This is a genomic window from Pseudomonas sp. Cab53, from assembly GCF_018325965.1.
In the GTDB taxonomy this organism is placed as follows: domain Bacteria; phylum Pseudomonadota; class Gammaproteobacteria; order Pseudomonadales; family Pseudomonadaceae; genus Aquipseudomonas; species Aquipseudomonas chlororaphis_E.
Genome location: NZ_AP021902.1, coordinates 4276878 through 4333134, shown reverse-complemented (window position 1 = coordinate 4333134; position 56257 = coordinate 4276878). Strand labels below are relative to the sequence as shown.

The 56257-nt window shown below is 61.7% G+C and carries 50 protein-coding genes, 2 tRNA genes and 3 rRNA genes (2 of these 55 only partly in view); 24 read left to right on the top strand and 31 right to left on the bottom strand.

From position 1 onward, the window contains the following. The 3 genes from KI241_RS18750 to KI241_RS18740 all read right to left on the bottom strand — a co-directional run. A protein-coding gene (locus KI241_RS18750) for an aspartate/glutamate racemase family protein (RefSeq protein WP_042732462.1) crosses the window boundary here: on the bottom strand, positions 1-484 show its 5' portion. It extends 245 nt beyond the left edge of the window; only the first 484 of its 729 coding nucleotides appear in the window; it begins with the start codon at positions 482-484; the stop codon falls past the left edge of the window. Positions 485-540: 56 nt separating this feature from the next. Beyond that, the gene (locus KI241_RS18745) at positions 541-2070 is read right to left on the bottom strand and encodes an NCS1 family nucleobase:cation symporter-1 (RefSeq protein ID WP_212802858.1); all 1530 of its coding nucleotides are present in this window, start codon (positions 2068-2070) and stop codon (positions 541-543) included. Positions 2071-2537: 467 nt separating this feature from the next. Further along, the gene (locus KI241_RS18740; RefSeq protein WP_042732464.1) at positions 2538-3278 is read right to left on the bottom strand and encodes a phosphoadenylyl-sulfate reductase; all 741 of its coding nucleotides are present in this window, start codon (positions 3276-3278) and stop codon (positions 2538-2540) included. A 171-nt stretch (positions 3279-3449) separates the two neighbouring features. Between KI241_RS18740 and thrH the strand changes: the two genes are divergently transcribed. Beyond that, on the top strand, positions 3450-4067 hold the full coding sequence (thrH, locus tag KI241_RS18735) for a bifunctional phosphoserine phosphatase/homoserine phosphotransferase ThrH (RefSeq protein WP_042732465.1): 618 nt from the start codon (positions 3450-3452) through the stop codon (positions 4065-4067). 115 nt (positions 4068-4182) lie between these two features. On the opposite strand, the gene pabB is transcribed toward thrH, so the two are convergent. The 4 genes from pabB to KI241_RS18715 form a co-directional block, all read right to left on the bottom strand. Further along, positions 4183-5526, bottom strand: coding sequence for an aminodeoxychorismate synthase component I (gene pabB / locus KI241_RS18730; RefSeq protein WP_047736386.1), 1344 nt, complete (start codon positions 5524-5526; stop codon positions 4183-4185). A gap of 285 nt (positions 5527-5811) precedes the next feature. After that, positions 5812-6798, bottom strand: coding sequence for an alpha-L-glutamate ligase-like protein (locus KI241_RS18725; protein ID WP_042729215.1), 987 nt, complete (start codon positions 6796-6798; stop codon positions 5812-5814). Then, complete coding sequence (locus KI241_RS18720; protein WP_042729216.1) at positions 6798-8330, bottom strand: inactive transglutaminase family protein; 1533 nt, start codon at positions 8328-8330, stop codon at positions 6798-6800. The genes KI241_RS18725 and KI241_RS18720 overlap by 1 nt, the downstream gene beginning before the upstream one ends. A gap of 5 nt (positions 8331-8335) precedes the next feature. Further along, positions 8336-8872: an ATP-dependent zinc protease gene (locus KI241_RS18715; protein WP_042729217.1), complete on the bottom strand. Its 537-nt coding sequence runs from the start codon at positions 8870-8872 to the stop codon at positions 8336-8338. Between the two features lie 282 nt (positions 8873-9154). Between KI241_RS18715 and KI241_RS18710 the strand changes: the two genes are divergently transcribed. The 5 genes from KI241_RS18710 to prpF all read left to right on the top strand — a co-directional run bounded on the left by KI241_RS18710 (position 9155) and on the right by prpF (position 15950). Further along, entirely contained in the window at positions 9155-9868 is a 714-nt protein-coding gene (locus KI241_RS18710; RefSeq protein ID WP_042729218.1) for a GntR family transcriptional regulator, read from the top strand. Next, positions 9865-10755 carry a methylisocitrate lyase gene (prpB, locus tag KI241_RS18705; RefSeq protein WP_042729219.1) on the top strand — a complete coding sequence of 297 codons (891 nt, stop codon included), beginning with the start codon at positions 9865-9867 and terminating at the stop codon, positions 10753-10755. Before KI241_RS18710 ends, prpB begins: the two co-directional genes overlap by 4 nt. 55 nt (positions 10756-10810) lie before the next feature. After that, the gene (prpC, locus tag KI241_RS18700; RefSeq protein ID WP_047736384.1) at positions 10811-11938 is read left to right on the top strand and encodes a 2-methylcitrate synthase; all 1128 of its coding nucleotides are present in this window, start codon (positions 10811-10813) and stop codon (positions 11936-11938) included. Positions 11939-12137: 199 nt separating this feature from the next. After that, positions 12138-14729 (top strand): Fe/S-dependent 2-methylisocitrate dehydratase AcnD, encoded by a 2592-nt coding sequence (acnD, locus tag KI241_RS18695; protein WP_047736383.1) that lies wholly within the window; start codon positions 12138-12140, stop codon positions 14727-14729. A gap of 27 nt (positions 14730-14756) precedes the next feature. Further along, positions 14757-15950 carry a 2-methylaconitate cis-trans isomerase PrpF gene (prpF, locus tag KI241_RS18690; RefSeq protein ID WP_123578306.1) on the top strand — a complete coding sequence of 398 codons (1194 nt, stop codon included), beginning with the start codon at positions 14757-14759 and terminating at the stop codon, positions 15948-15950. A gap of 108 nt (positions 15951-16058) precedes the next feature. Here prpF and KI241_RS18685 read toward each other — a convergent pair whose 3' ends face one another. The 10 genes from KI241_RS18685 to soxR all read right to left on the bottom strand — a co-directional run bounded on the left by KI241_RS18685 (position 16059) and on the right by soxR (position 23467). After that, a complete protein-coding gene (locus KI241_RS18685; RefSeq protein WP_123578305.1) occupies positions 16059-16958 on the bottom strand; it encodes a zinc ABC transporter substrate-binding protein in 900 nt (299 codons plus the stop codon). After that, complete coding sequence (locus tag KI241_RS18680) at positions 16959-17858, bottom strand: metal ABC transporter permease (protein ID WP_047736382.1); 900 nt, start codon at positions 17856-17858, stop codon at positions 16959-16961. Continuing rightward, complete coding sequence (locus tag KI241_RS18675) at positions 17858-18610, bottom strand: metal ABC transporter ATP-binding protein (protein ID WP_042729225.1); 753 nt, start codon at positions 18608-18610, stop codon at positions 17858-17860. Before KI241_RS18675 ends, KI241_RS18680 begins: the two co-directional genes overlap by 1 nt. Beyond that, a complete protein-coding gene (locus KI241_RS18670; protein WP_042729226.1) occupies positions 18607-19536 on the bottom strand; it encodes a zinc ABC transporter substrate-binding protein in 930 nt (309 codons plus the stop codon). Before KI241_RS18670 ends, KI241_RS18675 begins: the two co-directional genes overlap by 4 nt. 35 nt (positions 19537-19571) lie before the next feature. Then, a complete protein-coding gene (locus KI241_RS18665) occupies positions 19572-20147 on the bottom strand; it encodes a DUF6162 family protein (RefSeq protein WP_123578304.1) in 576 nt (191 codons plus the stop codon). Next, positions 20144-20470 carry a hypothetical protein gene (locus tag KI241_RS18660; protein ID WP_042729228.1) on the bottom strand — a complete coding sequence of 109 codons (327 nt, stop codon included), beginning with the start codon at positions 20468-20470 and terminating at the stop codon, positions 20144-20146. Before KI241_RS18660 ends, KI241_RS18665 begins: the two co-directional genes overlap by 4 nt. Further along, the gene (locus tag KI241_RS18655; protein ID WP_123578303.1) at positions 20467-21012 is read right to left on the bottom strand and encodes a thiamine pyrophosphate-binding protein; all 546 of its coding nucleotides are present in this window, start codon (positions 21010-21012) and stop codon (positions 20467-20469) included. Before KI241_RS18655 ends, KI241_RS18660 begins: the two co-directional genes overlap by 4 nt. Next, the gene (locus KI241_RS18650) at positions 21009-22223 is read right to left on the bottom strand and encodes a PepSY domain-containing protein (protein WP_042729230.1); all 1215 of its coding nucleotides are present in this window, start codon (positions 22221-22223) and stop codon (positions 21009-21011) included. The genes KI241_RS18655 and KI241_RS18650 overlap by 4 nt, the downstream gene beginning before the upstream one ends. Positions 22224-22453: 230 nt before the next feature. Beyond that, on the bottom strand, positions 22454-22912 hold the full coding sequence (locus KI241_RS18645) for a VOC family protein (protein ID WP_042729231.1): 459 nt from the start codon (positions 22910-22912) through the stop codon (positions 22454-22456). Positions 22913-23014: 102 nt separating this feature from the next. Beyond that, the gene (gene soxR / locus KI241_RS18640) at positions 23015-23467 is read right to left on the bottom strand and encodes a redox-sensitive transcriptional activator SoxR (protein ID WP_053146290.1); all 453 of its coding nucleotides are present in this window, start codon (positions 23465-23467) and stop codon (positions 23015-23017) included. Between the two features lie 97 nt (positions 23468-23564). Here soxR and KI241_RS18635 point away from each other — a divergent pair, with 97 nt between their 5' ends. The 5 genes from KI241_RS18635 to KI241_RS18615 all read left to right on the top strand — a co-directional run bounded on the left by KI241_RS18635 (position 23565) and on the right by KI241_RS18615 (position 28209). Then, positions 23565-23924, top strand: coding sequence for an antibiotic biosynthesis monooxygenase (locus KI241_RS18635; protein WP_042729233.1), 360 nt, complete (start codon positions 23565-23567; stop codon positions 23922-23924). A 116-nt stretch (positions 23925-24040) separates the two neighbouring features. Further along, entirely contained in the window at positions 24041-24307 is a 267-nt protein-coding gene (locus KI241_RS18630; protein WP_042729234.1) for a hypothetical protein, read from the top strand. A gap of 102 nt (positions 24308-24409) precedes the next feature. Beyond that, positions 24410-25024: a LysE family translocator gene (locus KI241_RS18625; protein ID WP_042729235.1), complete on the top strand. Its 615-nt coding sequence runs from the start codon at positions 24410-24412 to the stop codon at positions 25022-25024. Positions 25025-25184: 160 nt separating this feature from the next. Then, entirely contained in the window at positions 25185-26351 is a 1167-nt protein-coding gene (locus tag KI241_RS18620; RefSeq protein WP_212802857.1) for an aminotransferase class V-fold PLP-dependent enzyme, read from the top strand. Between the two features lie 49 nt (positions 26352-26400). Next, positions 26401-28209 carry an aminopeptidase P family protein gene (locus KI241_RS18615; RefSeq protein ID WP_123578301.1) on the top strand — a complete coding sequence of 603 codons (1809 nt, stop codon included), beginning with the start codon at positions 26401-26403 and terminating at the stop codon, positions 28207-28209. 9 nt (positions 28210-28218) lie between these two features. Here the strand turns inward: KI241_RS18615 and KI241_RS18610 are convergent, their stop codons facing one another. Both KI241_RS18610 and KI241_RS18605 read right to left on the bottom strand, forming a co-directional pair. Next, positions 28219-28809 carry a 2-hydroxychromene-2-carboxylate isomerase gene (locus tag KI241_RS18610; RefSeq protein WP_042729238.1) on the bottom strand — a complete coding sequence of 197 codons (591 nt, stop codon included), beginning with the start codon at positions 28807-28809 and terminating at the stop codon, positions 28219-28221. Between the two features lie 33 nt (positions 28810-28842). Continuing rightward, positions 28843-29571 carry an SDR family oxidoreductase gene (locus KI241_RS18605; RefSeq protein ID WP_042729239.1) on the bottom strand — a complete coding sequence of 243 codons (729 nt, stop codon included), beginning with the start codon at positions 29569-29571 and terminating at the stop codon, positions 28843-28845. Between the two features lie 89 nt (positions 29572-29660). Between KI241_RS18605 and KI241_RS18600 the strand changes: the two genes are divergently transcribed. After that, positions 29661-30224, top strand: a complete 564-nt coding sequence (locus KI241_RS18600; protein WP_042729240.1) for a TetR/AcrR family transcriptional regulator — start codon at positions 29661-29663, stop codon at positions 30222-30224. Between the two features lie 5 nt (positions 30225-30229). On the opposite strand, the gene KI241_RS18595 is transcribed toward KI241_RS18600, so the two are convergent. Both KI241_RS18595 and rhtA read right to left on the bottom strand, forming a co-directional pair. Beyond that, a complete protein-coding gene (locus KI241_RS18595; RefSeq protein ID WP_042729241.1) occupies positions 30230-30511 on the bottom strand; it encodes a hypothetical protein in 282 nt (93 codons plus the stop codon). 167 nt (positions 30512-30678) lie between these two features. Further along, positions 30679-31566, bottom strand: coding sequence for a threonine/homoserine exporter RhtA (gene rhtA / locus KI241_RS18590; protein ID WP_042729242.1), 888 nt, complete (start codon positions 31564-31566; stop codon positions 30679-30681). Between the two features lie 681 nt (positions 31567-32247). Between rhtA and KI241_RS18585 the strand changes: the two genes are divergently transcribed. The 5 genes from KI241_RS18585 to rrf all read left to right on the top strand — a co-directional run bounded on the left by KI241_RS18585 (position 32248) and on the right by rrf (position 37439). After that, positions 32248-33783, top strand: a 16S ribosomal RNA gene (locus tag KI241_RS18585). 82 nt (positions 33784-33865) lie between these two features. Beyond that, positions 33866-33942 (top strand) — tRNA-Ile (locus KI241_RS18580). Positions 33943-33972: 30 nt separating this feature from the next. Then, positions 33973-34048, top strand: a tRNA-Ala gene (locus KI241_RS18575). Positions 34049-34294: 246 nt separating this feature from the next. Then, a 23S ribosomal RNA gene (locus tag KI241_RS18570) occupies positions 34295-37186 on the top strand. Positions 37187-37323: 137 nt separating this feature from the next. Beyond that, positions 37324-37439: ribosomal RNA gene (rrf, locus tag KI241_RS18565) — 5S ribosomal RNA — on the top strand. Together the 16S, 23S and 5S rRNA genes with 2 tRNA genes alongside form the textbook arrangement of a ribosomal RNA operon. A 115-nt stretch (positions 37440-37554) precedes the next feature. Here the strand turns inward: rrf and KI241_RS18560 are convergent. After that, on the bottom strand, positions 37555-37956 hold the full coding sequence (locus KI241_RS18560) for a lysozyme inhibitor LprI family protein (protein WP_047737825.1): 402 nt from the start codon (positions 37954-37956) through the stop codon (positions 37555-37557). A gap of 143 nt (positions 37957-38099) precedes the next feature. On the opposite strand from KI241_RS18560, the gene KI241_RS18555 reads away from it, so the two are divergent. Continuing rightward, on the top strand, positions 38100-38558 hold the full coding sequence (locus tag KI241_RS18555; protein WP_047737822.1) for an SRPBCC family protein: 459 nt from the start codon (positions 38100-38102) through the stop codon (positions 38556-38558). Between the two features lie 485 nt (positions 38559-39043). Here KI241_RS18555 and KI241_RS18550 read toward each other — a convergent pair whose 3' ends face one another. Further along, positions 39044-39988 carry an AraC family transcriptional regulator gene (locus KI241_RS18550; protein WP_053151636.1) on the bottom strand — a complete coding sequence of 315 codons (945 nt, stop codon included), beginning with the start codon at positions 39986-39988 and terminating at the stop codon, positions 39044-39046. Between the two features lie 202 nt (positions 39989-40190). Between KI241_RS18550 and KI241_RS18545 the strand changes: the two genes are divergently transcribed. Further along, positions 40191-40928, top strand: a complete 738-nt coding sequence (locus tag KI241_RS18545) for an SDR family oxidoreductase (RefSeq protein WP_212802856.1) — start codon at positions 40191-40193, stop codon at positions 40926-40928. A 46-nt stretch (positions 40929-40974) separates the two neighbouring features. Here the strand turns inward: KI241_RS18545 and inhA are convergent, their stop codons facing one another. Further along, complete coding sequence (gene inhA / locus KI241_RS18540; protein WP_042732161.1) at positions 40975-41664, bottom strand: isonitrile hydratase; 690 nt, start codon at positions 41662-41664, stop codon at positions 40975-40977. 99 nt (positions 41665-41763) lie between these two features. Here inhA and KI241_RS18535 point away from each other — a divergent pair, with 99 nt between their 5' ends. Then, complete coding sequence (locus tag KI241_RS18535; protein WP_212802855.1) at positions 41764-42756, top strand: GlxA family transcriptional regulator; 993 nt, start codon at positions 41764-41766, stop codon at positions 42754-42756. On the opposite strand, the gene KI241_RS18530 is transcribed toward KI241_RS18535, so the two are convergent. The 3 genes from KI241_RS18530 to KI241_RS18520 form a co-directional block, all read right to left on the bottom strand. Further along, positions 42725-43627: an alpha/beta hydrolase gene (locus KI241_RS18530; protein ID WP_042732159.1), complete on the bottom strand. Its 903-nt coding sequence runs from the start codon at positions 43625-43627 to the stop codon at positions 42725-42727. The two genes, KI241_RS18535 and KI241_RS18530, sit on opposite strands and share 32 nt — an antisense overlap. 28 nt (positions 43628-43655) lie before the next feature. After that, positions 43656-44033, bottom strand: a complete 378-nt coding sequence (locus KI241_RS18525) for a hypothetical protein (RefSeq protein ID WP_042732158.1) — start codon at positions 44031-44033, stop codon at positions 43656-43658. 483 nt (positions 44034-44516) lie between these two features. Further along, positions 44517-45767, bottom strand: a complete 1251-nt coding sequence (locus KI241_RS18520; RefSeq protein WP_212802640.1) for an IS256 family transposase — start codon at positions 45765-45767, stop codon at positions 44517-44519. A gap of 168 nt (positions 45768-45935) precedes the next feature. Between KI241_RS18520 and KI241_RS18515 the strand changes: the two genes are divergently transcribed. Beyond that, a complete protein-coding gene (locus tag KI241_RS18515; protein WP_042732157.1) occupies positions 45936-46295 on the top strand; it encodes a DUF6124 family protein in 360 nt (119 codons plus the stop codon). 140 nt (positions 46296-46435) lie between these two features. Here the strand turns inward: KI241_RS18515 and KI241_RS18510 are convergent, their stop codons facing one another. Continuing rightward, positions 46436-48259 (bottom strand): glycoside hydrolase family 15 protein, encoded by a 1824-nt coding sequence (locus KI241_RS18510; protein ID WP_212802854.1) that lies wholly within the window; start codon positions 48257-48259, stop codon positions 46436-46438. Beyond that, the gene (locus KI241_RS18505) at positions 48252-49052 is read right to left on the bottom strand and encodes a glucose 1-dehydrogenase (RefSeq protein ID WP_047737820.1); all 801 of its coding nucleotides are present in this window, start codon (positions 49050-49052) and stop codon (positions 48252-48254) included. Before KI241_RS18505 ends, KI241_RS18510 begins: the two co-directional genes overlap by 8 nt. Positions 49053-49212: 160 nt before the next feature. Between KI241_RS18505 and KI241_RS18500 the strand changes: the two genes are divergently transcribed. Next, complete coding sequence (locus tag KI241_RS18500) at positions 49213-50388, top strand: MFS transporter (protein ID WP_042732814.1); 1176 nt, start codon at positions 49213-49215, stop codon at positions 50386-50388. A 35-nt stretch (positions 50389-50423) separates the two neighbouring features. Here the strand turns inward: KI241_RS18500 and KI241_RS18495 are convergent, their stop codons facing one another. Beyond that, positions 50424-51557 carry a cupin-like domain-containing protein gene (locus KI241_RS18495; protein WP_212802853.1) on the bottom strand — a complete coding sequence of 378 codons (1134 nt, stop codon included), beginning with the start codon at positions 51555-51557 and terminating at the stop codon, positions 50424-50426. 80 nt (positions 51558-51637) lie between these two features. After that, positions 51638-52408, bottom strand: a complete 771-nt coding sequence (gene tam, locus KI241_RS18490) for a trans-aconitate 2-methyltransferase (RefSeq protein WP_047737816.1) — start codon at positions 52406-52408, stop codon at positions 51638-51640. A gap of 145 nt (positions 52409-52553) precedes the next feature. Between tam and KI241_RS18485 the strand changes: the two genes are divergently transcribed. Then, on the top strand, positions 52554-53288 hold the full coding sequence (locus KI241_RS18485; RefSeq protein WP_042731904.1) for an alpha/beta fold hydrolase: 735 nt from the start codon (positions 52554-52556) through the stop codon (positions 53286-53288). 248 nt (positions 53289-53536) lie between these two features. Then, positions 53537-56257, top strand: partial view of a non-ribosomal peptide synthase/polyketide synthase gene (locus KI241_RS18480; protein WP_212802852.1) — the 5' portion only. The gene runs 9633 nt beyond the window's last position; the window shows 2721 of its 12354 coding nt (coding positions 1-2721); its start codon is at positions 53537-53539; the stop codon falls past the right edge of the window.

The window sequence follows — 56257 nt, the reverse complement described above, 5'->3', positions numbered from 1 at the left end:
GCACGATGGCCTCCACCGCCCGTTGCGGATCCTGTTCGAGTTCCAGCACCGCCAGGCCGCTGGCCCGCACCGAGGCGCAGCGGTCGAACAGGCCGGATAGCTTGAGGCGGTCCTCGATCAGCGGCACGGTGCGGTCCAGGGTGGTGACCACCGAATAGGCATGGCCGAGGAACATCGCGGTGCTGGCGCCGGCGTCGGTGATGTCCACCACGGGCACGTTCAGCAACTCCTGCAAGCCTTCGCGGCCATGCTCGCCGTAACCGGCCTGGATCACCGCGTCGAACGGCTGGTCGTAGGACATCACCCGGTCCATCACCGCGATCGCGGCCAGGTAGCTTTCAAAGTTACCTTCGACCGAGTCGGCGCCAAAGTGCGGCGTCAGCCCGATGATCTCGGTGCCCGGCGCCGCCACGGCCTGGGCCTGCTGCGCGATGGCCTGGGTGATGGACTCGGTGGTGTTGACGTTGACCACAAGAATTCGCATGAGCAGTTTCCTTAACGCAGAAAAGACGGCGACCCGCGCTGGGGCCGCCTTATGGATCAATGGCTGACGTTATCCACAGCGATGGATTCACCGCTGACGTCTTCGTAGTAGGGCTGGCGCTTGGCGATGATCAGGTACAGCAGGCCGGCAATCGACGCGCCGATCAGCCAGGAAAACGGTGAGACGCTGTCGAAGCCGGGCACCAGTGCCAGGACGATCGCGATCAGCGCCGCCGGAATGAACGCCGCCACGGCCCGCAGGTTGACGCCGTTGCTGTAGAAATACGCGCCGTTCGGGTCTTCGCTGTACAGCTGCGGCACGTTGATACGGCCTTTTCGCAGCAACCAGTAATCGACCATGATCACGCCGTACAGCGGGCCGAGCAGGGCGCCCAGGCCCGACAGGAAATACACGATCACCAGTGGGCTGTTGTACAGGTTCCACGGCAGGATCAGCACGGCAATGGCGGCGCTGATCAGCCCGGCGCGGCGGAAGTTCAAGTACTTGGGCGCCAGGTTGCTGAGCACGAACGCCGGGGCGACGAAGTTGGCCATGATGTTCACCGCCACGGTGACAATCAGGAACGCCAGGCAACCGAGCACCAGGAAAAACGTGTTGGGAATCGAGGCGATGACCTGCGTCGGGCTTTCGATGACCTGGCCGTTGATCTGGAACTGCGCACCGCACAGCAGGATGGTGATCGCGGCGAACACCAGGATGTTCACCGGCAGGCCCCAGAAATTGCCGACCACGATGGTCCGCCGGCACGGCGAAGAGCGGGAGAAATCGCAGAAGTTGAGGATCAACGTGCCGTAGATCGCCAGCCACAGCGCGCCGCCGGCAAAGATGTTGCGCCACATCTCACCGCCGGTGAGGGGCTCGCGGATCGACCAGGCGATGGTTGCGCCGGCCTGGGTGTACATCCAGCCGGCCAGGGCGGCGACGGTGACCAGGATCACCGGGCCGGCAAAGCCTTCGTAGCGGCGCACCGTTTCCATGCCGTAGGCCAGGATCACCAGTTGCACGAACCAGATCGCCACGAAGCACACCCAGCCCAGACTCGACAGGCCGAGGATCGAATTCTGGTCGTATTCGGCGAAGCCTGGATGGATCGCGGTCAGCAGCACACGGAACACCACCGACGCCAGGTAGGTCTGGATGCCGAACCAGGCAATGGCGATGACCGCCCTGATCAAGGCCGGGATCTGCGCCCCGTGGATACCGAAGCTGATCCGGCTGATGACCGGAAACGGCACCCCGGTCTTCTGCCCCATGTACCCGGACAGATTCATGAAACCGTACACCAGCGCCGCCCCGATCCCCAGGGACAGCAGGATCTGCCAGCCCCCCAGGCCTAGCGCATAGAGGCCGATGGCGAACGAATAATTGGCGATGTTGTGAACGTCGTTGGTCCACAGGGCAAAGATGCTGTAGCGGCCCCAGCGCCGACCTTCGGCCTTGGTCGGGGCCAGATCCTTGTTATGCAGCCGGGGGCTCAGGGCCAGGGAGGCCGCCTGTTTGTCAGTATGGGCGGTAGTGGAGGAGGGCAGATCCAGCGCGATGTTATTGGAGAGACTTGTACGCATTCCGGCAGGCTCCTGATTCTCGGCGCAGCGATGACTGGGCATGAGCGCAAGGCTCGGCAATCTTAGTCGCGGCGCGGCGAGCATCTTGGTTATGGGGCATCTGCAGCCTGTACGGGATAGGGCGCTTCAGGCTTGCGGATCTAAAAGTGTGTGTAGGTTTTATTTGGGTTGTATACAAAACACTTGTCGACTCAAGCCAGATCTATGCCAGCCGCGGATCTAAACGACGCGCCTGTCATTTCTTTTGGTTATTGATTTTGAATAAGTAGCTGAAAAATAGACGGTATAAATTGACCATTTGAACAGGTATTTATTTTTTTAGTGGGCGTGGCAGGGTGCAGAAGGGAGGCGGGGTAGGGAGATAGGTGTAACTTTTCAGGGCATTGATGGATAAAGTGCACACAAAAATGGCACCTGTGGTGACATTTCTGTGTACAAGGTCGAGGCGGGCGTCGGTCTGTGCGGTATCAGGCCTTGGATTTGCTGATGATATTGCCGGCGTGCAGCCCGCATTCCTTCTGGGTCGCTTCTTCCCACCACCAGCGCCCCTCGCGCTCGTGCTGGTTGGGCAGTACCGGGCGGGTGCAGGGTTCACAGCCGATGCTGATGAAGCCGCGTTCATGCAGGCTGTTATAAGGCAGCTCCAGCATGCGGATGTAACCCCAGACTTCCTCGCTGGTCATTTGCGAGAGCGGGTTGAACTTGTACAGGGTGCGCTCCGGGGTGGAGAACGCCGTGTCGATTTCCAGCACGGCCACCTGGCTGCGGGTGCCGGGGCTCTGGTCGCGGCGCTGGCCGGTGGCCCAGGCGCGCACACCGGTGAGTTTGCGGCGCAGCGGCTCGATCTTGCGAATGCCACAGCACTCGCCATGACCGTCCTTGTAGAAGCTGAACAGGCCTTTTTCCTTCACGAAGGGTTCAAGCTTGGCGTGGTCCGGCGAGATCAGCTCGATGTCGATCTTGTAATGGTCGCGCACCTGGTCGATGAACCGATAGGTTTCCGGGTGCAGGCGACCGGTGTCGAGGCTGAACACCTTGACGTTCTTGTTCAGTTTCCAGGCCATGTCCACCAGCACCACGTCTTCGGCGCCACTGAAGGATATCCACAGCTCGTCACCGAACTCGGCGAAGGCCAGCTTGAGAATGTCCTGCGGGGACTTGTTGGCATAAGTCGTGGCGAGTTCCACGACGTCAAACGATGGGCTCATCAGGGCGGTTTCCTACAGGTCGGTGGCGCTGAGCGCTCTATAGGGGGCTGATGGTAACAAAAGCTGTCGGTACTGGCGCGCCCTGTGCGTTGCGCCGGCACCGGTGAATGGCTAGAGTCGGCAGGCCTTTTGTTCCCTCAACCGATAAACATCAATAAATGGGAGTGTCCTGTGGAAATCGCCTGTCTCGACCTGGAAGGTGTGCTGGTCCCGGAGATCTGGATCGCCTTCGCCGAAAAAACCGGGATTGAATCCCTCAGGGCAACCACTCGGGACATTCCCGACTACGACGTGCTGATGAAGCAGCGGTTGCGCATCCTCGACGAACACGGCCTCAAGCTGTCGGACATCCAGGAGGTGATTGCCACGCTCAAGCCGCTGGACGGTGCCATCGAGTTCGTCGATTGGCTGCGCGAGCGCTTCCAGGTGGTGATTCTTTCGGACACGTTCTATGAATTCTCCCAACCCCTGATGCGTCAGTTGGGTTTCCCCACCTTGCTCTGCCATCGTTTGATTACCGATGACAGCGGGCGAGTGACGGGCTACCAACTGCGTCAGAAAGATCCCAAGCGGCAGTCGGTCCTGGCCTTCAAGAGCCTGTACTACCGAGTGATTGCGGCCGGAGATTCCTACAACGACACCACAATGCTCGGTGAAGCCGACGCCGGCATCCTGTTCCATGCGCCGGACAATGTGATCCGGGAGTTCCCGCAGTTCCCGGCGGTGCACAGCTTTGCCGAGTTGAAGCAGGAATTCCTCAAGGCTTCGAACCGCAACCTCAACCTGTAACCCCAATCCCTTGTGGGAGCGGGCTTGCTCGCGAATGCGGTGTGTCAGAAATGATGATGGTGACTGACACACTGCATTCGCGAGCAAGCCCGCTCCCACAGAAGATGTGTGGTCACTAAAGGTTCTGCAGGGTATCGAGCAGCACCTTTACCTTGGTAATCGACTCCTGATACTCCGCCTGCCAGTCCGAATCCGCGACAATCCCGCCGCCGCCCCAGCAGCACACCTGCCCATCCTTGACCAGCAGGCTGCGGATCGCGATGGAACTGTCCATTTCCCCGCGCACGTCCAGGTACAGCAGCGAGCCGCAATACAGGCCACGTCGGGTCGGTTCGAGTTCATCGATGATCTGCATGGCGCGGATCTTCGGCGCGCCGGTGATCGAGCCGCCGGGGAAGCTACCGGCGATCAGGTCCAGGGCATCCTTGTCGGCGGCCAGCTCGCCGGTCACGCTGCTGACCAGATGGTGCACGTTCGGGTAGCTTTCCAAGCTGAACAGCTCCGGCACCTGCACCGTGCCGATGCGGCAGGTGCGGCCCAGGTCGTTGCGCAGCAGGTCGACGATCATCAGGTTCTCCGCGCGATCCTTGGGGCTGGCCAGCAGGTCGGCGGCGTGGGCGGCGTCCTCGGCGGGCGTCGTGCCCCGGGGGCGGGTGCCCTTGATCGGCCGGGTTTCCACGTGGCCCTGGCTGACCCTGACGAAGCGTTCGGGTGACAGGCTCAGCACGGCGCCGCCCTCCGGCAGGCTCTGGAACCCGGAAAAAGGCGTCGGGCACGCAGCCCGCAGTGCCACGTAGGCCGCCCAGGCATCGCCCTGGCAAGGTGCGCGAAAGCGCTGGGCAAAATTCACCTGATAGCAATCGCCGGCCTGGATGTACGCGTGGATCTGTGCGAGCGCCTGGCGATAGGCGTCGGCGCTCAGGTCGGGTGTCATCGGCCCGGCCAGGCTGAAGTTGTCCACAGGCCGTGGGGCCGCCTGGCTGAACAGTGCAATCAGGCGCTGACGTTCGGCTTCGGCGCAATGGGGGTGGAACACCAGTTGGCTGGTGCCGGCCTGATGGTCGCTGACCAGCGCCCAGTCGTACACGCCGAAACGCGCGTCGGGCAGGTGCAGGTCGTCCTTCGCATGGGACGGCAGGGTTTCGAGGTGTCGGCCGAAGTCGTAGCTCAGGTAGCCGATCAGGCCACCGGCGAAGGGCAATTGCACCGTGGCCGGCAGGACAGCATGCCCCAACCGGGTCAGTTGGGTGCGCAAACGTTGCAGGAAATCGCGACCACTCTCGTCCGGCAGCACCGCCAGTTGCGCCAGTGGCCAGGCGCTGAGCACATCATAACGCCCGCGTTCAGCACTCGGCCGGCCGCTGTCGAGCAGCACGCTGCCAGGGGCATGACGGATGGCCGCGAAGTACTCGGCGGGGTTGGCGCGGTAGGGCAGTGGGTGTACGGAACAGGTCGGCATGGGCGGGGCGGATCAGCCATTGAGGCGGGGGAGCGATTGTAATCCCTGTGTAGGATTTGCACCTAGAGGGATGTCGGAGATGGGTAAGTTTGGCGACCGAAATAGCAAGGTTGTGGACAAATGTTGTGGCGAGGGGATTTATCCCCGTTGGGTCGCGAAGCGGCCCCATAGCGGCTGAACGTGATCAAGCGGATGTACAGAAATGGTAGGTTTTGGGGCTGCTCCGCACCCCAGCGGGGATAAATCCCCTCGCCACAGATCTTGCATAGAGCATTCTAAAAAGGATCAACCTTCAACCGGCGGAATATGCCCAAACAACTCTTGGGCAAAGGCCACCCGTTCTTCCACGGTCTCAACCACGCCACGGGCCTTGAGTGCTTCCAGGTGCGCTTCCACGGCGTGGGTGCGCAGGGTCAGGCCGCAGTCGTTGGCGATCTGGATGTTCAGCCCCGGCCGGGCATTGAGTTCCAGGATCAGCGGGCCTTTTTCCTGGTCCAGCACCATGTCCACGCCGATGTAGCCCAGCCCGCACAGTTCGTGACAACCGGCGGCCAGCTTCATGAAACCGTCCCAGTAGGGCAGTTGCACGCCGTCCACCGCGTTGGTGGTGTCGGGGTGCTTGGTGATGATGTTGTTCAGCCAGGTGCCGCGCAGGGTCAAGCCCGTGGCGAGGTCGACGCCCACGCCGATGGCGCCCTGGTGCAGGTTGGCCTTGCCGCCGGACTGGCGGGTCGGCAGACGCAGCATGGCCATTACCGGATAACCCATCAACACAATGATGCGGATGTCCGGCACGCCTTCGTAGCTGATGCTCTTGAAGATCTGGTCCGGCACCACCCGGTATTCGATCAGCGCCCGGTCCCGGTGCCCGCCCAGGGAATACAGGCCGGTGAGAATGCTGGAGATGTGGTGCTCGATTTCCTCATGGCTGACGATCTTGCCAGAGACCGTGCGATAGCGGCCCTCGAAGCGGTCGGCGATGACGATGATGCCGTCGCCGCCAGCGCCCTGGGCCGGCTTGATCACGAAGTCGGTGCGCCCGCCGATGATCCCGTCGAGCTTGTCGATTTCCTTCTCGGTGGAAATGATCCCGTACAACTCCGGCACATGGATGCCGGCCTCGATCGCCCGTTCCTTGGTGATGATCTTGTCATCGACGATGGGGTACAGGCTGCGCTTGTTGTACTTGAGCACGTAGTCGGCGTTACGCCGGTTGATGCCCATGATGCCCCGCGCTTCCAAGGCCTTCCAGGTCTTCCAGAAACCGAACATTACGAGTCAGCCTTGAGGAAGGCCTTGAACCGTACCAGCTCGGTCAGGCGGTAGCCGCGATAGCGCCCCATGGCCAGCATGAAGCCCACCAGGATCAGCAGGATCGCCGGGAACGTGAACACGAAATACACCAGCTCCGGCACGCTCATGATCAGGTGCGCCAGGGAGGCGGCGAACAGGGTGCCGATGGCGACCTTCATCGCATGGCCGGCGCCGCGTTCTTCCCAGGTAATGGACAGGCGTTCGATGGTCATGGTCAGGATCACCATCGGGAACAGCGCCACCGACAAGCCGCGCTCCAGGCCCAGCTTATGGCTGAACAGGCTGATGGCGGCGATCAGCACCACCACGAAGGTCAACACCACCGAGAGCCTGGGCAGCATCTGCAACTTGAGGTGTTCCAGGTACGAGCGCAGCGACAGCCCCAGCGCCGTGATCACCGTGAACAGGATGATCCCGAAGCCCAGTTGGGTTTCCCGGAAGGCCAGGGCAATCAGCACCGGGGTGAACGTTCCCAGGGTCTGCAGGCCGATCAGGTTGCGCAGCACCAGGATCACCAGCACGCCGATCGGGATCATCACCATGATCATGAACGTCTGCTGGGTCTGCAGGGGCAGGCCGTAGAGCGAGTATTCGAGGAAGTTGGCGTCGGTGTTCTCGTCCGTCAGCTTGGCCAGGCGGATTGCGTTCATCTCGCTGTTGTTCATGCTGAAGGTCACGGTGGCTTTCTTGCCGCCATCGACGGTGATCAGGTTTTCATCGCCGGTCCACCACAACAGCCGGTCGGTGGGCAGGCCCTGCTCGCCGGTGTCAGGGCTGAAATACAGCCAATCGGTGCCGTTGAAGCTGCGCAGCCACAGTTCCGGCGTCTGCGGCTGGTCGGCCACCAGGCGGATGGTGTGGACTTTTTCCACCGGGACGTGGGCAATCGACAGCACCAGTTCGACGATGCGCGCTTTGTTGCTCGACGACGGATCGCCGGCCAGCAGCAGCTTGACGTTGTCGTCGTTGAGGTTGTTGACCCGCTTGATGGCCTCGCTGATGAAGGTCTCGACGTCGGCCGAATGCTGGCGGATTGGGGCGAGCAGGGCTTCGGCGGCGAGTTTTTCCGGGCCCTCGACGGCGATGCTGTCACGGAAGGTCGGGCCCTTGACCTTGGTTTTTTCGGCGCTGTAACGCTTGGTCAGCACCAGGCGGTAGTAGAGCGTCTGGTTACCCTTGGCACGACGGGCCGACCACGTCACCTTGCGGTTACCGTCGACCCGGTTCACCGCCACACCGTAATTGTTGGAAATGAAGCTCTCGTTGAGGCTCACGTAGTCGCGGCTCAGGGGCGGCACGAACATCTGGACCTTGACCGGATCCTTGGCGTTGGGCACGAACTCGACCTTGGCGTCGATGTTCCACAAGTCGTCGGTGGCGTCTTCGGTCACCGGGATGCCGAGCACGAAAATCTGATAGGCCGTCACCGACAGGCCCAGCACCACCAGGATGGCGATCAGCATTTTCAAATGGAGGGTCAGGGAGCGCATTGGAATTACTCTGCGGTTTGAGCGGCATTGGCGCAGGCGGGTTTGCCGGCAGCGTATTTGAGACTGGGGTCGACCAGCGCGTCGAAGCGCTTGAGCGCTTCGGAGCCAATCAGCAACGGGTATTGGAAAGCGCTGCGGTCGGTCAGGTTCACTTCAATACTGCGCAGGGCCGAACCCATGCAGATGTCCAGTTCGATGACCGGCCGAGCCGTGTACTTCTTACCTTCTTCCGGGTCGTAGTCACCGGCGCGGCGCTTGATCTTGCTGACCCTGGCCAGCGGACGTTCGATGGGGTGCGAGTGGGCCGCGTCGATGGCCAGGTAGAAACGCACCCAGGATTCGCCGTTGCGCTTGAAGCGCTTGATGTCGCGGGCACTGAGGGACGCTGTCTTGGCCCCGGTGTCGAGCTTGGCGGCCACTTCCAGGTCGATGCCCTGCAAGGCCGCGTATTCGTTGAGGCCGTACACGGTTTTTTCGCCCGCCGCGGCAAGCCCCGGCAGGCACATGAGATAGAGAGCAGCAGATAAGGGCTTGAGTGTCATAGATCCTGGTGCGCAGCATTCCGTTCATCGGTTCAGGCCCTGGCATTACTGCGCAAGCTCCTTCAGGCGCTTTCCCTATATAGAGGAGAGCGGCAAACAGCGGCGGCATTCTAGCACGGTGGTTTTCTGACGCCACCGCTGGCCGGAGGCTACGATTGAACCATGCGAGCGGTTATGGAGAAGGTCGTTATTAGACGATTGTCGACAATATGGATTTTTACTTTGACGAATAGTTCTTTATTGGTTAGTTTTTGGCACATTGCTTTTAAAGGTGTCGACAATATGCTCGGTCAGCTCGAAACCCCGGTGATGGCCCAGGACGACTCGGAAACCCTCTCCGAGAACGTGTTCCGGCGTATCCAGGCGGCCATTGTCCAGGGCGACATCGCCCCCGGCAGCAAGATCTCCGAGCCGGAGCTGGCCCGCACCTACGGCATCAGCCGCGGGCCGTTGCGCGAGGCCATCCATCGCCTGGAGGGCCAGCGCCTGCTGGTGCGAGTGCCCCATGTCGGCGCGCGGGTGGTGTCCCTGAGCCATGCCGAGCTGTTGGAGCTCTATGAAATCCGCGAATCCCTCGAAGGCATGGCCTGCCGCTTGGCAGCCGAGCGCATGACCCTGGAAGAAATCGACGAACTGCGCCGGGTCCTGGAAACCCACGAGCGCGATGCGGCGTTCCAGGCCGGTGTCGGCTACTACCAGCAGGAAGGCGATTTCGACTTCCACTACCGGATTATCCAGGGCAGCGGCAACCGCACCCTGACGCAAATGCTCTGCGGCGAGTTGTATCAACTGGTGCGCATGTACCGCATCCAGTTCTCCACCACGCCCAACCGTCCGCGCCAGGCCTTTGCCGAGCACCACCGGATTCTCGATGCCATCGCCGACCGTGACGGCGAATTGGCTGAATTACTGATGCGCCGGCACATCGGCGCCTCCAAACGCAACATCGCGCGTCATTTCCAGGACAGCGCCGCCACTGAACGAGGTGAGTCATGAGTTCCAGCAAGAGCACGCCAGGCCAGCGATTCCGCGACGCGGTCGCCCAGGAGCATCCGCTGCAGGTGGTGGGCACGATCAACGCCAACCACGCGTTGTTGGCCAAGCGCGCCGGCTTCAAGGCGATCTATCTCTCGGGCGGCGGCGTGGCGGCCGGCTCCCTCGGTGTGCCGGACCTGGGCATTACCGGCCTGGACGACGTGCTGACGGATGTGCGTCGCATCACCGACGTGTGCGACTTGCCGCTGCTGGTGGACGTGGACACCGGTTTTGGTTCCTCGGCGTTCAACGTGGCGCGCACGGTCAAGTCGATGATCAAGTTCGGCGCGGCGGCGGTGCATATCGAGGACCAGGTCGGCGCCAAGCGCTGCGGTCATCGGCCGAACAAGGAAATCGTCTCGCAACAGGAAATGGTCGACCGCATCAAGGCGGCGGTGGACGCTCGCACCGACGACAGTTTCGTGATCATGGCCCGTACCGATGCCCTGGCCGTGGAAGGGCTGGAGTCGGCCCTCGACCGTGCCGCCGCGTGCATCGAGGCCGGTGCCGACATGATTTTCCCCGAAGCGATCACCGAGCTTGAGATGTACAAGCTGTTCGCCAGCCGGGTGAAGGCGCCGATCCTGGCCAACATCACCGAGTTCGGCGCGACCCCGCTGTACACCACCGAGCAGTTGGCCGGTGCCGACGTGTCCCTGGTGCTGTACCCGCTGTCGGCCTTCCGTGCCATGAACAAGGCGGCCGAGAACGTCTACATCGCGATTCGTCGCGACGGCACGCAGCAGAATGTCATCGACACCATGCAGACCCGCATGGAGCTTTACGATCGTATCGACTACCACACCTTCGAGCAGAAGCTCGATGCGTTGTTCGCGGCGAAGAAATAAGGCCCGCTCCCGAAACTTGCCGATTCCCTACAAATTCAACAATTGGAGACAGCAAATGGCCGAAGCAAAAGTACTCAGTGGCGCCGGGCTCCGTGGCCAGGTGGCCGGGCAAACCGCTTTGTCCACCGTGGGCCAGTCCGGTGCCGGCCTGACCTACCGTGGCTACGATGTTCGCGACCTGGCGGCAGAGGCGCAATTTGAAGAAGTGGCGTACCTGCTGCTGTACGGCGAGCTGCCGACCCAGGCGCAACTGGACGCCTACACCCGCAAGCTGCGTCAGCTGCGGGACCTGCCCCAGGCCCTGAAGGAAGTGCTCGAGCGCATCCCCGCCGACGCCCATCCAATGGACGTGATGCGCACCGGCTGCTCGTTCCTGGGCAACCTGGAACCCGAGCGCGATTTCACCGAGCAGCAGGACAAGACCGACCGCCTGTTGGGCGCATTCCCCGCGATCATGTGCTACTGGTATCGCTTCAGCCACCAGGGCCAGCGCATTGAGTGCGTCACCGACGAAGCCTCCATCGGTGGCCACTTCCTGCACTTGTTGCACGGCAAGAAGCCGAGCGAGCTGCACGTCAAGGTGATGAACGTGTCGCTGATCCTCTACGCCGAGCATGAGTTCAACGCCTCGACCTTCACCGCCCGGGTCTGCGCCTCGACCCTTTCGGACCTGTTCTCCTGCATCACCGCGGCCATCGGCTCGCTGCGCGGCCCGCTGCATGGCGGGGCCAACGAGGCGGCGATGGAAATGATCGAGCGCTTCGACTCGCCGGAAGCGGCGATCAAGGGCACGCTGGCGATGCTTGAGCGCAAGGACAAGATCATGGGCTTCGGCCACGCGATCTATAAGGACAACGACCCGCGTAACGAGGTGATCAAGGGCTGGTCGAAAAAGCTTGCCGACGAAGTGGGCGATACGGTGCTGTTCCCGGTCTCCGAAGCCATCGACAAGACCATGTGGGAGCAGAAGAAACTGTTCCCCAACGCCGATTTCTACCACGCCTCGGCTTACCACTTCATGGGCATCCCGACCAAGCTGTTCACACCGATCTTCGTGTGCTCGCGTTTGACCGGCTGGGCCGCCCACGTGTTCGAACAACGCGCCAACAACCGCATCATCCGCCCGAGCGCCGAATACACCGGCGTCGAACAGCGCAAGTTCGTGCCAATCGAACAACGCTGAGCTGGAGGGCGCTGGCGCTGTAACTGAAGGAACCGCCTCCTCTTGTGGGAGCGGGCTTGCTCGCGAAGACGGACTGACATTCAAGATTGATGTCGACTGACACACCGCATTCGCGAGCAAGCCCGCTCCCACAGTTGACCGGGTTCACTTCAATAGCTGCGCCGGCCCCTCTGAAACCACCGTGACCCGAGTCCTGATGATGAACACAGAATTTCGCAAACCGCTGCCCGGCACTTCGCTGGATTATTTCGACGTTCGTGGGGCCGTCGAGGCCATCCGTCCCGGCGCCTATGACGGCCTGCCGTACACCTCCCGCGTGCTGGCCGAGAACCTCGTGCGCCGCTGCGACCCGGCGACGCTGGGCGAATCGCTGCTGCAACTGATCGAGCGCAAGCGTGACCTGGACTTCCCCTGGTTCCCGGCCCGCGTGGTGTGCCATGACATCCTCGGCCAGACCGCCTTGGTGGACCTGGCCGGTCTGCGTGATGCCATCGCCCAGCAGGGCGGGGACCCGGCGCAGGTCAATCCGGTGGTGCCGACGCAACTGATCGTCGACCATTCCCTGGCCGTGGAAAGCGGCGGCTATGATCCCCAGGCGTTCGCCAAGAACCGCGCCATCGAAGACCGGCGCAACGAGGACCGGTTCCACTTCATCAACTGGACCAAAAAGGCCTTCAAGAACGTCGACGTGATCCCGCCCGGCAACGGGATCATGCACCAGATCAACCTGGAAAAAATGTCCCCGGTGATCCAGCAGCGTGACGGCGTGGCATTCCCCGACACCTGCGTGGGCACCGACAGCCACACGCCTCACGTCGATGCCCTGGGGGTGATCGCCATCGGTGTTGGCGGCCTGGAAGCGGAAAGCGTCATGCTCGGCCGTGCCTCGTGGATGCGCCTGCCGGAAATCATCGGCGTCGAACTGACCGGCAAGTTGCAACCGGGCATCACCGCCACCGACATGGTGCTGGCACTGACCGAGTTCCTGCGCAAGCAAAAGGTCGTCGGCGCCTGGCTGGAGTTTTTCGGTGAAGGTGCCCAGGCCCTGACCCTGGGCGACCGCGCGACCATCTCCAACATGGCCCCGGAATACGGCGCCACGGCGGCGATGTTCTACATCGACCAGCAGACCATCGATTACCTGAAGCTCACCGGTCGTGAAGACCAGCAGGTGCAACTGGTCGAGACATACGCCAGACAAGTTGGCTTGTGGGCCGATCACCTCAAGGGTGCGCAGTACGAGCGCGGCCTGAGTTTCGACCTGTCGTCGGTGGTGCGCAACATGGCAGGGCCGAGCAACCCCCACGCCCGCGTGGCTACCACGGACCTGGCGGCCAATGGCATTGCCGGGCAATGGACCGAAGTGCCGGGGCAGATGCCCGACGGCGCGGTGATCATCGCCGCCATCACCAGTTGCACCAACACCAGCAACCCGCGCAACGTGATCGCCGCCGGCCTCTTGGCGCGCAACGCCAACCGCCTGGGCCTGGTGCGCAAGCCGTGGGTCAAGTCCTCCCTGGCGCCCGGTTCGAAAACCGTGGCGTTGTACCTGGATGAGGCAGGCCTGACCAAAGAACTGGAGCAACTGGGCTTTGGTGTCGTGGCCTTTGCCTGCACCACCTGCAACGGCATGTCGGGTGCATTGGACCCGGTGATCCAGCAGGAAATCATCGACCGCGACCTGTACGCCACCGCCGTGTTGTCGGGCAACCGCAACTTCGACGGCCGCATTCATCCGTACGCCAAGCAGGCGTTCCTCGCGTCGCCGCCGCTGGTGGTGGCCTATGCCATCGCCGGGACCATCCGTTTCGACATCGAGAAGGACGTGCTGGGCGTGGTGGACGGTCGGGAAATCCGCCTCAAGGACATCTGGCCGAGCGACGAAGAAATCGAAGCGGTGGTCAAGGCCTCGGTCAAGCCGGAACAGTTTCGCCAGGTCTACATCCCGATGTTCGCTATCCAGGAAGACACCGGGCCGAAAGTCACGCCGCTGTACGACTGGCGTCCGCAAAGCACCTACATTCGTCGTCCACCTTATTGGGAAGGCGCGCTGGCCGGTGCGCGGCCGCTCAAGGGCATGCGCCCGCTGGCGGTGCTGCCGGACAACATCACCACCGATCACCTGTCGCCGTCCAACGCGATCATGCTCGACAGCGCCGCCGGTGAATACCTGGCCAAAATGGGCCTGCCGGAAGAGGACTTCAACTCCTACGCGACCCACCGGGGCGACCACCTGACCGCGCAGCGCGCCACCTTCGCCAACCCGAAACTGTTCAACGAAATGGTCCAGGAAAACGGCAAGGTCAAGCAGGGCTCCCTGGCCCGGGTCGAGCCGGAAGGCCAGGTCATGCGCATGTGGGAAGCCATCGAAACCTACATGCAGCGCAAGCAGCCGCTGATCATCGTCGCCGGTGCCGACTACGGCCAGGGTTCCTCCCGGGATTGGGCGGCCAAGGGCGTGCGCCTGGCCGGTGTCGAGGCGATTGTGGCCGAGGGCTTCGAGCGCATCCATCGCACCAACCTGGTGGGCATGGGCGTGTTGCCATTGGAATTCAAGCCCGGCACCGACCGCAAGACCCTGGGTATCGACGGCAGCGAGGTCTATGACGTGATCGGCGAGCGTACGCCGCGGGCGACGCTGACGCTGGTGATCACGCGCAAGAACGGCGAGCGCGTCGAGGTGCCGGTGACCTGCCGTCTCGACACCGCCGAAGAGGTGTCGATTTATGAAGCCGGGGGCGTGTTGCAACGCTTCGCCCAGGACTTTCTTGAATCGGCGGTCGCCGTTTAAATCTCACGATAGGGAGTAGGAGCGTCCATGGCTCACGCACCACAAGTCAGAATCCCCGCCACCTACATGCGTGGCGGCACCAGCAAAGGCGTGTTCTTCAGCCTGCAAGACCTGCCCGAGGCCGCCCGCGTCCCGGGGCCGGCGCGCGATGCCCTGTTGTTGCGAGTCATCGGCAGCCCCGACCCGTACGAGAAACAGATCGATGGCATGGGCGGTGCGACGTCCAGCACCAGCAAGACGGTGATCCTGTCCAAGAGCTCACGCGCCGATCACGATGTCGATTACCTGTTCGGCCAGGTCTCCATCGACAAGCCGTTCGTGGATTGGAGCGGCAACTGCGGCAATCTGTCGGCGGCGGTGGGCTCGTTCGCCATCAGCAGCGGCCTGGTGGAGGCGGCGCGCATTCCGTACAACGGCGTGGCCGTGGTGCGGATCTGGCAGGCCAATATCGGCAAGACCATCATCGCCCATGTGCCGATCACCGACGGCGCGGTGCAGGAAACCGGCGACTTCGAACTCGATGGCGTGACCTTTCCGGCGGCTGAAGTGCAGTTGGAGTTCCTGGACCCGGCGGCTGACGAGGAGGGCGGTGGCGGTTCGATGTTCCCCACCGGCAACCTGGTGGACGACCTTGAGGTGCCGGGTGTCGGTACGTTCAAGGCGACCTTGATCAACGCCGGGATCCCGACGATTTTCATCAATGCCCGAGACGTCGGTTATACCGGCACGGAATTGCAAGGCGCGATCAATGGCGACGCCAAGGCACTGGCGATGTTCGAAACCATTCGGGCCCACGGCGCCTTGCGCATGGGCTTGATCAAGCACCTGGACGAAGCTGCCCAGCGCCAGCACACGCCGAAGGTGGCTTTCGTCGCACCGCCGGCGGACTACGTCTCGTCGAGTGGCAAGACGGTGGCTGCCGGCGACGTTGATTTGCTGGTCCGGGCGTTGTCCATGGGCAAGCTGCACCATGCCATGATGGGCACCGCGGCCGTGGCCATCGGCACCGCGGCCGCCATTTCCGGCACCCTGGTCAACCTCGCCGCCGGCGGCACCGAACGCAGCGCCGTACGTTTCGGCCACCCCTCCGGCACCTTACGCGTCGGCGCCGAAGCCAGCCAGGTCAACGGCGAATGGACCGTGACCAAGGCCATCATGAGCCGCAGCGCGCGGGTATTGATGGAAGGGTTCGTGCGTGTGCCGGGGGATGCCCTGAACTAAGTTGAAAGCCTGTGGGATCGGGCTTGCCCGCGAAGCGGTGTATCAGCCAGCACAAAGGTTGGAGGCGCTGGTTTTTTCGCGAGCAAGCCCGCTCCCACAGGGGCGCTGTCAGTCTGCTGCCAGTGCCGCGATGACCTGTCCAATATTGCCCTCCAGCTCCGCCACCGGGTCGGCGGCGTCGGTGCTCAGCACCAGCAATTGGCTACCGCCTTCGCGGATGGCCGCTTTCACGGCCTCCGACGGTTGGCGATGGTGCAGCACCAGCGCCACTTCGTTGTCTTTCAATTGGGCGGTCAGTTGAGCGAGGGCCTCGGGTGTCCATTCGGCGTCGGGGCGGGCGTCGGTGTCGATTGTGTCCAGGTTCAGCCCACTGATCAGGTAGCCGAAATGCTCGCTCAGGCTGACCACGCTCAGGTTGTCGGCACTGGCGAGGCGTTTTTCGCTGTCGGCGCTGAGCTTGAGTAGACGTTGCTTGAGGGTCGCCAGGTTGCTGTCGATGTTGGTCTTGGCCGAGGGCGCCAGGCGTACCAGGTCGGCGGCGATCACATCGGCCATCCGCCCGAGGTTATGACTGGCCATCCACGGCTGGCTCGCCAGGCCATCGGCCGTGCCCGGTTGCACGGCGATCCCCGGCAAGGCACCGTCCACCGGGCGGGCGGCATCGACTTCGACAATGCGGATGTTGCTGCGCCGGGCCATGGGGTACAGCGGATCGTCTGGCCACAGTGAGCGCAGGCCGATCACCGCGTCGGCGTCACGGGCCAGTGTGTTCAGTGCTGGAGCGCCCCGGCCACTGAAATAGGCGCTCTGCCGGGTGCCGGGCAAGTTGGCCGGGGCCGCTCGGTCCAGCTTGACGTCAGTGCCCTTGAGCAAGGTCTCGCTCAACCCGTAGGTGACAGGCAGCGAGGCCAGCAGGTGCACGGGCCGGCTGCTTTCGGCGGCGAATGCGGGGAGGGTGATCAGGCCGCCTAGCGCCACGGCCAGGCTCAAGCGTCGAAGCATCATCATTTATCCAAGGTTCCCTTTGAGGCTGGGGACGACACCGCGGGCGATGGCGCTCAAGGCGAAGGCGATGCCGGCCACCAGGATGATCGCGGCACCGGAGGGGATCGGCAGGTCGAAAACGATCGGTGCGAGGATTCCGCACAAGGTACTGACGGTGGCGATCAGCACCGAGCAGCCGAAAAAGCCTTTCAATGACTGGCTGAGCAAGCGCGCCGCCGCAGCCGGGATCACCAGCAAGGCGCCGACCAGGATCGCGCCGATGACCTTCACCGCCGCCACCGTGATCAACGTCACCAGGACCACGAACAGATAATCCAGGGTCTTGACCGCCACGCCTCGCACCGCCGCCAGTTGCGGGTTGAAACTGGCCAGCATGATGCGGTTGTACAGCGGCAACGCCAGGGCCATCACCAGCGAGCCGACCACCGCCAGCACCAGCAGGTCGTTGCCGTTGACCGTCAGCACCGAGCCAAACAGCACGTTTTCGAGGATGTGCACGTTGATCTTGCCCGCCAGGATCAGCAGCAGGCTGGCGCCCAGGGCCAGGGACACGGAAAGGAAGACGCCGATCAAGGTGTCCGGTGCCAGGCCGGTACGGTTGCGCAGGTAGTTGAGCAGGATGCCGAACAACAGGCAGTAACCGAACAGGCTGCCGTACGGCCCGGTGTAGGGCTCGCCCAGCAGGATGCCAATGGCGACGCCGGTCAGCGCCGCGTGGCCCACCGCCTCGGAGAAAAACGCGAAGCGCTTGACCACCACCAGTGTGCCCAGGCCGCCCAGCACCGGGCCGATCAACAGCCCGGCCAGCAGCGCATTGACCACGAACCCGTAGGCCAGCGCCTCGGGCAGGTAGCCGGACGAGGCCCAGCCCTGGACCATCAAGCGAAAGGCTTCATAGCTCATCAGGCGGCGCTCCCGTTCGTCCGTGGATGGGTGGAAAACAGCGACAGCAAGCGTTCGGGGGTGAGGGTCTGGTGCGGTGGACCGTCGAACAGCACCCGGCGGTTCAGGCCGGTGACCCGGTCGGCCAGGCGCGCGACGGCTTCCAGGTCATGCTCGATCCAGAGCACGGTGATCCCGGCTTCGCGCCAGTCCCGCAGCAACCGTTCGAAGACCTGGATCCCGGCCTCGTCCAGCGCCGACATCGGTTCATCCAGCACCAGCAATTGCGGCGGTGGGATCAAACCCTGGGCGAGCAGTACTCGCTGGCGTTCGCCGCCAGACAGCGCGCCCATGCGTCGCTTGCGTTTGTCCTGCATGCCGACCCGTTCCAGGGCCGCGCCGATGGCACCGGCGTAATGCCGGCTCAGGCCGAGAAAGGCGGGCCGTCGCTGACACATCGCCGCCATGAAATCATCCACGGTCATGGGCAGGCCCCGGTCGAACTCCAGCGCCTGGGGCACGTAGCCAATCACGCCGGGTTCGCCCGGCCATTGCAGGCTCAAGCGGCCCTGGTGTGGCATCTGCCCGAGCAATGTCTTGATCAGTGAGCTCTTGCCGCCACCGTTGGGCCCCACCAGGGCGTGGATGCTGCCGGGCGCCACCTGGAACGCCACCTCATCGAGGATGGTGGTGCGACCGAGGTCCAGGCGGATGCCGGCGAATTCAATCAACGGCCCGGTGTGAGGCCGGGTGAGGGTTTGCTGGGCGGTCATGCGCCGGACTCCTGGATGGCCCGGACCACCGTGTCGAGGTTGCCGGTCATTTCCTTCTCGTACTTCTCGGCGCTGTAGTCGCCGTAGGAAATGTGCGAGAGCGGGTACAGCTTCACGCCGGACTCACGTTGGATGGTGTCGACGTAGGTGGACGGAAAATCCATCTCGGAGAAGATCACCTTCACGTCCAGCTCGCGCAGTTGATCGATGGTCTTCTTCAGTTGGCTGGGGCTCGGCTCGATGCCATGGGCGGGCTCGACCACCGCGGTCACTTCCAGGCCGAATTCACGCAGCAGGTAGTCGTAGGCGGCATGCACCGTGGCCACCCGCAGCTCGGCGTTGGGCGCCTGGGTCAGTTTCGCCAGGGCGGCGGCGCGCATCTGCCGCAGGCGCTTGCCGTAGGCACGGGCGTTCTGGGTGTAGGTCTTGGCGTTGTCCGGGTCGAGCTTGCCCAGTTCCCGAGCGATGTTGTTGACCTGGGCAATGGAGGCGCTGATGGACAGGAACGTGTGCGGGTTCACCACTTTGCCCGCGCCGCGGGCCGCGGTACCGGTGGCCGCCAGCAGAGGCACGTTCTCGTTGGCTTCGATCACCTTCACGTCCGGGGTTTCGCTGGCGGCGATCATGCGGTCGGCGAAATCGTCATGGCCCACGCCGTTGAGCACGATCACGTCGAGGCCGCCGATGCGTTTGATGTCTTCGGAGCGAGGCTCGTAGGCGTGGGGGTTGAAACCGGCCGGGATCAGCGGGACGACCTCGGCCTTGTCGCCGACGATGTTCGCCACGTAGCTGTAATAAGGGTGCAGGGTAATGCCGATGCGCAGGCGCTTGGCTGTTTCGGCGCTGGCCGGCGCGGTGAACAGGCAGGCCAGCAGGCTGATCAGCAGCAGGCGCAGCAAGGAGCGGCGTTGAGGGGCGATAGGCATGGGCGAAGGGTCTTCTCTCGAATCAGGGGCGTGGGTCAGTGCCGATGCTGGCGGGTCACGCCGGCGTCGAATTGCGCGACGATCTGCTGCCAGCCGGCGGCGGACAGCGCGGCATCGTCCAGTGCAGTAGGCGCCGTGGGGCGATTGCCACGGTTGAGCCAGATGTCCGGTGCAGCGTCGGAAGCTTCGCCGATGCGCATCAGAAACGAACCGGCGACGGCGGGATTGCCGCTCGTACCGAAGTAGGCCCGATCCCCCAGTAACTGCCAGGCGTGGCCGCCGCGGCTGACGGAACTGGCGTCCTGGGCGAACGGGGCAAAGCCTTCATCCGCCAATGCCTGCGGGGTGGGCAGCGAGGGGTGTTCTTCGCGCAACAGGCGAATTTCATCCAGGGTCACTCGCAGGTCCGCATAGAGGCCTTGTTCCGCGGCGCTGAGGTCGCGGCGGGCGTCGAGCTGGTTCGAGGCCAGGACGTGCGTGTCTTCGGCCTTGCGGTGCCAGGTCACGACCGACCCGGCCACCAGCACGATGACCAGGCACAACAGCGCGACGTAGAGGGTTTCATGGCCCGCGCCGGCAGGCCGGACGACTTGAGTCGTGGACGGGTTCATGGGGCCTCGATGTCCGCTTGGTCGATTTCCACCACGTGGCCGGGGCCGGCGTCGAAGAGCACGTAGAATTCAGCGTTCGGTTTCTTGAAGGTCAGCGTTGAATCCGCCCCCAGCTTGCCCGGAACCAGGATGGTTTCGTCGTAGCCAATGACGTCCAGGGTCACCCCTGGCGCGCCGCTGCCGTCGGAAAAGCCACCGGTGCACTGGATCTGCTCGGCGTCGATGGCCTTGCATTCGCACATCGGGTTGTGGGCCAGGACACTGGAGCTGAAGCCAGCGCAGAACAGCAGCGCCAGGCGCTTGAAACAGGCGCGGGAAGTCATCGTTGGGTTCCTTGGGTGTTCAGCCAGGCGACGGTGGCCGGTGACGCCTGGCTCAGGGGAATGGAAGCCTGGTGCATCGAGCCATCCCAACCTTCGAGGGTTATCCACAGCTCGGCGTTCGGCTGAGTCTTGGACGGCACCGGCAGCAAGGCGCCCATGCGATAGGGCGAGCCGAAGAAAATCACCCCGGCGGCCCGCAGGCTGCGAGGCTTGCCGATGCGCAGGTAGGTGGCCTTGACCTGGCCGATGCAACGTTGGCACAGGGCCGCGTTGAAATGCTTCATGGGCCCGGCCGGGCCTTCCTGGCGTGGCGCTTCATTGCGAAACTCGGCCAGGCGCAGGCTCCAGGGCCCGACCTGGATTTCACCGACGTCCCGTTGACCCAGCCCCTCGTCGCCACGGAACAACGCCGCTTCGGAGAAATACTTGGGCATGAATCCCAGGGGAATCAGCAACAGCAGGACGTTGAGGTGAAAGCGCCATTTACGCCAGATCAGGTTCAGGCGTGACGGTGTCGATGGGTGGGTAGTGGACTGGCTCACAGGCTGCCCTCCGATGATTCACTGCCCATGGACGGCTGCAGTGACCGTGCAGCCCGTGCTCCTCGGCTGGGCTTCTGGCTGCGCTTGAAGGCGTTGGCGGTGGCGAGGGCCGTGCGCTTGGTCCAGATCAGCAACCCACTGAGCACCATCATGCTCAGGATCAGGCCGAAGAAGAACCAGATCAGCTTGATCCACAGCCCGCCGAAATCCCCTGTATGCAACGGCCGCATGGATTCGGTGACGAACTCCAGGGTGGTGCGGTCCGACAGCAGCCGCAAGGCCGCCACGTCACCGTCGTAGGGGTTGAGCGTGGCGGTCTGGAACATCAGCGGGTACCAGCCGCGTCCACTGATTTCCAGATGGCTGTAGGCATTGCCGGGCAGGTTGATGAAGCTCGCTTCCAAGCCGGGGATTCGCTGCTGGGCAATTTCAAGGGCCCGGTCCAGGTTCAACAGGGGCGGTGCCGTGCCGTCGGCCGACAGAGGCACGCTTTCCCGGGCGACCACCGGCAGCACGGGCTCGCTGGAAATGGAAATCTGGTTGTCGAACAGCAAGGCCTGGATCAGGAACCAGGTACCGGTGATGGAAATGACCGCGATGAACCAGATCGACCAGATGCCACTGAGGCGGTGGAAGTCGCCCCAGAAAATCCGCGCGCCGTGGCGAATGCGCAGGGTTGGACGAAAAAAGCCTTTCCAGAAGCGCTTGTAGACCACCAGCCCGGTGACCAGGGACGCCAGCAGCGGCAGGCCGAGGAACGACACCAGGTACCAGCCCCAGCTGAAACCGTTGGTGAACGGGACCAGCCACCAGCCGTGCAGGGCGCGGGTGAACGCCTGGAAGTTGAACGTCGGCGCCGAGCCCTGGATGACGCCGCTGTAGGGGTTGACGTAGACCGTGTCGGGACGGCCATCAGGGTAGGTGACCCGGACCTCCAGGGCGAAATGCGATTCATCCGGGCGGGTGATGCTCTGCACCTGGGTAAGCGGTTGGGCTTGCCTGATCGCCGCGACCACCTGCTCGTAGCCGAGCAGCGGTGCATCGTCTGTCGGCTTGCTGGCGCGCATCTCCGGGTTGGCCAGCCAGACGATCTCCTGGCTGACCACGGCAAGAGTGCCGGTGACACACACGATGAGGACGAAAAACCAGATGGGCAATGCCAGCCAGCTATGGACCAGGAACCAGAGTTTGGAGCGGGACTTCTTGGACATGATTGAACGTCTTGATTCGATGAAAGGCTCTGTATTACGGGCTTCGCAAAACGGTGAACCCTGGACGGGCGGGCCGTGGCTTTTGCCGACGCGGCCCGCTGCATCTAATTAAGACGAACGAGAAACTGAAATCCCGAAGGGAAAGATGAAAGAAAATGTTTCGCAATCAGTTTTAGTCCTGTCCGTGGGGAGCGAGCAGGTTTGCTCCCACAGCGGGATAGGGCTTCAGGTCAGCCTGATTGGAACATCTCCCGGGCCCGTTGCTCGATCTGTTCCTGGGTCAGGTCCTCCTTGTGCGTTGCCAGGAACCACACATGCCCATAGGGATCCTTCAGGCTGCCGGTGCGATCCCCATAAAACTGGTCTTTCACCTCCGAGATCACCGTACCGCCCGCGTCGATGGCCTGGGCAAATGCACTGTCCACGTCCTCGACGTACAGGTGCAGGCCCACCGAGGGCGATGCGTCCGGATTGCGCAGCGGGCCCTGGTCGCAAGGCGTACCGAGCATGATCGGGAAGTCGTTGATCCGCAGTTCGGCGTGTCCGACGCTGCCATCGGGCATCGGCAGGCGCATGACCTCGGTGGCGTTGAAGGCCTTTTTATAGAACTCGATGGCTTCGGCCGCTTTTTGAATGCCCAGGTAGGGCGTGATGCAATGGAAACCTTCAGGAATGGTTTTGGCACCCATGACGTTTCTCCTTGTGGGGTAGGGCGAAGAGCACCTTCGCTGACTGGCGCCCATCCACTATAGGACAGCGTTCTGGCACCTGGTCGCGCGCCGACGAACGTCTCACGGCGCGTCCAGCAGATGAGCGCCCGGCCCGCGCTTGCCCAGCACATCGCCCTGGTTGCGCAGGGGGCAATGCTCCATCGACAGGCAGCCGCAGCCGATGCAGCCGTTGAGCCGGTCGCGCAGTGCCACCAACTGGTTGATGCGCTCATCCAGCGCCTGGCCCCATTGCGCCGAGAGGCGTTGCCAGTCAGTCGCCGTGGGCGCGCGGCTATCCGGGAGGTTTTTCAAGGCCTCGCCAATTTCCGCCAAGGGAATGCCCAGGCTCTGGGCAACCTTGATCAGCGCCACGCGGCGCAACACTTCGCGCGGGTAACGCCGTTGGTTGCCCGAATTGCGCGTGCTGTTGATCAAGCCCTTGGCTTCATAGAAGTGCAGGGCGGTGACCGCCACGCCGCTGCGGGCGGCGACTTGGCCGACGGTGAGTTCCTTGTGGACATCGATCGGTTTCATTGGCCTGAATTTCTCGCTTGACCTTGACTTAACTAGAGGTTTTACCCTGCAGGCCTTCGGATCTCAAGATCCGCCTTACACACATCGGGAACCTTTCATGCAGATGCCAAGGAACAATCGCAGTTTCACCCAGCTGATGGAGTTCAACATCGAACCTCAATGGCAGCAGGCCTTGGTCTCGGCGCTGTCGGAGCAGACCGAGCGCCTGGCCCGTGACCATCAGGGATTGCTGAGCGCCAGCATCCAGGCCAGCGAAGACGGTCGGCGAGTACTCAACTATTTGCAGTGGCAAACCCGTGAGGCGGGCGAAGCAGCGCTTCGTAGTGTCGAAGCCGGCGAGCAGGACTTCTGGCGGTTGGTGCACCGGGCCAAGGCCGTCACGTTCGGCTCATTCGAGGTGCTGTGCAACATCGAGCGCAGCCTCGATAACGCCTTGCATTGCCAGTTGGTCGATTAAGCGCAACGGTCGATTCGAGGACGCGATACCCACTATCGAGAGGGTTGATTTCTGCCCGGCAGGGCCCGCGAGTAGCCTTTGTTCATCGCCCAACTCCAGAACACCGGACACTTGCCATGAACCGTACCCTTGCCGTTTTGCTGCTGTTGACTGCCACCGTATTGAGCGGTTGCGCCACCTCGTCGCCGGAGCTGCGTCCCTACAGTGCCGATGAAACCCGCGAGCTGGCCCTTGAGGCCTTGAATCGCCGCGGCCTTTCGTTCGAGGAATACCACGCGAAGAAAACCGAGTTGCTCGGCACCGCGCAAAAGAATGTCGGCTTCGACGACCAGGGCGAGATGAGCGCCGAACTGGGTGTGCAGACACCTGGCCGCTCAAGCTGAGGGACTGTACTGCTCGAAGTTTTGCCCAACTGTCCATGGGTTTGCGCCAGGACGTGGGGTAGGGTCATGGCTTGACTGACCGCCCCGATGGACTGACTTCACATGACCCTCTCGCTCGACCTCTTGCTGGGCTTCGCCCTGTTTGCCCTGGTGACCTCGATCACGCCGGGTCCCAACAACACCATGCTGTTGGCCTCGGGTGTCAATTTCGGTTTCAACCGCACTATTCCTCACATGCTAGGCATCACCTGCGGCTTCTTTTCCCTGGTGCTGGCGGTAGGCCTTGGCCTGGGCGCGGTGTTCCAGGCATACCCGTTGCTCTATACCGCATTGCGCTACATCGGGGCGGCGTACCTGTTGTACCTGGCGTGGAAAATCGCCCACTCCGGCCCGGTATCGGACAGCCAGCCGGGAGCGCACACGCCCATCAGCTACTGGGGGGCGGCGGCCTTCCAGTGGGTCAACCCGAAGGCCTGGATCATGGCCATCGGTGCCATCAGCACGTACACCCCTTTGCAGGGCTATTTCTTCAATGTGGTGGTGATCGCCGCGGTGTTTGCCCTGATCAACCTGCCGAGCGTGAGCCTCTGGGTGGTTTGCGGCAGCCTGTTGCGCAACCTCTTGCGTGATCGTCGCTGGCTGCGCCTGTTCAACTGGGGCATGGCGCTGTTGCTGGTCGCTTCGTTGTATCCGCTGTTGCTCGAAAGCATCAGTTGAGGGCTGAGCTTCGACGCGATGCCTGCTAAGCTCGCTGTTCAGGAGCGTTCCTACGCACTTTTAAACGAAGTCCGACTTCTTTAAGGTCTTTGATCAGGTATTGCTAGTCTCGAACCCCAACGAGGGCGCCTGATCCCGGAGCAGGCTCTGCGAGTTTCCCATGAAAAAACGTCCGCTATATTTCGATTACGCCGCCACCACGCCGGTGGATGAGCGGGTCATACAGGTCATGGTCCAGTGCCTTGGCTTTGACGGCAACTTCGGCAACCCGGCTTCCAGTTCCCATGCTTTCGGCCAGGAGGCCCGTCTCTCGGTCGATCGGGCCCGCCAGCAAGTGGCGCATCTGGTGGGCGCCCAGCCCGAGCAGATCGTCTGGACTTCCGGCGCTACCGAATCCAACAACCTGGCCCTCAAGGGCGTTGCCCAGGCCCGCGCCGGGGGCGGTGGCCATGTCATCACCAGCCTGATCGAGCACAAGGCGATCCTCGACACGGCAAGACAGCTCGAGGAAAGCGGCGTCGAGGTCACATGGCTGGCGCCGGACGCCGAGGGGCTGATCAGCCCCCAGGCGGTTCGCGACGCTCTGCGTGAAGACACGTTCCTGGTGTCGCTGATGCTGGTGAACAACGAGTTGGGCACCGTCAATGATGTCGTGGCCACGGGCGAGATCGTGCGTGAGCACGGTGCGCTGTTTCATGTCGACGCCGCCCAGGGCGCCGGCAAGGTGAAGATCGACCTGGCCCGCTGGCCGGTGGACCTGATGTCGTTTTCCGCCCATAAAATCTATGGCCCCAAGGGGATTGGTGCGCTGTACGTCGGCGACCGTGCCCGGCCGCGGCTGGCGGCGCAGATTCACGGTGGCGGGCACGAGGGCGGCCTGCGTTCCGGGACCCTGGCGACCCATCAGATCGCTGCCATGGGCGCCGCGTTCGAACTGGCCGCCCAGGCGTTTGATGAAGAGCTGGCCAAGATCGCCCGGTTGCGCAATCGTTTGCTGGAGCCGCTGCTGGCCTTGCCCGGGGTTTGTATCAACGGCAGCGCGACCCGGCGAATTCCCCACACATTAAGCCTCACGTTCAATGAAGGGACGTTCGACCCAGCGACCCTGGGTGCGTCGATTGCCTTTTCCGCGACCTCGGCCTGCAACTCGGCGCATAACACGCCGTCCCACGTGCTGCTGGCCTTGGGGCATGATGCACGCGCGGCGGGACGCACCGTCCGTCTGAGCCTGGGGCGTTATACCACCGAGCAGGACATCGATGAAGCGGTACGGCTGATCAAGGCTGCATGTGCGACGGCGCCGGCGTTTTGGGCCACCACCCCATGAGCCGAGCGTCTTCGGCAGCGAACAACAACATGAATGAGCAGGAGAAACGATGAGCACCGAGCCTTTGACCCACGGACTGGTTCCCCAGCGCCTGGCCCGACTTCGCCAACGGATGAATCAGCAGGGTATCCATGCGCTGTTGGTGCCATCGGCCGACCCGCATCTGTCGGAATACCTGCCGGGTTACTGGCAGGGGCGGCAGTGGTTGTCGGGGTTCCATGGCTCGGTGGGCACATTGATCGTGACCGCCGGTTTTGCCGGCGTCTGGGCCGACAGTCGGTACTGGGAACAGGCCACTCATGAGCTGGAAGGCAGCGGTATCGAGCTGGTCAAGCTGATCCCGGGCCAGCCCGGTCCCCTGGATTGGCTCGCCGAGCAAACGCCCAAGGGTGGGGTCGTGGCGGTGGACGGTGCGGTGATGGCCGTGGCTTCGGCCCGGACCCTGAGCGGCAAGTTGGCGGAACGAGGTGCGCGGTTGCGTACGGACATCGACCTGCTTGACGAAATCTGGACCGATCGCCCGAGCCTGCCCAATCAACCGGTCTACGCGCATTTGCCTCCCCAGGCGACGGTCAGCCGGGTCGAGAAACTCGCCAAGTTGCGCGAGGCCCTCAAGGAACGTGGGGCCGACTGGCATTTCATCGCCACGCTGGACGACATCGCCTGGCTGTTCAACCTGCGCGGCGCCGATGTGTCGTTCAACCCGGTGTTCGTCTCGTTTGCCTTGATCAATCAGCAGCAGGCCACGTTGTTCGTGGCCCTGGACAAAGTGGATGCAGCGCTGCGTGCCGTGCTTGAACAGGACGGGGTGTGCCTGCGTGACTACAACGAAGCGGCCCCTGCATTGCGTGAAGTGCCAGGCGGGGCGAGCCTGCTGGTCGATCCGGCGCGGGTCACGGTCGGGCTTTTGGATAACCTGGGCAGCGATGTAACGCTGGTCGAAGGTCTCAACCCAACGACGTTGGCCAAGTCCCGCAAGAGCCTGGCTGACGCCGAGCACATCCGCAAGGCCATGGAGCAGGACGGCGCGGCGCTCTGCGAGTTCTTTGCCTGGCTGGAAACGGCGTGGGGCCGCGAGCGCATTACCGAGCTGACCATCGATGAACACCTGACTGCCGCCCGCACACGCCGGCCGGATTATGTGTCGCTGAGCTTCAATACCATCGCCGCGTTCAATGCCAACGGCGCGATGCCGCATTACCACGCCACACCAGAGGCTCATGCGGTCATCGAAGGTGATGGCCTGTTGCTGATTGACTCCGGCGGACAGTACCTCGGCGGCACCACGGACATCACGCGCATGGTGCCGGTCGGAACACCCACCGCCGAACAGAAGCGCGATTGCACGCGTGTGCTCAAGGGCGTGATCGCCTTGTCCCGGGCCAGGTTTCCGCGGGGCATCCTGTCGCCGTTGCTGGATGCCATCGCCCGCGCGCCGATCTGGGCCGAACAGGTGGATTACGGTCACGGCACCGGTCACGGGGTAGGGTACTTCCTCAACGTCCACGAAGGTCCGCAGGTGATTGCCTACCAGGCCGCGGCCACGCCGCAAACGGCGATGCAGCCGGGCATGATCACTTCCATCGAACCGGGAACCTATCGTCCCGGTCGTTGGGGCGTGCGCATCGAGAACCTGGCGTTGAACCGCGAGGCGGGCAGCAGCGAGTTCGGAGAGTTCCTCGAATTCGAAACCCTGACCCTGTGCCCGATCGACACTCGCTGCCTGGAACCATCGTTGCTGACCCAGGAAGAAAAGGACTGGTTCAACGCTTACCACGCCGAGGTTCAGCGTCGGTTGAGCCCATTGCTGGACGGGGCGGCGCTGCAATGGCTGAACGAGCGGACGGTGGCCATCTGACCGGCAGGATCAGGCCAGGGCTTCACGGACGAAGTCCAGCCGATCCTGGCCGAAGTAGAGCTCGTCGTCGACAAACATGCTTGGGGCGCCAAACACGCCCCGTTCAATGGCGGCTTCGGTGGCCGTCTTGAGCGCCTGCTTGACCTGATCGTTGGCGGTCAGGGCCAGCACGTACTCAGGATCGAAACCGCCTTCTTCCAACACCGCCGCCACCGTCGCCTGGTCGTTGAGGTTGCGCGCCTCCACCCACAAGGCGCGGAACAGGCAATCGAGGAAGGCTTCGAAGCGCTCGGGCCGGTGCAATTGCATGCCGGTGACGGCGCGCATCAGCAGCAACGTATTGATCGGGAAGTAGGGGTTGAGCCTGAAGGGGACGCCGTAACGGTCGGCGAAGCGTTTCAAATCCTTGAACAGGTAAGGGCCCTTGGCCGGTATGGTCACCGGGGACGCGTTGCCAGTGGCCTTGAACACCCCACCCAATAGCATCGGGCGATAGATCAACTGGCTACCGGTCTCTGCACACAGCGTTGGCAGTTGGGTATAGGCCAGGTACGTGGTCGGGCTGCCGAGATCGAAGTAGAACTCCACCGATTTGCTCATGGCGCTGCTCTCTTGTTATTTGTACGGGAGGGTTTACCAGCGTTCGTTCCAGGGGCGAAGGTCCAGTTCGAAGGTCCAGGCGTCACGGGGTTGGCTGTGCAAATACCAATAGTTGTCGGCAATGTGCTCGGGGTCCAGGATGCCGTCCTGATCCTTGGTCGCGTATTTCTCCGGAAAGTTATCGCGAATGAAGTCGGTGTCGATGGCACCGTCCACCACCACATGGGCCACATGGATGTTCATCGGACCCAGCTCACGCGCCATGCTCTGGGCCAGCGCCCGAATGCCATGCTTGGCCCCGGCGAACGCGGCAAACCCTGAAGCGCCGCGCAGCCCTGCCGTTGCGCCGGTGAACAGAATCGTTCCGCGCTGACGCGTGACCATACGCTTGGCCACTTCCCGTGCATTGAGGAAGCCTGAAAAGCAGGCCATTTCCCAGATCTTAAAGTACTTGCGGGCGGTCTCTTCGAGGATGCTGCAAGGGACGTTGGCGCCGATGTTGAACACGAAGGCTTCGATCGGGCCGATCTGCTGCTCGATCTGTTCGACCAGCGCGATGACATCGTCTTCTTTGCGTGCATCACAGGCGAAGCCATGGGCTTCACCGCCCAGGGCGCGGATCCCTTCCACCAACGGTTCGAGCTTGTCGGCGCTGCGGCGGGTGACGCAGGCGATAAAACCTTCCTGCGCGAAACGCCGGGCAATCGCTCCACCCGTTGCATCGCCCGCGCCCACGACCAGTACGACCTTGTTGTTATTCATGATTAGCCTCATTGGTAAACGATCGTTAGCTAAACGGACGTTATGCTAAGATCCGGCAAGCGTCAAGACAGGCAATCAGGGGCAGGACCATGCGTTATTCAGCCAATCACAAGATGGAAACCCGAGAGAAGCTGCTCGCCAGCAGCGCCGCGTCCGCCAAGACATTGGGGTTCTCCACGGTGGGGGTCGATGGCCTGATGAAAGCGATCGGCTTGAGCGGCGGGGCGTTCTACAGCCACTTCTCATCCAAGGATGAGCTTTTCAAGGCCATCGTCGAGCGTGAGCTGGCCCAGAGCCTGGATCGCCTGAGTGGCGAAGGGGCCATGGACCAGGCGAAGCTGGCGCGCTGTCTCAAGCAGTACCTGAGCATGAGCCACGTCGAACAACCCGAGGTGGGCTGTGCGTTACCCGTGCTGGGCGCCGAGATTGCGCGATCGGATGAGCAGGTGAGAGACGTGGCGCAAACGTGGGTTTGTCGCTTGCATGAAAGCTGGGCGCGGGTGTTGGGCAGTGAAGCCCTGGCCTGGGCCATCCTGTCCCAATGCGTGGGGGCGATGGTTGTTGCGCGGATGATGGCTGCACCTGAGGTCCAGCAGGAGGTCCTCGAGTCCAGCCGTGCCGAAATTACTCTTCGGCTGGCCGGGCTCGACTGACGTGCTTACTTGCAGATCACGATCATGCTACGGCTGGTGTAGCCGGCGGGGTTGAGCCCGAAGGGATAGTCACCGGGTTCTTCCACGGCATCACCCGACTTGGCAATGACCTTGTAGCCCTTGGGGGCACAGGAATTGGCAGCACTGGCAGCGCATTGATCCCAGGAAGAGGAAAGGCCGGAGCAATTGATATGCAGGCCTTTTTTACCGCGCTTGACTTCGGTTTTCGTCGTCGCCGCGCAGCCAGCAACGGCCAATACGGCGATCAGTATCAAAATTCGTTTCATTCCCGTCCTTAACACCGTCGTGGGTCTTATGCCTGCGTACGGTTGCGTTCGCTTGCGCTTGAAGCGTTCATGACGTCCTGTATGAAAAATCCATGTCTGACATTGGGTTACGGACCTAAACATGGCCTAAATGCGCGGCAAATGCCAGACCTTCGTTAAATCCTGCTTCAATCCGCCGCGACGGCTGGCGTTGCCTTGCTGTCCATGGTCAGTGTTGCGCCGACCGACGCCAGAATGATGCAGGCAATGGCGGACCATTGTGCCAAGGACAAGAACTCCTGGAGAAAAAGGAAACCGGACATGGCTGCGATCGCGGGTTCAATGCTCATCAGGGTGCCGAAGGTACGGGCCGGCATGCGGGTCATTGCGACCATCTCGAGGGTGTAGGGTAGGGCGGTGGACAGTACGGCCACACCGATGGCGACGGGGATCAGGCTCGGTGTCAGCAATGCAGCGCCCGCATGGACGATGCCGATCGGCGCGACGAACAGAGCGGCGATCACCACACCGAGTGCGGCGGTTTGCACGCCATGGTCGGCACCGGCCTTCTGGCCGAACAGAATGTACAGCGCCCAGCAGACGCCCGCGCCCAATGCGTAACCGGCACCAACCAGGTCGATGCCGGCGCTGGAGGCGCCTGTAGGTATCAACAGCAGCAGGCCGATCACTGCCAGGGCAATCCAGAGGAAGTCGATTGCCCGGCGCGACGCGTAGATCGCCACGGCCAGGGGGCCGGTGAACTCCAGCGCCACGGCGATTCCCAGGGGAACCGTACGCACCGACATATAAAACAGAAAATTCATGCCGCCCAGTGCCATCCCGTAGACGATCACCGTGCGCAGGGACTGCACGGTGAGCTTGGCGCGCCAGGGGCGCAGCAATATAAGCATGATGATGCTGGCGAAGATGAGGCGCAGTGTCGTGGTTCCTTGTGCACCCACGATCGGGAACATGCTTTTGGCCAGGGAGGCGCCGGACTGGATGGAGGCCATGGCTACTAATAGAAGGGCAACCGGGAACAAGGTGGTTACCAGGCTGCGAGAAGGGGGAGTCATTACTAACGGTCGTCCAGAGATAAAGGCAGGAAGGCAGATTTGAGCAGTATATTGCGCATTCGAAAGCCTTCCGTCTATATACGGACGTGAATTTAGAAGAACGGCTTGCGTGTTGATAGAAAAGTTAAATTAAGTGTTGACGGCAGATTCCAGACGTCTATAATTCGCCCCACTTCCGGCGCAGTCGAAACGAAAAATTCCTTGATTTTCAATGAGATAAGCGATTTTAGGCAGTGCAGGGCTTCAGTTCATCGAGGTCCGGAAGTCGTGGATAAGGCGCTGTCGTTTGGCTTTATCAACGGTTCGATCCTCTCGATCGAAAGCGGTGAAAAAGAGGTGTTGACAGCAGCGAACAACGCTGTAGAATTCGCCTCCCGCTAACGAGAGATCGAAAGCGCAAGTGGTTGAAGTTGTTAGTGTTTCCCACGGGAAACTTTGAAAAACTTCTTAAATAACCGCTTGACAGCAACACCAGGCGCTGTAGAATGCGCGCCTCGGTTGAGACGAAAGAATCAACCACCGCTCTTTAACAACTGAATCAAGCAATTCGTGTGGGTGCTTGTGGAGTCAGACTGCTAGTCAACAGATTATCAGCATCACAAGTTACTCCGCGAGAAATCAAAGATGTAACCAACGATTGCTGAGCCAAGTTTAGGGTTTTCTCAAAACCCAAAGATGTTTGAACTGAAGAGTTTGATCATGGCTCAGATTGAACGCTGGCGGCAGGCCTAACACATGCAAGTCGAGCGGTAGAGAGGTGCTTGCACCTCTTGAGAGCGGCGGACGGGTGAGTAATGCCTAGGAATCTGCCTGGTAGTGGGGGATAACGTTCGGAAACGAACGCTAATACCGCATACGTCCTACGGGAGAAAGCAGGGGACCTTCGGGCCTTGCGCTATCAGATGAGCCTAGGTCGGATTAGCTAGTTGGTGAGGTAATGGCTCACCAAGGCGACGATCCGTAACTGGTCTGAGAGGATGATCAGTCACACTGGAACTGAGACACGGTCCAGACTCCTACGGGAGGCAGCAGTGGGGAATATTGGACAATGGGCGAAAGCCTGATCCAGCCATGCCGCGTGTGTGAAGAAGGTCTTCGGATTGTAAAGCACTTTAAGTTGGGAGGAAGGGTTGTAGATTAATACTCTGCAATTTTGACGTTACCGACAGAATAAGCACCGGCTAACTCTGTGCCAGCAGCCGCGGTAATACAGAGGGTGCAAGCGTTAATCGGAATTACTGGGCGTAAAGCGCGCGTAGGTGGTTCGTTAAGTTGGATGTGAAAGCCCCGGGCTCAACCTGGGAACTGCATTCAAAACTGTCGAGCTAGAGTATGGTAGAGGGTGGTGGAATTTCCTGTGTAGCGGTGAAATGCGTAGATATAGGAAGGAACACCAGTGGCGAAGGCGACCACCTGGACTGATACTGACACTGAGGTGCGAAAGCGTGGGGAGCAAACAGGATTAGATACCCTGGTAGTCCACGCCGTAAACGATGTCAACTAGCCGTTGGGAGCCTTGAGCTCTTAGTGGCGCAGCTAACGCATTAAGTTGACCGCCTGGGGAGTACGGCCGCAAGGTTAAAACTCAAATGAATTGACGGGGGCCCGCACAAGCGGTGGAGCATGTGGTTTAATTCGAAGCAACGCGAAGAACCTTACCAGGCCTTGACATCCAATGAACTTTCCAGAGATGGATTGGTGCCTTCGGGAGCATTGAGACAGGTGCTGCATGGCTGTCGTCAGCTCGTGTCGTGAGATGTTGGGTTAAGTCCCGTAACGAGCGCAACCCTTGTCCTTAGTTACCAGCACGTTATGGTGGGCACTCTAAGGAGACTGCCGGTGACAAACCGGAGGAAGGTGGGGATGACGTCAAGTCATCATGGCCCTTACGGCCTGGGCTACACACGTGCTACAATGGTCGGTACAGAGGGTTGCCAAGCCGCGAGGTGGAGCTAATCCCATAAAACCGATCGTAGTCCGGATCGCAGTCTGCAACTCGACTGCGTGAAGTCGGAATCGCTAGTAATCGCGAATCAGAATGTCGCGGTGAATACGTTCCCGGGCCTTGTACACACCGCCCGTCACACCATGGGAGTGGGTTGCACCAGAAGTAGCTAGTCTAACCTTCGGGGGACGGTTACCACGGTGTGATTCATGACTGGGGTGAAGTCGTAACAAGGTAGCCGTAGGGGAACCTGCGGCTGGATCACCTCCTTAATCGACGACAGCAGCGGCTTCATGAGCTCCCACACGAATTGCTTGATTCATTGAAGAAGACGATTAGAAGCAGCCCGAAATTGGGTCTGTAGCTCAGTTGGTTAGAGCGCACCCCTGATAAGGGTGAGGTCGGCAGTTCGAATCTGCCCAGACCCACCAATTTTGTGTGGGAAACGCCTGTAGAAATACGGGGCCATAGCTCAGCTGGGAGAGCGCCTGCCTTGCACGCAGGAGGTCAGCGGTTCGATCCCGCTTGGCTCCACCACTACTGCTTCTGAGACTGAAAGCTTAGAAATGAGCATTCCATCGACGCGATGGTGAATGTTGATTTCTGGTCTTTTGACTGGATCGTTCTTTAAAAATTTGGGTATGTGATAGAAAGATAGACTGAACGTTACTTTCACTGGTAACGGATCAGGCTAAGGTAAAATTTGTGAGCGTTCTTAATTGAGCATGCAAATTTTCGGCGAATGTCGTCTTCACAGTATAACCAGATTGCTTGGGGTTATATGGTCAAGTGAAGAAGCGCATACGGTGGATGCCTTGGCAGTCAGAGGCGATGAAAGACGTGGTAGCCTGCGAAAAGCTTCGGGGAGTCGGCAAACAGACTGTGATCCGGAGATGTCTGAATGGGGGAACCCAGCCATCATAAGATGGTTATCTTGCACTGAATACATAGGTGCAAGAAGCGAACCAGGGGAACTGAAACATCTAAGTACCCTGAGGAAAAGAAATCAACCGAGATTCCCTTAGTAGTGGCGAGCGAACGGGGACTAGCCCTTAAGCTTCTTTGATTTTAGCGGAACGCTCTGGAAAGTGCGGCCATAGTGGGTGATAGCCCTGTACGCGAAAGGATCTTAGAAGTGAAATCGAGTAGGACGGAGCACGAGAAACTTTGTCTGAATATGGGGGGACCATCCTCCAAGGCTAAATACTACTGACTGACCGATAGTGAACTAGTACCGTGAGGGAAAGGCGAAAAGAACCCCGGAGAGGGGAGTGAAATAGATCCTGAAACCGTATGCGTACAAGCAGTGGGAGCAGACTTTGTTCTGTGACTGCGTACCTTTTGTATAATGGGTCAGCGACTTATTTTCAGTGGCGAGCTTAACCGAATAGGGGAGGCGTAGCGAAAGCGAGTCTTAATAGGGCGTCTAGTCGCTGGGAATAGACCCGAAACCGGGCGATCTATCCATGGGCAGGTTGAAGGTTAGGTAACACTGACTGGAGGACCGAACCGACTACCGTTGAAAAGTTAGCGGATGACCTGTGGATCGGAGTGAAAGGCTAATCAAGCTCGGAGATAGCTGGTTCTCCTCGAAAGCTATTTAGGTAGCGCCTCATGTATCACTGTAGGGGGTAGAGCACTGTTTCGGCTAGGGGGTCATCCCGACTTACCAAACCGATGCAAACTCCGAATACCTACAAGTGCCGAGCATGGGAGACACACGGCGGGTGCTAACGTCCGTCGTGAAAAGGGAAACAACCCAGACCGTCAGCTAAGGTCCCAAAGTTATGGTTAAGTGGGAAACGATGTGGGAAGGCTTAGACAGCTAGGAGGTTGGCTTAGAAGCAGCCACCCTTTAAAGAAAGCGTAATAGCTCACTAGTCGAGTCGGCCTGCGCGGAAGATGTAACGGGGCTCAAACCATACACCGAAGCTACGGGTATCACGTAAGTGATGCGGTAGAGGAGCGTTCTGTAAGCCTGTGAAGGTGAGTTGAGAAGCTTGCTGGAGGTATCAGAAGTGCGAATGCTGACATGAGTAACGACAATGGGTGTGAAAAACACCCACGCCGAAAGACCAAGGTTTCCTGCGCAACGTTAATCGACGCAGGGTTAGTCGGTCCCTAAGGCGAGGCTGAAAAGCGTAGTCGATGGAAAACAGGTTAATATTCCTGTACTTCTGGTTATTGCGATGGAGGGACGGAGAAGGCTAGGCCAGCTTGGCGTTGGTTGTCCAAGTTTAAGGTGGTAGGCTGAAATCTTAGGTAAATCCGGGGTTTCAAGGCCGAGAGCTGATGACGAGTTACCCTTTGGGTGACGAAGTGGTTGATGCCATGCTTCCAAGAAAAGCTTCTAAGCTTCAGGTAACCAGGAACCGTACCCCAAACCGACACAGGTGGTTGGGTAGAGAATACCAAGGCGCTTGAGAGAACTCGGGTGAAGGAACTAGGCAAAATGGCACCGTAACTTCGGGAGAAGGTGCGCCGGTGAGGGTGAAGCACTTGCTGCGTAAGCCCACGCCGGTCGAAGATACCAGGCCGCTGCGACTGTTTATTAAAAACACAGCACTCTGCAAACACGAAAGTGGACGTATAGGGTGTGACGCCTGCCCGGTGCCGGAAGGTTAATTGATGGGGTTAGCTAACGCGAAGCTCTTGATCGAAGCCCCGGTAAACGGCGGCCGTAACTATAACGGTCCTAAGGTAGCGAAATTCCTTGTCGGGTAAGTTCCGACCTGCACGAATGGCGTAACGATGGCGGCGCTGTCTCCACCCGAGACTCAGTGAAATTGAAATCGCTGTGAAGATGCAGTGTATCCGCGGCTAGACGGAAAGACCCCGTGAACCTTTACTATAGCTTTGCACTGGACTTTGAATTTGCTTGTGTAGGATAGGTGGGAGGCTTTGAAGCGTGGACGCCAGTCTGCGTGGAGCCATCCTTGAAATACCACCCTGGCAACTTTGAGGTTCTAACTCAGGTCCGTTATCCGGATCGAGGACAGTGTATGGTGGGTAGTTTGACTGGGGCGGTCTCCTCCTAAAGAGTAACGGAGGAGTACGAAGGTGCGCTCAGACCGGTCGGAAATCGGTCGTAGAGTATAAAGGCAAAAGCGCGCTTGACTGCGAGACAGACACGTCGAGCAGGTACGAAAGTAGGTCTTAGTGATCCGGTGGTTCTGTATGGAAGGGCCATCGCTCAACGGATAAAAGGTACTCCGGGGATAACAGGCTGATACCGCCCAAGAGTTCATATCGACGGCGGTGTTTGGCACCTCGATGTCGGCTCATCACATCCTGGGGCTGAAGCCGGTCCCAAGGGTATGGCTGTTCGCCATTTAAAGTGGTACGCGAGCTGGGTTTAGAACGTCGTGAGACAGTTCGGTCCCTATCTGCCGTGGACGTTTGAGATTTGAGAGGGGCTGCTCCTAGTACGAGAGGACCGGAGTGGACGAACCTCTGGTGTTCCGGTTGTCACGCCAGTGGCATTGCCGGGTAGCTATGTTCGGAAAAGATAACCGCTGAAAGCATCTAAGCGGGAAACTTGCCTCAAGATGAGATCTCACTGGAGCCTTGAGCTCCCTGAAGGGCCGTCGAAGACTACGACGTTGATAGGCAGGGTGTGTAAGCGCTGTGAGGCGTTGAGCTAACCTGTACTAATTGCCCGTGAGGCTTGACCATATAACACCCAAGCAATTTGCGCTTAGAAAGCCAGATTGCGGTGTGGTGAAGACGAAACGAACCGAAAGTTTGCGGCTCACACCTGATCACATACCCGATTTGCTGGAACGCTGAAAAGCGCGCTGGCTCAAGAATTTCTTGACGACCATAGAGCATTGGAACCACCTGATCCCATCCCGAACTCAGCAGTGAAACGATGCATCGCCGATGGTAGTGTGGGGTTTCCCCATGTGAGAGTAGGTCATCGTCAAGATTAAATTCCGAAACCCCAATTGCGAAAGCAGTTGGGGTTTTGTTTTTGCGCTGAAAAAAGTCAGCCCCAAAAAAGGATGACCTAGAAGAGGCCATCCTTTTTGTTGGCAGGGCGCTTAAGCCTCGGGCACTGGACAGCTCAAGTCGCCTTCCTTGCAGTTGAGGTAGGCCTTGAATGCTTCAACCCGTGTCTTGGTCTGCGTGGTCATGCAGGTACTGTAGATCAGTGGATAAACGCTGCCGCCTTCGACCCCGGAGGTGGAGAAGTCGCATTCGGCGTCACGGAAAGCGATCCAGGCGCGCTGTGCCTTGACCAGCATCTGCTTGGCCTCGGGATTGTCCTTCAGGCGTCCCGTGATCTGCTTGTAAAGGTCATTCAGCTCTTTGTCGGCCGCCTTGTACTCTTGGGCCGAGCATTGGTTCATATCGCCTTGAGTCATGGCATTGGCGCAGTCGTCGGCTTGGGCAGGGCTGATGAAAAGCAGAGGTGTCAGGGCCAGAAGCAGGCGTGGGGACATACCGGGTCTCTCCTTGAGGGATGAAAAATGGCTGGGGAAGTTTACATCGGTCAGGGGCACCGGGCTGGAAACAACGACCTGATACAACTTTCCGGTTGGCCTTGTGGTCTTACAAGCCTACTGTTGCACACAGGAGGTGACCCATGCATTCATCCGATCGCATTGAAAGAAAGATCCTGCTCAAGGTCCCGCGGGCTCAAGTCTGGCGAGCCTTGGCCAATGCCGAAGCTTTTGGGCAGTGGTTCGGTGTCGCGCTTGAGGGGAAGCGGTTCGTGGCGGGTGAGCGTACCCAGGGGCAAATCACTTATCCAGGTTACCAACACCTCATCTGGGACGTGGCGGTGGAGCGGGTGGAGCCCGAGCGGGTGTTCTCGTTTCGTTGGCATCCCTACGCTATCGAGCCCGACGTGGATTACTCCCAGGAGCCCGAGACACGGGTGCAATTCGAACTCGAAGACATGAACGGCGGCACCTTGCTGAAGGTGGTGGAGTCCGGCTTCAACGCCATTCCCGAGGCGCGTCGGCTCAAGGCTTTTCGTATGGACAGCCGTGGCTGGGACGAGCAAATGGCCAATATCGAGGCGTTCCTGAGCAAGTCCTGAGCTGGCTTGGCTGTCATACCTGAGCATATGCAAGGTTTTGGAGGGTACCGGTATAGCGAATGTCTTACACGCAATAGTAGCTATGTCGTCTATTGCACTTTGGATCCGAAGCGTAATCTGGCCCCATCCACTGATGCACAGGATGTGCTCAGGATCAGGGACGATCGACCTTGCAAGGATAGCTATCGACAGGGAGTCGTAATGGTCTTGGAAAAACCCGCTTCGGCGGGTTTTTTTTCGTCCATCAAAAAGTCAGAAAGAGCGGTATAGCGAATTGCTTACACGCCGCTGCTGCTTTCTCGTCTTTTTTCGAATCACCGGTGGGCCTAATCTGTGTCCATCCACTGAGTACAGGGAGTGCTTGGGGTCATGGATGATGGGACCAGGCAAGGAATGCCAGACAGGAAGTCAAATTGGTCCTCAAAAAACCCGCTTCGGCGGGTTTTTTTTCGCCTGTGGAAAAATGCCGATCCGTCGGCCTGGCTTCAAGCGCTGTCGACCTGCAACGCCTGGGCCCGCAGCCGGGCAATGTCCTTGCTCGGAGAAGCACCGAACAGGCGGCTGTACTCCCGGCTGAACTGCGACGGGCTCTCATACCCCATCTTGTAGCCAATTGACGAGACGTCGCTGTTATCTGCCAGCAGCAATCGCCGGGCCTCCTGCAAGCGCAGCTGCTTCTGGTATTGCAGCGGGCTCATGGCTGTTACGGCTTTGAAGCGGTGATGCAATGCCGAAGGGCTGAGGTTGATCATTTGCGCGAGGCTGTCGATGCTCAACGGTTCGGCGTAATGGGTGTTGAGCCATTCGATGGCACGGCTGATGCGGTGAGTCTGGGTATCGGGGATGGCAATTTCTTGTAGGCGCTGGCCTTGGGTGCCACGCAGCAGCCGGTAGAAAATCTCCTGCTGGGCCAGGGGCGCCAGAGTGGCGATATCGTCCGGGCTGTCCAGCAGCCGCAACAGACGCAATACGGCGTCGAGCAAGGGCGAGTCGATGCGGTCGAGGAACAGGCCGCGCCCGGTTTTCGGAGGCGGTACGCCGATAGCACTGGCGTCGGCAATCAGGCGACAGATCTGCGCCGGGTCGATGTCGAGGCGAACGCACAAGTAAGGGCGCTCAGGAGAGGCTTCGACCACCTGGCCGGCCAGCGGTAGGGTGACGGAGACCACTAGGTAATTGAGCGGGTCATACACGTAGCGTTCGTCCGCCAGGCGCACTTCCTTGCGGCCCTCGACGATCACGCACAAGCCCGGCTTGTGCACCACGTGCAAGGCATCGGTGGGCTGGTCGCAGCGAACAATGTTCAAGGTGTCGATGGCGGTGGCGTAGACACCGTCTTGAGGAGCGAAGCGCTTCATCAACTCCGCCAGTTCAGCGCGGCGCTGGTTGACGCCATCGTCTGGCGCACTGTGCATGGGCGATACCGACATGCTGATCAATCTCCCTGACCCAATGAGTGAACTGCGCTAGTAAAACCGATTGCGCGGCGGGCGGCCAGGGGTGGTGTGATCGCTACAGGATCGTGCAAGTGCACAGGAGGATTCGGCTAACCCCAACCCTTGTCGTTTCCCTAATCTGGATTTGTCAGAGCGCTCCTACCGGGAGCCAACACACCCAGACGAGGAAACCATCATGTCCGATATTCAAAACAAAGTAGTGGTGATCACCGGTGCCAGCAGCGGGATTGGTGAAGCCGCCGCACGACTGTTGGCCGCCCGTGGCGCCCGTGTGGTGCTTGGCGCCCGGCGTATCGACCGCTTGCAGGCGTTGGTGCAGGAACTCGAAGCCGCCGACCAGCAAGCCGCTTGCAAGACCGTGGACGTGACCCGCCGTGAAGAGGTCCAGGACCTGATCGATTTCGCCGTCGAACGTTTCGGCACGGTTGACGTGATCATCAACAACGCTGGCGTCATGCCGCTCTCCAAGCTCGAAGCACTGAAAGTCGAGGAGTGGGATCGCATGATCGACGTCAACATTCGCGGCGTACTCCACGGCATCGCTGCCGGCTTGCCGCTGATGCAGCGTCAGCGCAGTGGCCAGTTCATCAACATCGCTTCGATTGGTGCCTACACGGTCAGCCCGACCGCCGCTGTTTACTGCGCCACCAAGTACGCGGTGCGGGCGATTTCCGAAGGCTTGCGCCAGGAAGTGGGCGGCGATGTGCGGGTGACGGTGATTTCTCCCGGCGTAACGGAGTCGGAACTGGCCGAGAGCATTTCCGATGAAGGGGGACGCGCCGAAATGCGCGAATTCCGGCGGATTGCCATCCCCGCCGAAGCCATCGCGCGGGCGATTGCCTATGCTATCGAGCAACCGGCGGATGTGGACGTCAGCGAGTTGATCGTGCGGCCTACCGCCAGCCCTTACTGAGCGTGGCCTTCGGTGGCGAGCGGACTGCTCCGCTCGCCACGGGTCACTAGGCGGTGATGGACAATCGTGCGGCGGCGCGTTGGGTAATCTGCGAGCGTACCCGGAACGATTCCGCCGTACGCCGGTGCGCTTCCTCCAGGATTGACACCGGTGCGGTCTCGGGGCTGCCGGCATCGAACGGCGGCGCCGGAGCGTATTCCAATTGCAACTGGACCAACTCGGCCGTGGGCTGGTCGAACAGCTCGGCTGCCAGGGTCAACGCGAAGTCGATGCCCGCCGTGATGCCACCGCCGGTGATCAGGTTGCCGTCACGCACCACGCGCTCCTTGACCGGGGTCGCACCCAGGGTTTGCAGCAAGCTGTGATAGGCCCAGTGGGTGGTGGCTCGTTTCCCTTGCAGCAAGCCAGCGGCACCGAGCACCAGCGAACCGGTGCACACCGAGGTGATGTACCGCGCATGGCTAGCCTGTTGCCTGATGAAGTCCAGGACCTGCTCATCCTCCATTAATGCTCCGACACCGGTGCCACCCGGGACGCAGATCGCGTCGAGCCTCGGGCAGTCTTGGAATGTGGTCGTTGGCAGCAGCACCAGGCCGGTGCTGGAGGTGACTGGCGCCAAGTCTTTCCAGATCAGGTGCACTTTCACGTCCGGCAGCGAGGCCAGCACGTCATACGGTCCGGTCAGGTCCAACTGCTGGACTTGGGGAAACAGCAGTAAACCGATGTGCAGCGTCATGATGCTTTTCTCCTTGAGTAATGCCCGGGGGCTGGACGATTTCACTTTAGGCCCTTAGGCTCTGGCGAATACGCCAATAACCCCACGAATCACGCCAATATGCCCAACACCCCTAAATCCGTTCATGTCCTGGCCTTCGCCAACGTGCAAGTGCTCGATGTCACCGGGCCGTTGCAGGTGTTCGCATCGGCCAATGACCTGGCTCGCCAGCAAGGCCTGCCGTTGCCTTATGCGCCGACGGTGGTCGCCGCAGGCGGCGGAGCGGTGATGTCTTCTGCCGGGTTGGCGCTGATGGCCGAACCGCTGCCGACCGAGCGCAGCGACACGCTGCTGATTGCCGGTGGCTGGGGCGTGTACGAGGCGGCGAAGGATCCGGCGCTGGTGGCTTGGGTCAAGGATCACGGCACGCGTTCGCGGCGGGTGGCGTCCGTGTGCACAGGCGCGTTCCTGCTGGCCGCCAGCGGATGGCTGGACGGGCGGCGCGTGGTCACCCACTGGACCCGCTGCGAACAGTTGGCCGAACAGCACCCGCAACTCAAAGTCGAACCCAACCCGATCTTCATCAACGATGGCCCGGTCTGGACCTCGGCGGGTGTCACGGCCGGTATCGACCTGGCCCTGGCCCTGGTTGAGGATGACCTGGGGCGCGCCGTGGCCCTGGAGGTCGCCCGGCATCTGGTGGTGTTCCTCAAGCGGCCGGGCGGGCAGTCGCAGTTCAGCGTGACCCTGTCACTGCAGAAAAACGGCGGCCGGTTTGATGAACTGCATGCCTGGATCGCCGAGCATCTGACCTGTGACCTGGGCTTGCCGAGCCTGGCCGCCGAGGTGGGCATGAGCGAGCGCAGTTTCGTGCGTCACTACCGCGCCGACACCGGCCAGACCCCGGCGCGGGCCGTCGAATTGATTCGTGTGGAAACCGCGCGCCGCCTGCTCGCCGATACTGTGGTGCCGATCAAGCGGGTGGCGATGCAGTGCGGCTTTGGCAGCGAAGAAACCCTGCGCCGCAGCTTCCTGCGGGCCATGGGGGTGACGCCCCAGGCGTATCGCGAGCGGTTTTCGGTCAGCCTTCAAGCAGATCCAGCAATGCCTTGAGCGTGGCTTCGGGTGCTTCCTGGGGGATGTTGTGGCCCACGCCGGCCAGCACCCGCCGTTCATAAGCACCGCTGAAATGTGCCGCGTCCTCATCTTGTTCAGGGGCGGGGCCCACGCCGTCGTCGGCGCCGCAGAGGGAAATGCTCGGCACGCTGATTAACGGTTGTGCCGCGAGCCGTTCCTCCATCCATTCCAGGGTCGGGTCCCCCGGCGCATACATGAAGCGATGGCGGTAGGAATGAATCACCACCTCGACGAAGTCCGGGTTGTCGAACGACGGGGCGCTGAGGGGATAGCATTGCGCGCCCCGGGCCCAGGTGGGTGACCACAGGCGCCAGAGCAATTCGCACAACTCACGGCGATTTTTCGTCAGCCCTTCGACGCCCCGTGCGGTGTGGAAATAATACTGGTACCACAGGCGATATTCGGTTTCCGGGGCCAGCGGTTGCGTCGAGTGGGGGATGTCCTGCAGGTTGTAGCCATCGCCGGTCACTAGGCCGCGCACGCGCTCCGGCCACAACGCGGCGACGATGCACGCCGCCCGGCCGCCCCAGTCATAACCGCACAACGTCGCCTGGCCGATGCCCAGCACGTCCATCAGGTCCAGCAGGTCCTGGGCCAGCGCCGCCTGTTGGCCGGAACGCATGATCGCCGGGTTGTTGAACCGGGTCGGGCCATAGCCGCGCAGGTAGGGCACGAGGACTCGATAGCCGCGCTGGGCCAACGCCGGGGCGACGTCATCGAAGGCCCTGGGGTCGTAGGGGAAGCCGTGCAGCAGGATCACTGGCTCGCCGCTGGCCGGCCCGTGTTCCTCGTAGGCGATGCGCAGCAGCGGTGTCACCGCGTAGCTGACGGTTGGCGCTAGGTTCATATCGGTCTCCGGCAGCGCCTGGCGGTGCTCAGGCGGGTTCCTGGTTCACGTATTTGGTCCGATCCGGCGTGAATGTCACGATCATGTTCGTGCTGGAGCACGTCAGCGTACGCTCCTGGGACAAGTCGATGTCCAGGTCTTCGCCCCGCAGGCCTTGCCATTGGGCGAGGTACTTGAGGCAGCCGAATTTTTCGTTCTTCTTCAGGCTGCGGCTCACGCCGCCTTTCCAACCCAGCACCGGCAACTCGCCGGCCAGGCAGCGTTGGGCCAGCTCGGGAAACCGCGTCGCGCGCTCGCGACCGATTTCCCAGCATTTGATCAGCCCCCGGTCCTGGCCTTCCCAGAGGTCTTCGCGAGTCAGGCCTGTTCGGGGCGCAGTGGTGATGGGGCGTTGTATACGGGACATGTCGGATCCTTGAGTCGGGTTGTCGGGCAGCTCCGCTGCACCCATGGGTGCATCGATCTTAGGAGGGGTTTGGGGGGCTCGCAACCTAGTCGCAGATAAAGGGACCCGCACAACCGAGGTACTGCACCTGTGGCGAGGGCGCTTGTTCCCGCTCAGGTTGCGCAGCGCCCCCAGGCATCTTGCGCCTGCTGCGCAGTCGAGCGGGAGCAAGCTCCCTCGCCACGGGTGGGTGTCCTACAAAAAATTGGGTGGAAAGGAATTTTCTGACGAGTCGTGGCGGTTGTCGGTTAGGAAACACCGGGGATAGGCTTTGATGGTCGCTGCAAAATCAGCGACCGGGTTTGGTCGCCCGGGTTTAGAATGGCGCACGATGCCGCGTGAGCGGTTGTCTGCTTTATGGCTGACTGTGCGTGGGAGGGCTTGGGACTGTCAGATTTTTTGTGTTCGGGCCGGTAGCGGCCTGCCGTCAGGCAGGCCTTGATTTCACCAGGTCGGCCTGATGAACCGATCTCCGTACAGAATCGCAAATTGATTCATTGCACTTTTCCAATCATGCGCCGCCGAGCCCCAGTTTGCTGTGATGTTGCGCAGCCCCAGCCAGATCAGTTTGGTTGCAGCGTCGTCGCTCGGAAAGTGACCACGGGTCTTGATGATCTTGCGTAGCTGAGCGTTGATGCTCTCGATGGCATTGGTGGTGTAGATCACCTTGCGGATCGCGGGCGGGAAAACAAAAAATGGAATCACTCGATCCCACGCCCGTCGCCAGGCCGCCACAACCGTTGGATATTGCTTGCCCCAGGGCCCGCGCTCAAATTCATCCAGAGCCTGTTCCGCCGCTTGTACATTGATGGCCTGATAGATCGGTTTGAGGGCCTTGGCCAGTTCTCGACGCTTGTCCCAGGCCGCATAATCAAGGCTGTTGCGGATCAGATGCACGATGCAGGTCTGCAATGTTGTTTCCGGAAATACCGCGCTGAGGGCCTCTGGCATGCCTTTTAGGCCATCGGTTACGGCAATCAGCACGTCCTCGACGCCGCGCGTCTTGAGGTCGTTGAATACCTTCATCCAGAACTTTGCCCCTTCGGTGTTCTCGATCCAGATACCCAGGATGTCGCGTGTCCCGTCGGGTAAAACGCCCAGCGCCAAGTAAATCGCTTTGTTGCGAACCAGACCTTCTTCGCGAATTTTGACCCGCAGAGCATCAAAGAAAATGACCGGATACATCGGCTCTAGGGGACGCTGTTGCCAAGCGCCAATCTCTTCCATCACCTCGTCGGTCACGGAGCTGATGAAGTCAGGCGAAACATCCGTCCCGTACTGCTCGGAAAGAAACGCCCGGATCTCTCTGACCGTCATCCCACGGGCATACATGGCGATGATCTTGTCGTCGAAACCGGTGTAACGGCGCTCATGCTTGGGAATAAGAATGGGCGAAAAACTGCCCTCTCGATCACGCGGGATATCCAGCCGGAGCGGGCCATCACCGGTCAGCACCGTCTTACCGCTCTTGCCATTGCGCTGGTTGGTTTCATCCTCTGGACGCTGCGCGCCCGGAGGATAGCCCAGGTGATGGCCCAGCTCAGCGCTCAGGGCACGCTCGATCAGCGCCTTCTTGAACGCCGCAGAGGCCTCTTCGATGGCCTCCGCGGTCATCAGCGGGGCGGCGGAAAACTGCTCAAGAAGCTCTTTCGGGACTTTCGGTAATTCTCGAAGCGGTTTCTTTTTGGTTGGCATACATGCACCTCTTACTCATGTTATGCCCGAACACAAAATTTCTGACACCCTCGAGGGCTTTGGGCCCTGCCGGGTTTCCATTCCCTGGTCGACCAACCTGCGTACAGTTCGCCACCCTCTGCTTGGTCGCGGAATGGCGAACTCCACCGTTGAATGGAGATTCATGTCATGGTCAAGATCACCCCCAACCCTCCAAAAGCCGAAAACCTTTCCGCCTACACCACCTTCAATACCCAAAAACTCCGCGAAGCCGCCGACCGGGCGTTGGACGCGCATTTGTCTGCCGCGACCCCGGCCAAGCCCGACACCCAGGATGGGCAGGTATTTTCAGTGGTCCCGGGCCTCAATACCGAATCGGTGCTGACCAGCCTCAGCGAAACCTTGGCCTCGGCCAACGCCATGGTCAGTGACCTGGCATTCGAACTGGAGGGCTCGCGACGGCATGTGGCACTGGGGATTTTGCAGTTGATCGAGTTGGGTGCGTTGCTGGCTGACCGGGCGCTGGATGATGTGGAGCTGCCCCGTTAACTGACCCGCCGTCCCGTGGCGAGGGAGCTTGCTCCCGTTGGGCTGCGCAGCGGCCCCAGGCATCTTGCGCCTGCTGCGCAGTCGAGCGGGAGCAAGCTCCCTCGCCACAAGGTATCTATTTGGGCGCGTGGTTATGCAGCTCACGGCTGCCAATGATTTTTCTCCCCACTCAACTTGCGATCCAGGAAACTTGCCGCGCTGATCAGTGCCAGGTGAGTCAGGGCCTGGGGGGTGTTGCCCAGGTGATAGCCGTGGCTGTCGAATTCTTCGGCGTACAGCCCCAGGGGGTTGGCGTAGCGCAGCAGTTGTTCGAACTCCAGTTGGGCTTTTTCCACGCGGCCGGCGCGGGCGAGGCATTCGACGTACCAGAACGAGCAGGCGGCGAAGGAGCCTTCGGTGCCGCTGAGGCCGTCGATGGGGCTGTCGTCGTTGCGGTAGCGGTACACCATGCCGTCGCGCACCAGGCTCTGTTCAATGGCGTCCAGGGTGGAGAGCCAGCGCGGGTCGCGGGCGCTGACGAAGCGGACCAAAGGCATCAGCAACATCGAGCCGTCGAGGGCGGTGCTGCCCAGGCGCTGGACGAAATGCTGGTGTTCGTCGTTCCAGAAGTTTGTCCAGATGTCTTCGTAGATCGCCTGACGGGTCCCATCCCAGCGGGCGAACGGTGCGGGCAGGGAGCGTTTTTCGGCGAGGCGGATGGCGCGGTCGACGGCGACCCAGCACATCAGTCGCGAATGCAGGAAATGCTGTTTCTCGCCGCGCATTTCCCAGATGCCGACGTCGGCGTCCTGCCAGACCTCGCACACCTGGTCGATCACCTCGACCGTGTGTTTCCAGCCTTGGTGCGAAATGGCCTCGCCGTACTTGTTGACCAGGTAAACCGCGTCCATCAGTTCGCCGAAGATATCCAACTGGATCTGCTGGTAGGCCAGGTTGCCGATGCGCACCGGCTGCGCATTGCCGAAACCGCTCAGGTGCGGCAATTCGCTTTCGGGCAGCTCCAGCCGGCCGTCCAGGCCATACAGGATGTTGAGTTTGGTCGGCTGTTCGCAACAGTCGCTGACCCGGCCCCGTAACCAGCGCATGTAGGCGTTGGCTTCTTCGACGAAGCCCAGGCGCATGAACGCATAGACGGTAAAGGACGCGTCGCGGATCCAGGTGTAGCGGTAATCCCAGTTGCGTTCGCCGCCGCGGGTTTCCGGCAGGCCGAAGGTGGCGGCGGCGAGGATGGCGCCGTGTTTGCGCGAGGTCAGCAGCTTCAAGGCCAGGGCGGAGCGGTTGACCATTTCCCGCCAGCGCCCGCGATAGTTGGACTGGCCGATCCAGCCACGCCAGAACGCCAGGGTCCGTTCCAGGCAGATGCCGCTGACGTCGTCCTGAAGCCGCGGGTCGTCGATGCCGCCCAAGAGGAACTCGGCGCTCTGGCCTTGTTCGAGGGTAAATTCGGCCACTGCCGCATCGCCGTCCAGGGTCATGGCCTGATCGGAACACAAGCGCAGGCTCGGTTGCCCCGGCGCCTCGAAGCAGACATGGGCCTGGTCTTGGCGCGCTTGGGTGGCGGCGCGGGCATAGTCGTGGCGCACCGCGCAGCGCATGCGAAACGTCGCGCTGCCCACGGTCATGTGCACCTTGCGCATCAGTACGGGCAGGTCATCCTCGGTGTCGCCGATGGGCAGCAGGTCGGTGATTTCCACCACGGCGCCGTCACTCAGCCAACGGGTTTGCAGCACGTTGGTGTCGGGCAGGTAGATCTGCTGGCGACGCGCGTCCGGCAGGTCTGGCGCGAGTTGGAAAATACCCGCCGCCGGAGTGTCCAGCAGCGAACAGAAGATCGACGGACTGTCGAATTCCGGCCAGCAGAAAAAATCGACACTGCCGCGGTCGTTGACCAGGGCGGCGGTGCGCATGTCGCCGATGATGCCGTGGTTCTCGATAGGGCTTTGCGGTTCGTCATGATCAGCCATTGCCGCGAAACCCCGGATAAAGGCTCATCCCGCCGTCGATGAACAAGGTGGTGCCCACCACATAGTCGGACAGATCCGACGCCAGCCACACCACTGCGTTGGCAACGTCCTCCACATCCCCGACGCGGCCGTAGGGGATCAGGTCCAACAGCTTCTGCCGCTGTTCACCTTCGACGACGTCGCGGTTGATGGCCGTGCTGATGGCGCCGGGGGCGATGCTGTTGATGCGGATGCGCTGGTGGCTGGTTTCCTGGGCCAGGCTCTGCATCAGCAGGTCGACACCGCCCTTGGAGGCCGCGTAGTTGACGTGGCCGGCCCAGGGAATGCGCTGGTGCACCGAGCTCATGTGGATAATTTTGCCCGCTGCCCGGGACACGCCCTGGCGAATGCCCTGGCGAGTGAAGATGCGCAGGGCGGCGCGGGCGCAGAGGAACTGGCCGGTGAGGTTGGTGCCGATCACGGTGTTCCAGTCTTGCAGGCTCATGTCGACGGCGGCCGCATCTTTTTGCAGGCCGGAGTTGGCCACCAGGATATCCAGCGTGCCAAAGGCCTCCAGGGTCTTGGCGAACAGCCGTTCGACGTCCTCTTCCCGGGAGACATCGGCCCCCACGGCCAGGGCGCGCCCGCCGTTGTCATTGATCTCGCGAGCCAGGTCTTCGGCCGGGCCGGCGCTGGAATGGTAGTTGAGCACCACGGCGGCACCGGCTTCCGCCAACGCCCTGGCGGCACCGGCGCCAATGCCGGAACTGGCGCCGGTGACGAGGGCGACTTGTTGGGCGAGGGAAATCTGCATGAATGGGCACCTTCACTGGACGGCTTTATAGGCTGACTGGCGTGAGGCCTGGAGAGTTCACTCGTGCCAGACAGTCTTCACATTCTCACCACATTTGGGCGCTTCCCCCGTGGTCGTCCTTTGTGGCAAGTTGCAGGCCCCCTGTTAAGGCCCGTAGCCCATGGCAAACCCCTATCGCGAACTGTTCAACGCCCCCGGCAGCCTGGGGTTCGTGCTGGCCGGCATGGTGGCGCGCATGCCGATTTCCATGACGGGCATCGGCCTGATCACCATGCTCTCGCAATTGCAGGGCGGCTATGGCCTGGCCGGTGCAGTGGCGGCGACGTTTGCCTTGGCGACCGCGTTCTGTGCACCGCAGGTGTCGCGCCTGGTCGACCGTTTCGGCCAAGGACGTGTCTTGCCGATCGCCGCGCTACTCGGTGGCGGGGCGCTGGCGCTGCTGTTGCTGTGCACGCACTTGCAGGCGCCTCAATGGACGCTGTTCGTGTTCGCCGCCCTGGCCGGTTGCATGCCGAGCATGTCGGCCATGGTGCGGGCGCGCTGGACCGAGTTGTACCGCGGCCAGCCGCAATTGCGCACCGCCTATGCGCTGGAGTCGGTGCTCGATGAAGTGTGTTTCATCGTCGGGCCGCCGCTGTCGGTGGGTCTGTGCGTGGTGGCGTTTCCGGAGGCGGGGCCGCTGGCGTCGGTGCTGGCGCTGGCGCTTGGGGTGACGGCGTTTGTCTTGCAGCGCGGCACCGAGCCACCGGTGCACCCGCATCAGGCCCAGCACCAAGGTTCGATCATCGCTTCGGGTGACGTGCTGTTGTTGCTTCTGTTGATGATAGCCATGGGCATCATCGTCGGCGTGGTGGATGTGGTCAGCGTGGCGTTCGCCCAGCAACAGGGGCAACCGGCGGCGGCGAGTATCGTGCTGTCGGTGTATGCCTTCGGTTCGTGCCTGGCGGGATTGGCCTTCGGTGCGCTTCGTTCAAAGCTGCCCTTGCCGCTGCTGTTTTTGTACGGTGGGGCAGGTACGGGGTTGACGACGCTGCCGTTGTTGCTGGCGTCCAATATCACCGGGTTGTCGGCGGCGATGTTCGTCGCTGGGCTGTCCTTTGCGCCGACGCTGATCGTCGCCATGGCCCTGGTGGAGCGCCTCGTGCCGCCGGCCAGGCTGACCGAAGGCCTGACCTGGCTGGTGACCGGCCTGAGCATCGGCGTGGCAATCGGTGCGGCCGGCTCCGGCTGGCTGGTGGACACCTTTGGCGCGCGCAGTGGGTTCTGGCTGGCGATAGTGGCCGGCGCGGTGGTGTTGGGCGCGGCGGTGCAGAGTTATCGGCGGTTGAAAGAGTGATCAGCCACAAGAGCATTGTGCCAAGGTATCTGCCGCTACCAACCCCGCCCCGAATTCACCCAGAAATTCACCGACAACGAAGTCGACACCGACGCTACCTGGTGGAACCAGCCTTCAGGCAGGAACAGCAAGTCCCCGGCCTCCAGTGTCACCCGCATGAATGTGACGTCCCGGGCGTGGGGGAAGCGCTGGTAGTCCGGCGCGTCGGGGTTGAAGTCGCAACCGTCGAGCCCGCCCTGGGGCGCGGTGGACCAGGTGCCGAGGGCTTCGCGGTGATGGGGCGCGGCGAGGGTGAAGGTTTTCTGGCCCCAGACCTGGGCGAACAGGTTGTCGGTATCGTCGCGGTGCAGCGGTGTCAGCGTGCCCTTGGGGCCGATCCAGATGCGTGGCGGGATGAACAGCGCCGGGTCGAAGTAGGGCGGGTACTTGATCTGCTCCAGCAATTGCGCGGGCAGGATGTTGTTGCCCATGTACGCCGGTGGCTCACCGTCGGCGCTCTTGGCCGCGGGGCTGTCGAGGGAGGCGATGAAGTCGGCCATGGAGGTGGAGCGGAAATCCCGTTCGGTAGAGAAGGTTTTCTTTACGTAGTCGCCATGGCGGGTGATGCCTTGCAGTTGCGCAAAGTGCACCAGGGACTCCTCGCGGCTGAGCTTGAACAACGGCCAGTCCTGCAGCGCATCGCTGATGACCACCGGGATGCCGTGGGGCAGATAGCGAGCGCGAAACTCCTGCACCGACAAACCGCTGCGCGGTCGACGCTCCACGCTGCGCTGGACCGGCAGGCTGGCGGTGAGTTTTTCGCTGAAGCGCGACGGGGTCGGGTAGCGCTTGTTCATGTCGACTTTTTCTACCACGCCACCCCCATGCCGGGCATGGTCGATGATCTGCGGCAGCAACGTCGCCAGGCCCATGTTGCCGCCGATCTTCAGGCGCCCGCTGGCGAACAATTCTTCGACGTTGGCCATGCCGCCCATGATTGCGAGAAAGTCCTTCTCTGCCACGTCGATGGTCACGTCGGGGCTGGTGTGCCGACCGGCCTGGGTGCGGCTGCCGGCCTTGACCTCGGACCAGTACGCCTGGTGCGGGCCGAACACGAATTGGAAGACGCCCTCGATACCGACGGCGCCGGCATTGGCGAACAGTTTGCCCAGGATGGTTTGCAGGTCCACGGCGCTCACTCTTGTGGGTTTGGGTCCTAGCAGAGGACGAGCGCCTGGTTCAGGAATTTAGTCCCGCGCCGGCCTTTGCTTCAACGCGTCGCCACCATGAACACGCGGGGGAACGGCAGCAACACCGAGCCATCGTCCAGGGTCGGGTAAGCCTGTTCGACGGCTTTGAGGTACTGGGCCAGGTACTGCTCGCGCTGCGGCTCATCCAGAGGGGCGAGAAACGGCCGCAGGCCGCTGCCCTTGAACCACTCCACCACGCCCGCCGCGCCGTCGGCCAGCGGGTGATGGTAGACCGTGCGCCAGACGTCGACGCGGGCGCAGTGGGGCTTGAGGATCGAATAATAGGTGCTGGGGTCTTCGACCTCGGTGCGGCTCTGCGCGGCCTGCGCCAGTTGGCTGGCCCAGGGACCGTTCGCCGCGATATCGCGCATCAGGCGATGGGAGGGCTGGTGCAGGGTGTCGGGCATCTGGATCGCCAGGCTGCCGCCGGGGGCGAGTTTGTTCACCAGGGCGGGCAGCAGCGTGGCATGGTCGGGCAGCCATTGCAGCGCGGCGTTGGCGAAGATCACGTCGAACGGTCCGGGCTCATGCCATTGGCCGATGTCGGCGATATCAAAGGTCACGGCGGGCAAGCGGCGGCGAGCGGCCTCGATCATGTCACCGGAGCTGTCCAGGCCGCGCACCGTTGCGCCGGGGAAGTGTTCCACCAGCAGTTCGGTGGAGTTGCCGGGGCCGCAGCCTAGGTCGATCACCGAGCGTGCCTCGCGGGTCGCAATGGCGGCCAGCAGGTCCCGGGCGGGGCGGGTGCGTTCCTGTTCAAACGTGACGTACTGTCTGGCGGACCAGCTCATGGCGTTCTCCTTCAAGGTCGGCGTGAGTCCAGGGTCGTCAGTATAAGGGGGTGCGAAGGCGATAGCGCGAGCGCTTGGCGGGTGACTAATTTTTTGTCATGTTGCTTCGTTATCTTCTACACACGACCGATCGGAGAAAACCGCAGTGACTCAACTGACCCTGCTGTGCCTGCCTTATTCCGGCGCCAGCGCGATGGTTTACAGCCGCTGGCGGCGCAAGTTGCCGCAATGGCTGGGCGTGCAGCCGGTGGAGTTGCCGGGGCGCGGGGCGCGTTTCGGTGAGCCGCTGCACACCGAGATGGGGCCGTTGGCGATGCAACTGGCGCGGGAGCTGCGCCCGACCCTCCAGGCGCCTTATGCCTTGTTCGGCCACAGCCTGGGGGCGCTGCTGGCCTGTGAGATGGCCCATGCCTTGCGCGAACTCGGTTGCCCGGAGCCGGTGGCCTTGTTTGCCTCGGGCACCGCGGCGCCAACGATGCGAGCCGACTACGACCGGGGTTTCGCCGAGCCGAAAACCGACGCCGAACTGATCGACCAGTTGCGCACCCTCAACGGCACCAGCGAGGAGGTGCTGGCCAACGAAGAGTTGATGGCCCTGACCCTGCCGGTGCTGCGCGCAGACTTCCTGCTGTGCGGGCGTTTCCAGCCGCGGGTGCGCCCACCGCTCACTTGCCCGGTGCACGTGCTCGGCGGCACCACCGACCGGGCCAGCACCGAACAACTGATCGGCTGGAGCCGCGAGACGTCCGGCAGTTTCTCGGTGGACATGCTGGCCGGCGGGCACTTCTTTATCCATGAGCACGAGGCCAGGGTGCTGCGGCTGATCAAGGATCAACTGAGCGTGCATCATCGCCGCCACGGGCTGGCAATCAGCGCCTGATCATTATTCCCGGCATCCTCCCCGGTGAGAGCGAGCTTGCTCGCGAAAGCATCTCTGAGTCACCGCCTCCCTGGCTGACCCAGCGCTTTCGCGAGCAGGCTGGTTCCCATTTCTCTATCAATCCGTGCCCCTCGTTTTAAGCCCTTCCTGATACCTATTCTCAAACGCTAATTTTTCCGGTCTGCATTCGTTTTATAGGGACGACTTGCCTCTGTGCCTTGTGCCCACTGATTCCGGATACCCCTCAAATGAATGCTGAAGACGCCTTGAAACTTGCTCGCCGGTTTATCGGGTTGCCCCTGGAAAAGCGCCGTACGTTCCTGGCGGCGCTGGACAAGGAGGGCGTGGCGTTCAGCGGCTTTCCCATCCCTCGGGGCGTCGAGGCCGAAGACCGCCAGGCCCTGTCCTATGCCCAGCAGCGCATGTGGTTTCTCTGGCAACTGGAGCCGGCGAGTGGCGCCTATAACCTGCCTGGCGCGGTGCGCCTCAAGGGCGCGTTGAGCCTGTCGGCGCTGGAGCAGGCGTTCGCCAGCCTGGTGGCGCGCCATGAAACCCTGCGCACGGTGTTCCAGCGCCAGGCCGACGACAGCCTGGTGCAAGTGCCCGCCAGCGCTGCCCTGGAGATCGAGCGGCAGGACCTGCGAGCCTTGCCAGCCGCCGAGCGCGAGCACGCGGTGCGCCGTGCGGCCGAGGCGCAATCGATGCGTCCCTTCGACTTGTCCACAGGGCCTTTGCTACGCGTCGAACTGCTCGCGCTCCAAGACCAGGAGCACGTGCTGCTGCTGACCTTGCATCACATCGTCTCCGATGGCTGGTCGATGAACGTGCTGATCGACGAATTCATCCGCTGCTACGACGCCTTCGAGGCAGGCACCACGCCGCAACTGGCCGAGTTGCCGATCCAGTACAGCGACTACGCCCTCTGGCAGCGGCGCTGGCTGGAGGCGGGCGAGCAGGCGCGACAACTGGCGTATTGGCAGGCCCAGTTGGGCGACGAGCAGCCCGTGCTGGCGTTGCCCCTCGATCATCCGCGCCCGGCGATGCCCAGCTACCGTGGCACCCGTTACACGTTCGACGTGGAACCGGCCCTGGCCGAGCAATTGCGCGCCACCGCCCAGCAGCACAACATCACTTTGTTCATGCTCCTGCTCGGCGCATTCAACGTGCTGTTGCATCGGTACACCGGCCACACCGACATCCGCGTCGGCGTGCCCATCGCCAACCGTAACCGGGCCGAGACCGAAGGGCTGATCGGCTTCTTCGTCAACACCCAGGTGTTGCGCACCGAGCTGGGCGGCCAGACCCGTGTCGATGAGCTGCTGCGCGCGGTCAAGGACACGGCGCTGGGCGCCCAGGCCCATCAGGACCTGCCCTTCGAGCGGCTGGTGGAAGCGCTCAACGTGGAGCGCAGCCTCAGCCATACGCCGCTGTTCCAGGTGATGTACAACCACCAGCCGCAAGTGGCCGACATCGCCAGCCTGCACACCGCGTCGGGCCTGGAGCTGTCGATGCTGGCGTGGCAGAGCCGCACCACCCAGTTCGACTTGACCCTCGACACCTGGGAAAAGGCCGGCAAGCTGCACGCGGCGCTGACCTACGCCGATGACCTGTTCGACGCCGCCACCATCGCCCGCATGGCACGCCACTGGACGCGCTTGCTGCAAGGCATGGTGGCCGACAGCCGTGCGCTCATCGGTGAACTGCCGCTGCTCGAAGCCGACGAGTACCAACGCCTGATCCACGACTGGAACCCGGTCGATGGGTCGTTCGAGCACAGCCTGTGCATTCACCAGGTGATCGCCCGCCAGGCGGCAGCCACGCCGGATGCCTTGGCCGTGACCTTCGCCCACACGTCACTGAGCTACAGCGAGCTGGATGGCCGTGCCAATCGCCTGGCCCACAAGCTCATCGAATTGGGCGTTGGCCCGGAAGTCCGCGTCGGCGTGGCGATGCCGCGCTCCGAGCAGTTGCTGATCGCCTTGCTGGCGGTGCTCAAGGCCGGCGGTGCTTATGTGCCTCTCGATCCGGATTATCCGGCCGAGCGGGTGGCCTACATGCTCGACGACAGTCGTGCGCGGGTGCTGCTGACCGAACAGGCAGTGGCGGCGACTTTGTCGGTGCCTGAGGCCACGGCGGTGCTGATGCTCGATCGTCTCGACCTGGACGGTTATTCCCTCGCTGCCCCCCGCACCGGCGTGACCCCGGACAACCTGGCCTACGTGATCTACACCAGCGGTTCCACCGGCCTGCCCAAAGGCGTGGCGATTGCCCATCGCAACGTGCTGGCGCTGATCGATTGGTCGCGCGCGGTGTACCGTCGCGAAGATATCCAGGGCGTGCTGGCGTCCACCTCGGTGTGCTTCGACTTGTCGGTGTGGGAGCTGTTCGTGACCCTGGCCAACGGCGGTTCGCTGATCATCGCCCGCAATGCGCTGGAGCTGCCGCAACTGCCGGCCCGGGATCAGGTGCGCCTGATCAACACGGTGCCGTCGGCCATCGCCGCGTTGCAGCGCAGCGGCGGGATTCCGGCCAGTGTGCGGATCATCAACCTGGCGGGAGAGCCGCTGAAGCAAAGCCTGGTGGAGGCGCTGTATGAGTCGCCGACCCTTGAGCATGTCTACGACCTGTACGGCCCTTCCGAAGACACCACCTATTCCACCTGGACCCGGCGCACCGTCGGTGGCACGGCGAACATCGGCCGACCGCTCAAGCACACCGCCAGTTACCTGCTGGATGCCGACCTGCAAGCGGTGCCCCAAGGTGTTTCGGCGGAACTGTACCTCAGCGGTGCAGGCATCACCCGGGGTTACCTGGGTCGGGCGGCGCTGACCGCCGAGAAGTACGTGCCCCATCCGTTTTCCACCACGGGCGAGCGGCTGTACCGCACCGGCGACCTGTGCCGTTATCGCGTCGATGGCGTGCTCCAATACCAGGGCCGTATCGACCATCAGGTGAAGATCCGCGGGTTC

Bases quoted from the DNA above. Each gene is read 5' to 3' on its own strand.
- KI241_RS18745 (WP_212802858.1), bottom strand. From the start codon at position 2,070: ATGCGTACAAGTCTCTCCAATAACATCGCGCTGGATCTGCCCTCCTCC.
- KI241_RS18740 (WP_042732464.1), bottom strand. From the start codon at position 3,278: ATGAGCCCATCGTTTGACGTCGTGGAACTCGCCACGACTTATGCCAAC.
- pabB (WP_047736386.1), bottom strand. From the start codon at position 5,526: ATGCCGACCTGTTCCGTACACCCACTGCCCTACCGCGCCAACCCCGCC.
- KI241_RS18725 (WP_042729215.1), bottom strand. From the start codon at position 6,798: ATGTTCGGTTTCTGGAAGACCTGGAAGGCCTTGGAAGCGCGGGGCATC.
- KI241_RS18720 (WP_042729216.1), bottom strand. From the start codon at position 8,330: ATGCGCTCCCTGACCCTCCATTTGAAAATGCTGATCGCCATCCTGGTG.
- KI241_RS18715 (WP_042729217.1), bottom strand. From the start codon at position 8,872: ATGACACTCAAGCCCTTATCTGCTGCTCTCTATCTCATGTGCCTGCCG.
- KI241_RS18710 (WP_042729218.1), top strand. From the start codon at position 9,155: ATGCTCGGTCAGCTCGAAACCCCGGTGATGGCCCAGGACGACTCGGAA.
- prpB (WP_042729219.1), top strand. From the start codon at position 9,865: ATGAGTTCCAGCAAGAGCACGCCAGGCCAGCGATTCCGCGACGCGGTC.
- prpC (WP_047736384.1), top strand. From the start codon at position 10,811: ATGGCCGAAGCAAAAGTACTCAGTGGCGCCGGGCTCCGTGGCCAGGTG.
- acnD (WP_047736383.1), top strand. From the start codon at position 12,138: ATGAACACAGAATTTCGCAAACCGCTGCCCGGCACTTCGCTGGATTAT.
- prpF (WP_123578306.1), top strand. From the start codon at position 14,757: ATGGCTCACGCACCACAAGTCAGAATCCCCGCCACCTACATGCGTGGC.
- KI241_RS18685 (WP_123578305.1), bottom strand. From the start codon at position 16,958: ATGATGATGCTTCGACGCTTGAGCCTGGCCGTGGCGCTAGGCGGCCTG.
- KI241_RS18680 (WP_047736382.1), bottom strand. From the start codon at position 17,858: ATGAGCTATGAAGCCTTTCGCTTGATGGTCCAGGGCTGGGCCTCGTCC.
- KI241_RS18675 (WP_042729225.1), bottom strand. From the start codon at position 18,610: ATGACCGCCCAGCAAACCCTCACCCGGCCTCACACCGGGCCGTTGATT.
- KI241_RS18670 (WP_042729226.1), bottom strand. From the start codon at position 19,536: ATGCCTATCGCCCCTCAACGCCGCTCCTTGCTGCGCCTGCTGCTGATC.
- KI241_RS18665 (WP_123578304.1), bottom strand. From the start codon at position 20,147: ATGAACCCGTCCACGACTCAAGTCGTCCGGCCTGCCGGCGCGGGCCAT.
- KI241_RS18660 (WP_042729228.1), bottom strand. From the start codon at position 20,470: ATGACTTCCCGCGCCTGTTTCAAGCGCCTGGCGCTGCTGTTCTGCGCT.
- KI241_RS18650 (WP_042729230.1), bottom strand. From the start codon at position 22,223: ATGTCCAAGAAGTCCCGCTCCAAACTCTGGTTCCTGGTCCATAGCTGG.
- KI241_RS18645 (WP_042729231.1), bottom strand. From the start codon at position 22,912: ATGGGTGCCAAAACCATTCCTGAAGGTTTCCATTGCATCACGCCCTAC.
- soxR (WP_053146290.1), bottom strand. From the start codon at position 23,467: ATGAAACCGATCGATGTCCACAAGGAACTCACCGTCGGCCAAGTCGCC.
- KI241_RS18635 (WP_042729233.1), top strand. From the start codon at position 23,565: ATGCAGATGCCAAGGAACAATCGCAGTTTCACCCAGCTGATGGAGTTC.
- KI241_RS18630 (WP_042729234.1), top strand. From the start codon at position 24,041: ATGAACCGTACCCTTGCCGTTTTGCTGCTGTTGACTGCCACCGTATTG.
- KI241_RS18625 (WP_042729235.1), top strand. From the start codon at position 24,410: ATGACCCTCTCGCTCGACCTCTTGCTGGGCTTCGCCCTGTTTGCCCTG.
- KI241_RS18620 (WP_212802857.1), top strand. From the start codon at position 25,185: ATGAAAAAACGTCCGCTATATTTCGATTACGCCGCCACCACGCCGGTG.
- KI241_RS18615 (WP_123578301.1), top strand. From the start codon at position 26,401: ATGAGCACCGAGCCTTTGACCCACGGACTGGTTCCCCAGCGCCTGGCC.
- KI241_RS18610 (WP_042729238.1), bottom strand. From the start codon at position 28,809: ATGAGCAAATCGGTGGAGTTCTACTTCGATCTCGGCAGCCCGACCACG.
- KI241_RS18605 (WP_042729239.1), bottom strand. From the start codon at position 29,571: ATGAATAACAACAAGGTCGTACTGGTCGTGGGCGCGGGCGATGCAACG.
- KI241_RS18600 (WP_042729240.1), top strand. From the start codon at position 29,661: ATGCGTTATTCAGCCAATCACAAGATGGAAACCCGAGAGAAGCTGCTC.
- KI241_RS18595 (WP_042729241.1), bottom strand. From the start codon at position 30,511: ATGAAACGAATTTTGATACTGATCGCCGTATTGGCCGTTGCTGGCTGC.
- rhtA (WP_042729242.1), bottom strand. From the start codon at position 31,566: ATGACTCCCCCTTCTCGCAGCCTGGTAACCACCTTGTTCCCGGTTGCC.
- KI241_RS18560 (WP_047737825.1), bottom strand. From the start codon at position 37,956: ATGTCCCCACGCCTGCTTCTGGCCCTGACACCTCTGCTTTTCATCAGC.
- KI241_RS18555 (WP_047737822.1), top strand. From the start codon at position 38,100: ATGCATTCATCCGATCGCATTGAAAGAAAGATCCTGCTCAAGGTCCCG.
- KI241_RS18550 (WP_053151636.1), bottom strand. From the start codon at position 39,988: ATGTCGGTATCGCCCATGCACAGTGCGCCAGACGATGGCGTCAACCAG.
- KI241_RS18545 (WP_212802856.1), top strand. From the start codon at position 40,191: ATGTCCGATATTCAAAACAAAGTAGTGGTGATCACCGGTGCCAGCAGC.
- inhA (WP_042732161.1), bottom strand. From the start codon at position 41,664: ATGACGCTGCACATCGGTTTACTGCTGTTTCCCCAAGTCCAGCAGTTG.
- KI241_RS18535 (WP_212802855.1), top strand. From the start codon at position 41,764: ATGCCCAACACCCCTAAATCCGTTCATGTCCTGGCCTTCGCCAACGTG.
- KI241_RS18530 (WP_042732159.1), bottom strand. From the start codon at position 43,627: ATGAACCTAGCGCCAACCGTCAGCTACGCGGTGACACCGCTGCTGCGC.
- KI241_RS18525 (WP_042732158.1), bottom strand. From the start codon at position 44,033: ATGTCCCGTATACAACGCCCCATCACCACTGCGCCCCGAACAGGCCTG.
- KI241_RS18520 (WP_212802640.1), bottom strand. From the start codon at position 45,767: ATGCCAACCAAAAAGAAACCGCTTCGAGAATTACCGAAAGTCCCGAAA.
- KI241_RS18515 (WP_042732157.1), top strand. From the start codon at position 45,936: ATGGTCAAGATCACCCCCAACCCTCCAAAAGCCGAAAACCTTTCCGCC.
- KI241_RS18510 (WP_212802854.1), bottom strand. From the start codon at position 48,259: ATGGCTGATCATGACGAACCGCAAAGCCCTATCGAGAACCACGGCATC.
- KI241_RS18505 (WP_047737820.1), bottom strand. From the start codon at position 49,052: ATGCAGATTTCCCTCGCCCAACAAGTCGCCCTCGTCACCGGCGCCAGT.
- KI241_RS18500 (WP_042732814.1), top strand. From the start codon at position 49,213: ATGGCAAACCCCTATCGCGAACTGTTCAACGCCCCCGGCAGCCTGGGG.
- tam (WP_047737816.1), bottom strand. From the start codon at position 52,408: ATGAGCTGGTCCGCCAGACAGTACGTCACGTTTGAACAGGAACGCACC.